Source organism: Streptomyces sp. CNP082 (assembly GCF_059570535.1).
Map to the genome: position 1 here is coordinate 1 of NZ_JCANSZ010000053.1, position 49,470 is coordinate 49,470.

Here is a 49,470-nt window from a genome sequence, read left to right on the forward strand (position 1 = left end):
TGACGCGCTCGCCGCCGCGGCCGGCCTGGCGCCTGCGCTCTCCCAGTCCGGGAAAGTCCGCCACTCGCGCAGCGCCACCGGCAGCGACAAGGCCCTCAAGCGGATCTTCTGCCAGGCAACGCTCTGCTCCATCCAGCGCGATCCGGCCTCGCGGACCTTCGACGACCGCAAACGAGCCNAGGGCAAACGCCATCACCAAGCCCTGACCGCCCTGGCCCGCCGAAAAGTCAACGTCCTCCACGCAATCCTGCGCGACCGCCACCCCTACCAAGCCCGGCCGCCTCTCCACCTCACAGCTTGACAACAGCATTAGGCAGCCGCCCCCTCCGTGCTCGCACCCGGCAGGGCCCGGTCCCAGAAGCCCGTGCAGAAGCGGGACAGCGGGGTACGGGAGCGGGTGCCCGGGGGTGGGGTCCCGGTCTCGGCGGCCTGCGGCAGGCCCGGTTCCGCGGGGAGTTCGCCGGCCAGCGGGAGGCCCAGGAGCTCGGCGATGTCCCCGGCCGTCAGGCCGCTGTGCGTCGGCCCGCGGACCACCACGCGCAGATCGCCCAGCACCATCCGCACTCCGTCCGCCACGCGATGCGCCGCCGCGACCGCCCGCAGCTCGGCCGGCACCACGAGCAGCCCCACGTCCACCTGCGCCAGCGCCTCGGCCACCGGCTCGTCCACCCGTCGCGGCAGGTCGACCACGACGACCCCGCCCCGCCGGCGGGCCGCCGCCAGCACCGAACGCATCGCCTCCGGCGCCACCGACGCCGCTCCCGCCTCGCCGCCGCCCCGGTCCCAGCTCAGCAGCCGCAGGTCGTGCAGCCGCGGCAGCGACTCCTCCAGCGCGGCGCCGCCGATCCGCCCCCGCGACGACGCGAAGGCCGGCCAGCGCAGCCCCTCCGCCTCCTCACCGCCGAGCAGCACGTCGAGCCCGCCGCCCAGCGGATCCGCGTCGACCAGCACCGTCCGCCGCCCGGCCCGCGCCGCCGTCACCGCAAGCGCGCAGGCCAGCGTGGACGCTCCGGCGCCGCCCCGGCCGCCGACGACGCCGACCGTGCGGGCCTGCGCGCCGACTCCCTCCGCGGCGTCGGCGATCCGGTCCACCAGCGCCGTCTCCCCGTCCGGCAGCACGAGCACCTGCTCCGCCCCGACCGCGACGGCCCGCTCCCACACTCCTGGTTCGTCCTGATCCCGGCCGACGAGCACCACCCCGTCCCGCCGGGCCGGCCCCGCCGCCGCCAGCCGCCCGGCGCTGTCGTCCCCGACCAGCACCAGCGGCGCCGCGGCCCAGTCCTGCCGCCCCGGAGCGTGCGAGACCTCCGCCTGCGTACCCGCCGCGGCGCACAGCCGCAGCAGGTCGTCGAGAAGGTCCTCGTCCTCCGTGACGACCAACGGCCGACCGCCGGCGCCCTCGGCACCTCCACCACTGCCGCCCGCACCACCACCGGCACCGGCAGGCGCGCTCCCCGCGCTCCCCTCACCCCACGGCACACCACCGGCACCGCCCGTACGCCCGCGGTCCCGCAGACCACTGCTCCACATCCGGCCGCCGCTCACGCCGCCTCCCCCTCGTCATCCGCCGCACCCTCCGGCACGCCGTCCGCCTCAGCCTGCGCCGCCGCCTCCGCAACGGCCCCGGCCTGCTTCCGGATCCCACCGTGCCCCCGCCGCCCCGCCGCTCGTGGATCTTGGTCAAGATCTGGGGATAACCCACCAGTTGTGGATAACTCCGTCACCCGTTCGGGGGAGCGTTCAGATCACGGGCAACGGTTACCCACGGTGATGCGTCTACTTCCACGACGGCGATGAAGAGCGTCCCGAGGACGGCTCGAAGCAAGGTGCGAGCGGGAAGAGCGGGAGAAGATCCGACGCGGCCGGAGAAAAACGAGAAAACCGAAGTCCGGACATGCGACGACCCCCGCCGGGGGGGAGAGCGGGGGTCGTCCCCACGGCCGACTCGGGGGGGGGGGAGGAGCCGGTCCGGGTTAGCACGGTCGCGAACGATCCGTGACTTCCATGGTGTACCCGAGAGCCTTCTCAGGCAAACCCACGCGCCACACCTTACGCCGAATGGTGGGCGCCTAAGCTCGCACTCGTGGAAAACCACTCGTTGCCCAGGACGGCCGCCTTCTTCGATCTGGACAAGACGGTCATTGCGAAGTCGAGCACGCTGACCTTCAGCCGGTCCTTCTACCACGGTGGGCTGATCAACCGGAGGGCTGTGCTCCGATCCGCCTACACACAGTTCCTCTACCTCCTGGGCGGCGCCGACCACGAGCAGACCGAGCGCATGCGGGCCTACCTCTCCGACCTCTGCCGCGGCTGGAACGTGGCCCAGGTGAGCGACATCGTGGCCGAGACCCTCCACGACCTCATCGACCCGATCATCTACGACGAGGCCGCCGCCCTTATCGAGGACCACCACCTCGCCGGCCGCGACGTCGTCATCGTCAGCAGCTCGGGCGCCGAGGTCGTCGAGCCCATCGGGGAGCTGCTCGGCGCGGACCGCACGATCGCCACCCGCATGGTCGTCGAGAACGGCCGCTACACCGGCGAGATCGACTACTACGCCTACGGCCCCGCCAAGGCGGAGGCGGCGCGGGAGCTGGCCGCCGCCGAGGGGTACGACCTCGCGCGCTCGTACGCGTACAGCGACTCGATCACGGACGTGCCCCTCCTGGAGGCCGTCGGACACCCCTGTGCCGTCAACCCCGACCGGGCGCTGCGCCGCGAGGCGGAGCAGCGCGACTGGCCGGTGCTGTCGTTCGCCCGTCCCGTACGGCTCAAGCAGCGGCTGCCGCAGTTCTCGCTGCCCTCCCGGCCGGTGCTGGTCGCCGCCGCCGCGGGGCTGGCGGCGGTGACCGCGGCCGGGGTGGTCTGGTACACGTACCGCCGCCGTCTTCAGGCGGCCTGAGACGCCGTAGAGCCACCCGACCTGCACACTCTCCGTTTCGCCCGATAATTAACCTTCACTAGCATTTGCAGGCGAAAGTAAAGATCTGCACGCTGGGCTTCCCTCTCACCGTGGACTGGAGTACAAAGGGATTACGGCCCGCGAGAGTCAGGGCATCCGAGGAGGATCCCCCAGCAACCACGGCCCCACGGACCGCACATGGAAGTCGGGAACCCACGCGACGCCGATCCCTCGAATAGGGACCGCCACACCAGGCAACGGACGGGTGCCGGGCCTGATGGGCAAAGAACTGTGCACGCACTGGTACCCCGGCCGACATGAGACGGCGGCGGCGCCCGGAGGGTGCCGCCGCAACTCTGCGGGTACGAGCCGCGCGAGCCCGCGTACGCCGCGCGCGCGTGGCTACGCCGCCCCCCGCTGGAGCGCCTCGCACACCGCCGCGCTCTCCCGCGCCCCCAGCTCAACGGACCTGCCGCAGTACGCGATCCACCCCCCGACGCCCTCCGGCGTCCCGCTCGCGTAACCCGCGAGCGCCGTCTCGTACGCCCCGCGCCCCTGCTCCGCATGCCCCACCTCGGCCGGGCAGACCGCCTTCGGGTCCAGTCCGCTGCCGACGAGCACGATCCGCTCGGCGGCCCGCGCGACCAGCCCGTTGCCGGTACGGAACGGCCGTAGCGTCAGCAGCTCGCCGTGCACCACCGCGGCCATGACCAGCGCCGGAGCGGACGAGCCCGTGACCACCAGGGCCGCCAGCGCGTCCAGCCGCGCCGCCGCCTCCGCGGCGTCCGGCACCGGCGACGGCAGGGCAGCGCCCGGCTCCGTGACGCTCTCACCCGCCAGCCGCGGCCGGCCCACCGCCTCGCCGGCGTCCCCCGCAGCCGTACCCCCCGACTCTCCCGCATCCCCCGTACGTCCCGCGCCCCCCGACGCCACCACGTGCAGCCGCGCCAGCACCTGCATCGGCGACTGCCGCCACGTGCTCAGCAGTTGCCCCGCCTCCGCGTTCACCCGCAGCGCCCCGCCCACCGTCCGCGGCTCCCCCGCGCCGGAGAAGTCACTGCGCCGCCGTACCTCCTCCAGCGCCCAGTCCGCCCCCGACAGCGCCGCCGACGCCCGCGCCCCGCGCAGCGCCGCCTCCGCCGAGACCTCGTTGCTGCGCCGCCGCATGACCCGGTGCCCGTAGACGCGATCGACCGACCTCCTTACAGAGGACACCGCCTCCGCCACTCCCGGGAGGGTGCTCAGGGCTGCCAGCGGGTCGGTCGCGCTTGTCATGCGTACGAGCCTACGCAACCCGATGGGGTGGACTTGTCCAGCCCTTTCCCTGACCGCGGGCCACGATCCCGCTACCGTTTCTGAACATGAAGATCGCTTTCGTAGGAAAGGGCGGCAGCGGCAAGACCACCCTGTCGTCCCTCTTCGTCCGGCACCTCGCCGGCACCGGCCGCCCCGTGCTCGCTGTCGACGCGGACATCAACCAGCACCTGGGCACCGCCCTCGGGCTCGACGAGGAGGAGGCCGCCCGGCTGCCCGCGCTCGGCGCGCATCTCCCGCTCATCAAGGAGCACCTGCGCGGCGCCAACCCGCGGATCGCGGACGCCGCCAGCATGATCAAGACGACACCCCCCGGCGCGGGCTCCCGCCTGCTCACGGTCACCGGGGACAATCCGGTGTACGCCGCGTGCGCCCGCCCCGTGCAGTTGGACAGCGGCTCCGTACGCCTGATGGTCACCGGCCCGTTCACCGATGCCGATCTCGGCGTCGCCTGTTACCACTCCAAGACCGGCGCGGTGGAGATGTGTCTCAACCACCTGGTCGACGGGCGCGAGGAGTACGTCGTCGTCGACATGACGGCGGGCAGTGACTCCTTCGCCTCCGGGATGTTCACACGCTTCGACATGACGTTCCTCGTTGCCGAGCCCACCCGCAAGGGCGTTTCCGTCTACCGCCAGTACAAGGAGTACGCCCGGGACTTCGACGTCGCGCTGCGCGTCGTGGGCAACAAGGTCCAGGGCCCGGATGACCTGGAGTTCCTGCGCGCGGAGGCGGGTGCCGACCTGCTGGCCGCGTTCCCGCACTCCGACTGGGTGCGGTCGATGGAGAAGGGCCGCCCGCCGGCGTTCGCGGCGCTGGAGGAGCCCGCGGCGCAGGTGCTGCGGGAGTTGTACGGAGCCGTGGACGCGTCGTACGAGCGGCGGGACTGGGCCCGGTACACCGACCAGATGGTGCACTTCCACCGCAGGAACGCGGAGAGCTGGGGCAACGCGAAGACCGGAGCCGAGCTGAGGGACCAGATCGACCCCGGCTTCGTCCTGGGCGAGGACGCACCCCCGGAGCCCCTGCCGGCCGTACGGGACGGAGCCGCCGCGCCTCAGCCGGCCTGACCCTGCTTGGCGTCCGCGGTGCCGGCGTGGTCCTTCGGCGTGGACCCCGCCGGCTCGCCGGCGGGGTGCGCGCCGCCCTGCTTCCCGGCCGGCGCCGCCGTCGGCGCCAGGAACTTCTCCCATCCCCCGGCCGGCCGCTCACCCACGTCCAGCGTGCGCAGCTTCGCGAGCGTGGCCGGGTCCTGGGTGTCCAGCCAGTCCGCCAACTGCCGGAAGGAGACGCAGTGCACGTCCTTCCGGGGGCAGACGGTCTTGATGGTGTCTTCTACGGCACGCATGTACGCGCCGCCGTTCCAGCTCTCGAAGTGGTTTCCGATGACGAGGGGCGCGCGGTTGGTCGTGTACGCCCGCTCGAAACCGGCCAGTAGTCCCTCGCGCATCTGCCGTTCGAAGGCGGCGTGCTGGGCGGCCGGCGCATAGGCGGTGCCCGACTGGTTGGCCATGAAGTTGTAGTCCATGCTCACGACTTCGAAGGCGCGGCCGGGGAACGGGACCTCCTGCAACGACAGATCCCAGATGCCCTCCTTCTTCTTTGGCCACACCTGGCTGCTGACACCGCTGGTGTCATAGCGGAAACCCATCTCCTTCGCGGCCTTCATGAGGTTCTTCTGCCCCTCCAGGCAGGGGGCGCGTCCGCCGACCAGCTCCTTGTCGTAGTCGAAGGGAAGCGGATCCGCGTTCTTCCGGCCGGTGTTCGTCTTCCAGTGCTGCACGAACTGCTTGGCCTGCGCGATCTCGCTCTTCCAGTCCTCCTTCGACCAGCTCGCGACGCCCGTACGGCCGCAGAAGTGGCCGTTGAAGTGGGTGCCGATCTCGCTGCCCTCCAGCCAGGCGCCGCGCACCTGCTCCAGGGTGGCGGCGACCTCCTCCTCGTCCAGGTAGCCGATGTCGGAGGCGCCGCGGGGGCGGCCGGGGGGCGCGTACTCCATGCGCTTGTCGCGGGGCAGGACGTAGACGCCGCTGAGGAAGTACGTCATGGTCGCGTCGTTCTCCCGCGCCACCTTGCGGAAGTGGGAGAAGAGCCGCTGGCTGTCCTCGCCGGCGCCGTCCCAGGAGAAGACGACGAACTGCGGCGGCTCGGCGCCGGCGGCCATCCGGCTGATCGTGGGCTGGTTGGGCTGGGTGCCGGTGTAGGCCGTGGAGCCGTCGCCGATGAGCCTCATCGGCCGGTTCTTGCCGGGCGCGTCGTCCGTCCTGTCGCCGTGCTGCGGATCGCCGTCCGGGCCCGTACCGGGAGAACAGCTCGCCACCGCCACGCCCCCCAGTGCAAGGACGCCGCAGATTCCCACGGTCGCCCGCCATGTTCCGAACAAAGCTCCCACCTCTTCCCGACGCCGCCAGGGACGCAGACTCGAATGGCCGAATGCATGCGCGATTCCTCGCCGCAGGCTCGGAAAGAGGGATAACCGGGAATTCAGATTATCTCTCTGTATTCACTCGATGGATGGGAGAAGTGGGCCGACCAGCGCAAAACGCTTCGCTCACTCTTTACGTGGCATTACTCTTCATTTACTTGACCTTGAGGGTCACCGTACCGTCACACTGTGTGACGTAACCCGTGTGCCCGTGCTGCCACGACGCCCCCTCCACACCGAGGAGACGCCACATGACCGCAGGACGCCCGACGCCCCTGGGAAACCCTTCCGCCGAGCGCGCGCAGGATCCGGAACGCGACCCGGACCCCCGCCCGGAGCACGACCCGCAAGACACGGCAGACCCCGAACACCCCGAGCCCGCCGGGCGCCCCGCTGTCCCCGGCCCCACCGCTCCCCCCGGACACCGCACCGCCCCCCGGCGACCCCTGGTCGCGGACCTCTCCGCCTCCGTGACCGTCTTCCTCATCGCCCTGCCGCTCTCCCTCGGCATCGCGCTCGCGACCGGCGCCCCGCTGCAGGCCGGGCTGCTGTCCGCGGCCGTGGGCGGCATCGTCGTCGGCCTGCTCAGCGGCGCTCCGCTGCAGGTCAGTGGGCCCGCCGCCGGGCTGACGGTGATCACGGCCGACCTCATCCAGCAGTACGGGTGGCGCACCACCTGCGCCCTGACCGCCCTCGCCGGGCTCGCGCAGCTCGCGCTCGGCTCGCTCAGGGTGGCCCGCTCCGCGCTCGCGGTCAGCCCGGCCATCGTGCACGGCATGCTCGCCGGCATCGGCGCGACGATCGCGCTGGCCCAACTGCACGTCGTCCTCGGCGGCGGCCCGCACAGCTCGGCCCTCGACAACGCCCTGGCGCTGCCCGGCCAGTTCGCCGACCTGCACCCGGGTGCGGTGTCGGTGAGCGCCGTCGTCATCGTCGTGCTGCTGGGGTGGCCCCGGCTGCGCGGGCGGGGTACGGGACCGCTGCGGCACGTACCGGGGGCGCTGGCCGCCATCGTGCTCGCGACCGCGTTCGCCTCCCTCGCGGGGCTGCGGCTGCCGCGCGTCGACCTGCCGTCGTGGAGCAGCCACGCGCTCGCGGAGAAGCCCGACGGGCCCGTGCTGGCGCTGGTGGCCGCGGTGCTGACGATCACGCTCGTGGCCAGCGTCGAGTCGCTGCTGTCCGCGGTGGCGGTCGACAAGCTGGCGGTGGCGCGGGGCGACGAGCGCCCCGTGCCGCGCGCCGACCTCGACCGGGAGCTGCGCGCCCAGGGCGCCGGCAACTTCCTCGCCGGGCTGCTCGGCGGGCTGCCCGTCACCGGGGTCGCGGTGCGCAGTTCGGCGAACGTCGCGGCGGGGGCGGTCAGTCGCTGGTCCGCCGTGCTGCACGGCGTGTGGGTGGTGCTGGCGGCGCTGCTGCTGGTGGCGATGCTGGAGCTGATCCCGCTGGCGGCGCTGGGGGCGCTGGTGATGGTGGTCGGCATCCAGATGGTGAAGATCAGCCACGTGCGGTCGGTGCGGCGGCACCGGGAGGTCCTGGTGTACGCGGCGACCGTGGCCGCCGTCGTGGCGCTGGGCGTGCTGGAGGGCGTCGCCGTGGGGATTGCGGTGGCGGTGGCGGTGTCGCTGCACCGGCTGTCCCGTACGCGGGTGACGCTGGCGCGGCGCGGTGAGGGTGCGGCGCCGGGCGCGGACGGCGGAGGGCGGGGCGCGGCGGAGGATCCGTACCTCGTCCAGGTGCACGGGCAGCTCACCTTCCTTGCCGTCCCGCGGCTGAGCCGGGTGCTCGCGCAGGTGCCGCGGGGCGCGGCGGCGAAGGTCGAGCTGACCGGCTCCTTCATGGACCACGCCGCGTACGAGACGCTGCAGGAGTGGCGCCAGGCGCACGTCGCGCACGGCGGCGTCGCGGAGTTGACGTCCGCCACGGGCCGGCGGATCGCCGAGCCGGCCGCGGCGCACCACTGCCACCCCTGGACGCCCTGGCGCAACCACTGCTGTGTCACGGCACCGGAGCGGCCCGCCCCGGCGCACCGGCTGCTCAGCGGGGTCAGCAACTTCCAGCGCATCACCGCGCCGCGGGTGCGCGAGGAGCTGGCGCGGCTGGCCCGTGAGGGGCAGCGGCCCACGCAGCTCTTCCTCACGTGCGCGGACTCCCGGGTGGTCACCAGCATGATCACGTCGAGCGGGCCGGGCGATCTGTTCACCGTACGGAACGTGGGAAACCTGGTGCCGGTGCCGGACGAGACCGGGGACGGCGCGGACGGCGGCGACGGCGCGCACGGCGGGGCCGGCACCCGCTGGGACGGCAGTGCCGAGGCCGCCCTGCCCGACGACTCCGTCGCGGCGGCGATCGAGTTCGCGGTCGAGGTGCTGAAGGTCGAGTCGATCACGGTGTGCGGGCACTCCGGCTGCGGCGGGATGGAGGCGCTGCTCGCCCAGGAGGCCGCCCGCGCGGACGCCGGGTCCCCCACCGGCGGACCTCACGGCCGGCCGGTGGGGGGACCTGACGGCGGACCGCCCACGCCGCTGCGGCGCTGGCTGCGCCACGGGCTGCCGAGCCTGGCGCGGGCCCGGGCCGGCGGTCCCCGGATCGCCTGCCGGCCGTACGCGGACGACGCCGAGCGGGTGAGCCTGGCCAACGTCGCGCAGCAGTTGGACCATCTGCGCCGGCACCCGTGTGTACGCCGCCGGCTGGCCGACGGCTCGCTGAGCCTGCACGGCATGTACTTCCACGTCGGCGAGGCGCAGGCTTATGTGCTGGGAGCGCAGGGCGACTTCACTGCCGTACGCCCCGGGCCCGCCGGGTCGGAGGAGCCGGCCGCTCCCGATGTCCGATAGCACACGGCGCCTGCGGTTACCCACAGGTCTAAACCATTTTATCCCCAGGCCCTTGTCACGCCCTCCCCACGCCTGATGAGCTATGGCCCGGGACTGAGGCGGACATCCTGGAAAGGGAGATGTCGTGAGCAACGAAAGCCTGGCCAACCTGCTCAAGGAGGAACGCCGGTTCGAGCCGCCAGCCGAGCTGGCGGCGCACGCGAACGTCACGGCGGAGGCGTACGAGCAGGCACGCACGGACCGGCTGGGCTTCTGGGCGGAGCAGGCCCGGAGGCTCAGTTGGGCCACCGAGCCCACCAAGACGCTCGACTGGTCGAACCCGCCGTTCGCGAAGTGGTTCGAAGACGGCTCGCTCAACGTGGCCTACAACTGCGTGGACCGGCACGTCGAGGCCGGCCTCGGCGACCGCGTCGCGATCCACTTCGAGGGCGAGCCGGGCGACTCCCGCTCGATCACCTACGCCGACCTGCAGCGAGACGTCGCCAAGGCGGCGAACGCACTGGTGGAGCTGGGCGTGCAGACCGGCGACCGGGTCGCCATCTACATGCCGATGATCCCGGAGACCGTCGTCGCCATGCTGGCCTGCGCCCGCATCGGCGCACCCCACTCGGTGGTCTTCGGCGGCTTCTCCGCCGACGCGCTCGCCACCCGGATCGCTGACGCGGACGCGCGCGTGGTCATCACCGCCGACGGCGGGTACCGGCGCGGCAAGCCGTCCGCGCTGAAGCCCGCAGTGGACGAGGCGGTGCAGCGCTCCGAGCAGGTGCGCCACGTCCTGGTGGTGCGCCGCACCGGCCAGTCCCTCGAAGAGGCGGGCAGCACCTGGACCGAGGGCCGCGACGTCTGGTGGCACGACATCGTCGACCGCCAGGAGGAGACGCACACCCCCGAGGCGTTCCCCGCGGAGCACCCGCTCTTCATCCTGTACACCTCGGGCACGACGGGTAAACCCAAGGGCATCCTGCACACCACCGGTGGCTACCTCACCCAGGTGGCCTACACGCACCACGCCGTCTTCGACCTCAAGCCCGAGACCGACGTGTTCTGGTGCACGGCCGACGTCGGCTGGGTCACCGGCCACTCGTACATCGTCTACGGACCGCTCGCCAACGGCGCCACCCAGGTGCTCTACGAGGGCACGCCCGACACCCCGCACCAGGGCCGCTGGTGGGAGGTCATCCAGAAGTACAAGGTGTCGATCTTCTACACCGCGCCCACCGCGATCCGCGCCTGCATGAAGTGGGGCGACGCCATCCCGGCCAAGTTCGACCTGAGCAGCCTGCGGCTGCTCGGCTCGGTCGGCGAGCCGATCAACCCCGAGGCGTGGATCTGGTACCGGGAGCACATCGGTGCCGGCCGCACCCCCGTGGTGGACACGTGGTGGCAGACCGAGACGGGCGGCATCATGATCAGCCCGCTGCCCGGCGTGACGAGCACCAAGCCCGGCTCGGCGCAGGTGCCGCTGCCCGGCATCGCGGCCACCGTCGTGGACGACGAGGCGCGCGAGGTGCCGGACGGCTCGGGCGGCTATCTGGTGCTCACGGAGCCGTGGCCGTCGATGCTGCGCACGATCTGGGGCGACGACCAGCGCTACAAGGACACGTACTGGTCCCGCTTCGAGGGGCGGTACTTCGCCGGTGACGGGGCGAAGAAGGACGACGACGGCGACATCTGGCTGCTGGGCCGGGTGGACGACGTCATGCTCGTCTCCGGGCACAACATCTCCACCACCGAGGTGGAGTCCGCCCTCGTCTCGCACCCCAAGGTCGCCGAGGCCGCGGTCGTCGGCGCCACCGACCCGCAGACCACGCAGGCCATCTGCGCCTTCGTGATCCTGCGCGGAGGCGCGGAGGCGGGAGACGGGCTGGTGGAGGAGCTGCGGGCGCACGTGGCGAAGGCGCTGGGCCCGATCGCCAAGCCCAAGCGGATCCTGCCGGTCGCGGAGCTGCCCAAGACCCGCTCCGGCAAGATCATGCGGCGGCTGCTGCGGGACGTCGCCGAGAACCGCGAGATGGGCGACGTCACCACGCTGACGGACACCACGGTCATGGACCTCATCCAGGCCAAGCTGCCGACCGCGGCCTCGGAGGACTGAGCCCGGACGCGCGGCGTACCCGGCACGGGCACGCGACAGGCGCGGTCCCGGTGCAGTGCGACGGCCGCGGTCCGGCCGTGCGGTGAGCGGCGTCGGCGGCGGGGGATGTCCCCGCCGCCGACCGCCCCGCCGATTAGCGTTATTTCCCCCTTTGTCCTTAATATGACCCACAGCTTGATCGAACGGTGTCGCCCTGTAGGGTGGCGGAGATACGTAAAGAGAGCGATAAAACCCTGAGGCGCGCCGGGAAGTCTGGTCGGCACACAGCACTCGTGTATCCGCCGCCCACCGCCCAGGAGGCCCCTTCGTGACCGCGCCCCAGCGCCCGCAGCAGTCCGAGTTCCTGCGCAGACCGTCCCTCAAGGAGAGCAGGTTCCTCACCGAGGCCCTGCGCACGGAGACCGTCGGCGGACTGATCCTGCTGGCCGCGGCCGTCATCGCCCTCATCTTCGCGAACAGCGGCCTCAGCGGCACGTACGACGACATCAAGGGCTTCACCTTCGGCCCCTCCGCGCTCGATCTCCGCCTCGACCTCGCCCACTGGGCCAAGGACGGGCTGTTGACGATCTTCTTCTTCGTCGTCGGCGTCGAACTCAAGCGCGAGCTGGTCGACGGGGAGCTGAGCGACCCGCGGGCCGCGGCGCTGCCGATCGTCGCCGCCCTCTGCGGCATGGCCACCCCCGCCCTCTTCTACGTCTCCGTCAACGCCGGCCGCGGCGATCTCGGCGGCTGGGCCATCCCCACCGCGACCGACATCGCGTTCGCCCTCGCCGTGCTCGCCGTCATCGGCAGCAACCTCCCCTCCGCGCTGCGCGCCTTCCTGCTGACGCTGGCCGTCGTGGACGACCTCTTCGCGATCCTGATCATCGCGGTCTTCTACACCTCCGGCATCAACTTCGCCGCCCTTGGCGCCGCCCTCGCCGGCCTCGTCCTCTTCTGGTTCCTCCAGCGCCGGGACGTACGCGGCTGGTACGTGTACGTACCGCTGGCCGTGGTCAACTGGGCGCTCATGCACACCAGCGGTGTGCACGCCACCATCGCGGGCGTCGCCATGGGCCTGACGCTGCGCGTCACCACCCGGCCGGGCGAAGAGTGCTCGCCCGGCGAGCGCATCGAGCACCAGATGCGTCCGCTCTCCGCCGGCCTCGCGGTCCCCGTCTTCGCCTTCTTCGCCGCGGGCGTGGCCGTGAACGCCGACTCGCTGGGCAAGGTGTTCACCGACCCCGAGCCCCTCGGCGTCGTGCTCGGCCTCGTCCTCGGCAAGATCTTCGGCATCACCATCGGCTCCTGGCTCGCGGCCCGCTTCACCCGGGCGGAGCTGAACCCGGCGCTGTCCTGGCCCGACGTGGCCGCCGTCGCGACGCTGGGCGGCATCGGCTTCACCGTCTCGCTGCTCATCAGCGAGCTGGCCTTCACCGAGGACGCCGCGCTCGCCGAGCAGACCAAGGCGGCGGTGCTGACGGGCTCGGTCATCGCCGCCGTGCTCGCGTGCGTCATGCTCAAGATCCGCGACAATCGCTACCGGGCGATAGCGGAGGAGGACCTGCGCGACGAGGACCGGGACAGCATCCCGGACATCTACCAGCAGGACGATCCGGAGTACCACCTCCGGATGGCCGTCATCTACGAGGCAAAGGCCGCCGAGCACCGCAGGCGTGCCGAAACGCGGCACCCGCCGGGCAAGTCGGGTGACGGTCGGGCATGATGTGACTTCAGGCGGCGAAGGGACGGACGATGAGCGCAGCCGGTGACGGTGCGGCGGGAAACCGGACGGCCGCGGACGCGAGCACCACAACGAAGGTCGGCACGGTGAAGATCACCGCGGGCGCGGCCCTCGACACCGACGCCCACCTCGACACGCAGCAGAGCCTCGGGCAGCTCGTCTCGACCGCCACCACCGATCTGAGCGCGCTGGTCCACGACGAGATCGCCCTGCTCAAGGCGGAGACCCGGGAGGACATCAAGCGCGCCGGCGCCGGCGGCGCCGCCCTCGGCGCCGCCGCCGTGCTCGTCCTCTTCGGCATCCCGGTGCTGAGCTTCGCCGCCGCGTACGGGCTGCACGCCCTGGGCCTCCACCTCGGCTGGTCGTTCCTCATCGTCTTCGGCGCCCACCTGCTCCTCGGCGCGCTCGCCGCCGGCTGGGGCATCGCCAAGATGCGCCAGATGCGCAAGCCCGAGCGCGCGATGAAGTCCACCAAGAAGACCGCCAGCGTCATCTCGGACTCCCTGCGCGGCCGAAGTCATCCGGCGGACCGACGCAAGCCGGCCGCGGACGTGGCACGCTCGGAGTCATGACGGCACCGTCGCCAGTCGACCCGGCAGTCCACATCGAGGGCCCCTGGATCCACAGGGACGTCGCGGCGAACGGCGCCCGCTTCCACATCGTGGAGACGGGCGAGGGGCCGCTGGTGCTGCTGCTGCACGGGTTTCCGCAGTTCTGGTGGACCTGGCGGCATCAACTGCCCGCGCTCGCCGAGGCCGGGTACCGGGCGGTCGCCATGGACCTGCGCGGCGTCGGCGGCAGTGACCGTACGCCGCGCGGCTACGACCCCGCGAACCTCGCCCTCGACGTCACCGGCGTGATCCGCTCCCTCGGCGAGCCGGACGCCGCGCTCGTCGGCCACGACCTCGGCGGCTATCTCGCCTGGACCGCGGCCGTCATGCGGCCCAAGCTGATCCGCCGGCTGACCGTCTCCTCGATGCCGCATCCGCGCCGCTGGCGCTCCGCGATGCTCACCGACCCGCGGCAGAGCGCCGCGGGCTCCTTCGTCTGGAGCGCCCAGCGCCCCTGGCTGCCCGAGCGGCAACTCGTCGCCGGCGACGCCGCGTTGGTCGGCCGGCTGATCCGGGCCTGGTCGGGGCCGCGGCAGCCGGACGACAAGACGCTGGAGACCTACCGGCGCGCGATGACCGTGCCCTCGACGGCGCACTGCTCGGTGGAGCCGTACCGCTGGCTCGTACGGTCGCTGGCACGGCCGGACGGCATCCAGTTCTACCGCCGGATGAAGCTGCCGGTGCGGGTGCCGGTGCTGCATCTGCACGGGTCCCTCGATCCGGTGATGCGCACGAGGAGCGCGGCGGGTTCGGTGGCGTACGTGGAAGCGCCGTACCGATGGCGGCTTTTCGACGGTCTCGGGCACTTCCCGCACGAGGAGGACCCGGTCGCGTTTACGACCGAACTCGTCAACTGGCTACGGGATCCCGAGCCCGACCGCTGAACCGCCGCAGCTCCCCGCGGGACCGCCGCCCGTTCGGCACCCTCGGTGACGAGAGCCTCGCGGACCCGGCGCCGCCGACCCCGGAACGGCCCGCGTCACTTGCATCCCGCATAGGCCAAGGGCCCGGAGAAAGGGCGATTACCGGCCGCCCGGTGGGGGGAGGATCCGGGGTATGGGTTGGACGCATGACTACAACGACGTAGGAACCCACCGCTCCCCCGCCCCGGACGCCAGACCGCGCCAGGGCGCCGCGGCGCATCGCGAAGTGGACCTCCATCTGGGGATCCCGCACATTCTGCGCCGCCGGGCCCGCTGGATGAGCGCCCGGTTGCGCCGCGTGCACTGAGCGGCCCCGGCGGGGCCGGGCCCCGAGCAGGATTCCGGGGCTCCCCCTCCTCAGACCCCATGTCTCACATGGCGCAACTGTCGCTGTCCACCTGCTGTGATGCCGTGCGCCCGCGCTCGATGTCGTCGCGGACCTCGTCGACGGTCAGCGCGTAGCCGGTGTCCTTGTCGTCCATGGATCTGGCGAAGATGACGCCCACGACGGCGCCTTCGGGATCGAGCAGCGGGCCGCCGGAGTTGCCCTGGCGGACGAGGGTGAAGAGGGAGTACACGTCGCGGTTGACCGTGCCGCGGCGGTAGATGTCCGGGCCGTTGGCCGTTATCCGGTCGCGCACGCGCGCCGCCCGTACGTCGAAGCCGCCGTTCTCCGGGAAGCCGGCGACGATGGCGTCGTCGCCGCGGGCGGCGGCGTCCTGGTCGAACGGCAGGGCGGGGGCGTCCAGCTCGGGGATCTCCAGCACGGCGATGTCCCGCTCCCAGTCGTAGAGCACGACCTCGCCGTCGTAGAGCCGGCCCTCGCCTCCGATCTGCACGGTGGGCTCGTCGACGCCGCCGACGACGTGGGCGTTGGTCATCACGCGCTGCGGCGCGAAGACGAACCCGGTGCCCTCCAGCACCTTGCCGCAGGACTCGGCCGTGCCGACGACCTTGACGATGCTCTCCCGCGCCCGCGCCACCACCGGGCTGCCCACGAGCGCGGGGTCGGGCGGCGGGACGTTCGTGATCTGCTCGCTCTGGAACGGCGCGAAGACCTGGGGGAAGCGGTTCTCCGAGAGCACCGAGCTGAAGTCGCCGAACCAGGTGTCGGCGCTCTTCGGCATCACCTCCGCCACGCCGTTGAGTACCTTCGACGCACGCACCTCGCGGGCGACGGTCGGCAGCGTCGTCGACCCCAGCGCCGTGCCGAGCAGCCAGGCGACGAGCAGCAGCGCCACGACGTTGACCAGCGCGCCGCCGGTGGCGTCGAGGGAGCGGGCGGGTGACCAGGTGATGTGCTGCCGCAGTTGGTTGCCGAGGTGGGTGGTGAGTCCCTGGCCCACCGAGGCCGCTATGAGGACGAGGACGATGGCGCCGAACGCGGCCGTCGGGCCGAGGGCGGCGCCGTCGGTCACCAAGTCCCAGACGACCGGCAGCAGATAGATGGCGAGCAGCCCGCCGCCGACGAAGCCGCACACGGACAGGACACCGACGACGAAACCCTGGCGATAGCCGACCACGGCGAACCACACGGCCGCCGCCACGAGCAGGATGTCCAGCACGTTCACCCGGTCACCGTCTCATGCGTGCCAGTCCAGCGGCACCCGGCGGTCGCGATCCCAGGGCCGCTCCCACCCGGCCAGGTGCAGGATGCGGTCGATCACGCCGGCGGTGAAACCCCAGACCAGCGCGGAGTTGACGAGGAAAGCGGGGCCGAGATGGCCGCGCGGATGCACGGCCACGGCCCGGTTCGCCGGGTCGGTGAGATCCGCCACGCTGACGCTGAACACCCGGGCCGTCTCAGCCGGATCGACGACGCCGACGGGGCTGGGCTCGCGCCACCAGCCGAGCACGGGTGAGACGACGAAGCCGCTGACGGGGATGTACAGCCGGGGCAGCACGGAGAACACCTGCACGCCTGCGGGGTCGAGCCCCGTCTCCTCCTGCGCTTCGCGCAGCGCGGCGCGCAGCGGCCCTTCGCCGGCGGGGTCGCCGTCCTCGGGGTCCAGGGAGCCGCCGGGGAAGGAGGGCTGGCCGGCGTGCGAGCGCAGCGAGCTGGCGCGCTCGGTGAGCAGCAGCTCGGGGCCGTCGTCGCCCTCGCCGAAGAGGACGAGCACGGCGGCGGGCCGGCCGCCGTCGCCGTCGGGCGGGAGGAAGCTGCTCAGCTCTTCCGGCCGTACGGTACGGGCCGCGTCGGCGACCGGCGCCAGCCACCCGGGCAGCCCGGCGTCGCTGACGGCGGCGGGTCCGGGGGAGGCGGGTCCGGAGGAGGCGGGCGGGTGCGAGCCGGTCCCCTGGGCGACGGGCGCGGGGGACGCGGGCGTTCGACCACCGGTCGTACGGGCGGGATCTGCGCCTCCGGTGCGCCCGTCCGCGGCGCTTGCACCGCCGCGCGCGCCCCCGTCCGCTTCCCCGCGCGCCCCGGCCACATCCACACGCAGCGAAGCACCGGGCACCGCCTCGTCCGCCCCGCCCGATCTATCCGCTCTGTCCGCCGTATCCGCCATGTCATGCGCGGCATCAGCCGCAGCGCCGCCGCCCGGCGCGCCGGGCGTTCCGCGTGAGCGCGTCATGCGGCTCCCAGCGGGGGCGCGGGCTTCCCGGGGTAGTCCGGCGGGGGCTTCAGGCGCTGCCCCGGCATGCCGCCCTTCTCGTACTTCAGCAGCTTCTGGGCCTTCTCGGGGTCCGTCTCCCCCTCGCCGTACGCCGGGCAGAGCGGAGCGATGGGGCAGGCGCCGCAGGCGGGCTTGCGGGAGTGGCAGATGCGCCGGCCGTGGAAGATCACGTAGTGCGAGAGCATGGTCCAGTCCTTCTTCGGGAAGAGGGACCCGACCTCCTGCTCGATCTTGTCGGGGTCGGTCTGCGCGGTCCACTGCCAGCGCCGCACGAGCCGGGCGAAGTGCGTGTCCACCGTGATGCCGGGGACCCCGAAGGCGTTGCCGAGGACGACGAACGCCGTCTTGCGGCCCACGCCCGGCAGCTTGACCAGGTCCTTCAGATTCCCCGGGACCTCGCCGCCGAAGTCGTCCCGCAGCGCCTGCGAAAGACCCATGATCGACTTGGTCTTGGCGCGGAAGAACCCCGTGGGCCGGATCAGCTCCTCGACCTCCTCCGGATTGGCCGCGGCCAGGTCCTCGGGCGTCGGGTACTTCGCGAACAGGGCGGGCGTCGTCTGGTTCACCCGCAGGTCGGTGGTCTGCGCGGAGAGCACCGTGGCGATGAGCAGCTGATACGGGTTCTCGAAGTCCAGCTCCGGGTGCGCGTACGGATACACCTCGGCCAGCTCGCGGTAGATCCGCCGGGCCTGCCGCACCAGCCCCGTCCGCGTCGGCGCCGCTTTCGCCTTGCGCACCACCGCGCGGCCTCCGGCCGCGGGTGCTGCCTTGCCACTCTTCGCCATGGGCCCAGCCTACGGGCCCCGGCTGACACCGAAGAGGGAAACCGCTGGGGCCCCTCCCGGGGAGGTGAAACCAAGATTGAGCGGCCGTCGTCGTGAGTAGGGTACGCATGAACGTCGCGAGCAGGGTGATGGAGGGGGATCCATCGATGGTGCCGGACGACGCCGTGATCGGCTGTCTCGGCGTTCTCGTCATCCCCACCCGCGGATCCGCCGGCCCCGGCGAGGTGCTGGTGCGGGTCAGGGGTGGCACGGAGACCTTTCTCGCCTGGTCCGCCGAGCCGTTGCCGCAAGGCTCTGAGGTGCTCGTCACCGAGTATTGCGGCGGTCGCCAGGTCACCGTGATCGCGTGGACCGATCCGCTGGACGAGCTGACCGGCGGCAGCGGTCCCGTGAAGTGAGGAGGTAAGCATGTTCGGCTATCGCGTTCCGGCCCCTGACCAGGCCATGCTCGTGTCGGGCGGCAGGCGCCGGCGGGACGGGGCACCGTTCCGCGTCGTCGTCGGACACGGCAGGTTCGTGTTACCGATCTTCCGCAAGACCCGCTTCCTGTCGCTCGCGATGCACGAGTCGGAGGTCGCCGAGTACTGCGTGACCAGACAGGGCATCCCGCTGACCGTACGGTCCGTGATCGCCTTCAAGGTCGGCAACGACATCGAGAGCATCGTCAACGCCGGACAGCGCTTCCTCTCCGAGCAGAAGGAGATGTCGGTGCTGACCGGGCGGATCTTCGCCGGGCACCTGCGCGCCATCATCGGATCGATGACGGTCGAGGAGATCGTCACGGAGCGGCAGAAGCTCGCCTCCGAGGTGGTGGAGACCTCCAAGAGCGAGATGGGCAGGATCGGCCTGATCGTCGACTCGTTCCAGATCCAGTCGATCGACGACGGCGACACCGGCTACATCAAGGCGATGTCGGCGCCCCACCAGGCGGCCATCCAGCGCGAGGCGAAGATCGCCCAGGCCCAGGCGGCGCAGCGGGCGTCCGAGGCGGAGCAGGAGTCCGCGCGGAAGCAGGCCGAGTACGCCCGGGAGACCGCCATGGTGCGGGCGCAGTACGAGGCCGAGGTCAGCCGGGTCGAGGCGGAGGCGGCGCAGGCCGGGCCGCTGGCGCAGGCGCACGCGCAGCAGGACGTGCTCGCCGCGCAGACCGAGCTGGCCGAGCGCGCGGCCCGGCTCCGCCAGCAGGAGCTGCAGGCCGAGGTGGTCAAGCCGGCCGAGGCGGAGGCCGAACGGGTGCGGGTGCTGGCGCTCGCCGAGGCGGAGAGGATGAAGATCCAGGCCGAGGCGGCGTCCTCGTACGAGCGGGTCGCGCTGGACCAGCAGTTGATCGACCAGCTCCCGAAGATCGTCGAGAAGGCCGCCGCGGGCCTCAAGGGCGCCAACATCAACGTGCTGAACGGGGCCGACGGCCTCGGCCAGCTCACGGCGGGGCTGGTCGGCCAGGGGCTGACCATTCTGGACTCCGTACGGAACACGATGCCCCAGCCCCGGCCCGCGGGCGACGAACAGCCGGGCCGCTAGGGCCCGTCGATCCGGACGTCCTGACCTCCTCCCCCTCCCCCGCCGGCCGCTGTCGCGTACGGCGGGGGAAGCTGGCCCCATGGACGGACAACACAAGCCGGTATCCCCTGCGGAAGACACGCCGGCCGGGAGCGACGCGCGGCTTGCCGTGACGGCGGCCCTGGCGGGCGCGGCGGTGCTCCGCGAGCTCCACGGCAGGTCGCTGCGGCGGTACGAGAAGTCCGCGGGCGACTTCGCCACGGCCGCGGACATCGAGGCCGAAGGTGCCGTACTCGCCGTGCTGCGCGCCGCCCGCCCCGGCGACGCCGTGACCGGCGAGGAGAGCGGCGCGAGCGGCACGGCGGAGGCGCGGCGCAGGTGGCTGGTCGACCCGCTGTGCGGCACGTTGAACTACGCCTCCCGCACCATGCTGGTCGCGGTGAACGTCGCCCTGCGGGCCGGGGACGCGGTGACCGCGGCGGCGGTGGCCGACCCGTTCGCGGGCGAGGTGTTCTGGACCGACGGGGTACGGGCCGGGCTCAGCCGCGACGGCGTGGACGACGGTGTGGACGAGGAGCTGGTACCGGCGCCCGGCTCCGGCCTGGTCGACGTCAACCTCGACCCGCCGTTCCCCCACTCCCCCGCCTTCGCGGCCGCCCGCCTGCTGACCTCCCCCGGATTCGCACCGCGTTTCCGGCCGCGGGTGGTGTCGACCACGCTGGCGCTGGCCTGGGTCGCCGCCGGCCGCCGGGCCGCGTACGTCACCGACGGCGGCGACCTGCGCGCCAGCGTGCACTTCGCCGCGGGGATCGCGCTGTGCCAGGCGGCTGGCTGCGTCGTCACCGGCATCGACGGCCGTCCGCTGCACAACAGTGCGGGCGGGCTGATAGCGGCGGCCGACGGCGGCACCCACGCCGCGCTGGTGGAGCTGGCCGCGGGGCAGCACCGGGGGTGACGGGGGCCGCAGCGGTCGCCGGTTGACCTGAACCTCGGTTCAATTCTTACGTTGGCCACTCCGAGTCGATCAAGACGGGAGCGTGGTCGCGGTGCGTGCGATCGAGGTACGGGAGTTCGGCGGGCCCGAGGTGCTGGTGCCGGCGGAGGTGCCCGAGCCGGTGGCCGGTGCGGGGCAGGTCGTGGTGGGGCTGGAGCTGGCCGACGTCATCTACCTGGACACCCTGCTGCGGTCCGGCTGGGGCGGCGAGTTCTTTCCGGTACGGCCGCCGTACGTGCCGGGCGGGGGCGGCGCGGGGACCGTGCTGGCCGTCGGGGAGGGCGTCGACCCGGCGTGGGCCGGGCGGCGCGTGGTCGCCCCGGCGTCCGCCGGGTACGCCGAGCAGGTCGTCGCCGAGGTGGCACAGATCGCCGCCGTCCCGGACGCGCTCGGCACGGCGGAGGCGGCGGCCCTGCTGCACGACGGCGCCACCGCGGTGCGGCTCGCCCGCGCGGGGCAGGTCCGCGCGGGCGAGACGGTGCTCGTGGCGGCGGCTGCCGGCGGGGCGGGGTCGCTGGTGGTGCAACTGGCGCGCGACGCCGGGGCGCGCGTCGTCGCGGCGGCGCGCGGCGAGCGCAAGCTCGCCCTCGCCCGCGAGCTGGGGGCGGAGCACGCCGTCGACTACTCCGAGGACGGCTGGCAGGACCGGGTCCGCGAGGCCGCCGGCGGGGACGGCGTCGGCCTGGCCTTCGACGGCGCCGGGGGCGAGCTGGGCCGGGCGGTGTTCGGGACGGTGGCGCGGGGCGGCAGGTTCGTCACGTACGGGACGTCCGACGGCGGCTTCGCCGAGATCGACCCGCGCACGGCCGAGGAGCGGGGCGTGCGGGTGACCAACCTGCTGGCAGGCGGCCCGCCCGCCGTGTCCGTCGCGCAGGCCGCGCTCGCCGAGGCCCTGGACCTCGCCGCCGCGGGCCGCATCAGGCCCGTGATCGGCGCGAGGTACCCGCTGGCGCGCGCCGGGGACGCGCACGCCTCGCTCGCCCGGCGCGCGACGGTGGGCAAGTCGCTGCTCGTGGTGTGAACGGGCGGACGCGGGAGGCCGTGAGCGTACGCGCGTGACGGCGTGCGGGCGTGACGGCGTGCGGGCGTGACGGCGTGGGCGTGGCGGCGTGGGCGTGGCGGCGTGGGCGTGGCGGCGTGGGCGTGACGGAGTACGCGCGCGTGACGGCGTATGCGCGTGGCCGGGCCCGGGCGGGGCTCACGCGTGGATCGTGGGCGCCCCGCCCTTCAGTTCCTTGGGCGCGCCGGGCGGATACAGGAACAGGGTCACCACCGCGCCGATGGTGAAGAAGCCCGCCGACCACCAGAACGCGGTGTGGTAGCTCTCCAGCGCGGCCTGCGCCCGCACCGCCGGGTCCTTGGGATTGCGCCCGGTGAGGTAGTCGGTGGCGGCGCTGGCGGAGAGGGTGTTGAGCAGGGCGATGCCGATGGAGCCGCCGACCTGCTGCATGGCGTTGACCGTCGCGGAGGCCACGCCCGCGTCGTGCACGGAGACGCCCAGCGTGCCCAGGCTCATCGCCGCCGCCACGACCAGCCCGAGGCCGAAGCCGGCCATGACGGTCATCGGCAGGATGTGCGCCGCGTACGAGCTGCTGAAGTCCAGCGTCGTCATCCACGCCAGGGCGACGGCCGCGATCGCCATGCCCAGCGGCACCACCACCAGCGGCCCGAGGCGCGGCACGGCGACGTTGGTGGCGAGCGTCGCGGCGACCACCAGGCCGCCGACCATCGGCAGAAAGGCGATGCCGGATTTGACCGGCGTGTAGTCGAGGCCGGTCTGCAGGTAGTACGTGAGGAACAGAAAGACGCCGAACATTCCGCCCGCGGCGATCAGCATGGCGAGGAAGGAGGTGCCGCGGTTGCGGTCGGTCACGATGCGCATCGGCAGCAGCGGATGCGGGCTGCGGGTCTGCCACCAGGCGAACGCCGTGAGCAGCACGGCGCCGGCGATCAGCAGCCCCCAGGTGGCGGGCGCGCCCCAGTCCTGGTGCTCGGCGTTGGAGAACCCGTAGACGACGGCGAACAGTCCGGCCGTGACCAGGAGGGTGCCGGGCACATCGAGCGTGACGCTCCGGTCGCGTGCGGTATGGGACAGCAGCGCGGAGGCGAAGACGAAGGCGACCACGGTGAGGACCACGTTCACGTACAGCGTCCAGCGCCAGTCCAGGTACTCGGTGAGCGTGCCGCCCAGCAGCAGGCCGATGGCGCCGCCGGCGCCGGACACGGCGCCGTAGACGCTGAACGCCTTCGCCCGCTCACCCGGGTCGGTGAACGTCGTCGTCAGCAGCGACAGCGCGGACGGGGCGAGGAGCGCGCCGAAGGCCCCCTGGAAGGCGCGGGCGACGATGAGCATCTCGAAGTTCACGGCGGCACCGGCCACGGCGGACGCGGCGGCGAAGCCGACGAGCCCGACGAGGAAGGTGACCTTGCGGCCGACGAGGTCGGCGATACGGCCGCCGAGGAGCAGGAGGCTGCCGAAGGCCAGCGAGTACGCGGTGACGACCCACTGCCGGTCGCCGTTGGAGAAGCCGAGGTCGGACTGGGCGGACGGCAGGGCGATGTTCACGATGGTCACGTCGAGGACGACCATCAGCTGGGCGAGGCCGAGGACGGCGAGGATCAGCCAGCGGTGGCGGTGGGCGCGCTCGGCGTGGGACGGGTCGTCGGCGCCGGCCGGGCCGGGGCTGTCGGCGGGGCCGCTGCCGGCTTCGGCACGGGATGGGGACATGGCGGGCTCCGTGTGGGGGTGGCGGAGGGGTCGGGTGCTCGAAGGCCGGATGAGGTGCGTACGGCCGCGGATGCGGGGCGTCGGGTACGGGTACGGCCGGGCTCGGCGGCGTCGGCCGGCAGGGCTGCGTACGCGGGCGGCGGGCGAGCGGCGGCCGGCGGTCAGCGGCAGTCAGCGGTGGGCAGCCGACGGCGGCCGGCGCGGCGGTGAGGTCGTACGGGTCAGGAGTGGCGCAGCGCCGGCAGCACGACCAGGTCGACGAACCGGGCGAGATACGCGGAATCGGCGAACGCCCCGTCGATCAGCGGACGTATGACGACAGCGCCGAACAGCAACTGCGGCAGGAACTCGGCCGCGCCCGGCTGCCCTTGCAGCTCCCCGCGCGCCACGGCGCGGTCGAGCAGCCCGGACAGGTGCGTCAGCTCGTAGTCCGCGAGCGAGGTGTGCAGCGTGGCGGCCAGGTCACCGTCGATGAGCGCGGCGTGGTGTATCGCGGCGATCAGCGCGGTGTCCTGCTCCGCGGTGGTGGACAACTCCTCGACGAGACTGATCAGATCGCCGCGGAGGGAGCCGGTGTCGACGGCACCGGGGTCCACGGGCCGGTTCGCGATCATCGCGGCCACGACCATCTCCGCCTTGCTGTGCCACTGCCGGTACAGCGTCGCCTTGCTGCATCGCGCGCGGGTCGCGACGAGGTCCATCGACAGCGCCTCGTACCCCGACTCGCGCAGCACGCCCAGCACGGCGTCGAGCAGCTCGCGCTCGCGCTCGGGGGTCATGCGGGGGCGGCGGATCCGGGTGCCGGAGCTCTGACCGGGGAGCTGGCTGACGGATCTGCCGGGCATGGCGGGCGGTCCTTTACGTACGGAACGGTTTCGTACCATCCACGCTAGCGGGCCGGTCGGGAGAAACGCAACCGTTTCACCCGGCGAGTTCGAGCAGGAACCTCCACCCTGCCAATCCCCCTTTTATACATACTCTTTTGAGCGATTGCCGCACTCGACGCAGATGCCTAGCGTCGAAGTATGACGATCTCCTCACCGGCCGCCGCGGAGGCCGGGTGCCGAGCATGACCGAGGCACCCGCCGAAGCACTCCGCGCCCTCCCCTCCCTCGGCCCCACCGGCCTCGGCACCGCCGCCGCGCACCCCCTCTCCGGGTACGTGCCGAAAGCCGCCCCGCCGCCGGGGTCGCAGCCCTCCGCCCGTACGCAGCCCAGCCCGAAGACCAGCCCGAAGACCAGCACTGAGACCAGTACTGAGCCCGGCCGAGAGCCCAGCGCGGAACCCGGCTCGGAGCCCGCACCCGGTGCCGGGTCCGCCGCCGTGCCCCCGCCCGACGGCGGCACCGGGCGCGGCGGCCTGCGGATCCCGCCGCTGTACTGCCCCGACGCCCTCCGCGACGACCCCGCGCTCGCCGAGGAGGTCAATAGGCGCCTGGTCGAATGGGCCGAGGAGATCGGCATCTTCACCGGCCGCATCGAGCGCCTGCGCTCCCACCAGTTCGGCCGCCTGTTCATGCTGGCCCACCCCGACTGCGACGACTCCGACCGGCTGCTGGCCGCCGCCAAGTGCGGCCTGTCCGAGTGGTCCGTGGACGACCACTGGGTGGACGAGGGGGAGGACGCGGACCCCAGCCTGCTCGGCGAGCGGATGGCGCTGGCGCACGCCGTCATCGACCCCGTGCGCCTCCCCGCGCGCTACATGCCCCAGTTCGAGGAGACCGTCCAGCGCGAGCCGGTGCTGCGCGCGTTCCGCTCCGCCCTCGCGCACCTCTCGCGGTACGCGGGCCCCACCCAGGTCGCCCGGCTGCGGCACGAGCTGGCCGTCATGTTCGTCGGATACGGCCAGGAGGCCGAGTGGCGCGCCTCGGGGCGGACCCCCGCGGTGTGGGAGTACCTGCTGCACCGCTACGAGAACGCGTTCTTCCCCTGCATGGTCCTCGTGGACCCCGTCAGCGGGTACGAACTGCCGCCCGACGAGTTCGCCGACGCCCGGGTCCGCCGCACGTACCTCTACGCCGGCACCGCCAGCGTCCTCCTCAACGACCTGTACTCGATGGGAAAGGAAGACCCCACGGACACCAACCTTCCCAACCTGATCGCCGCCGAGGAAGGCTGCACCCTCCAGGAGGCCGTGGACCGGACGGCCCTGATCCACGACGAGCTGATGCACACCTACGAGGCGGAGGCCGCGGCCCTGACCGCCGCCGGCTCCCCGCAGCTCGGCCGTTTCCTGGCCGGGGTGTGGGCCTGGATGGGCGGCTGCAAGGAGTGGCACGCCACGAGCGCGCGCTACCAGACCGCCTGACCCGGCTGATCCGCCTGACCCGGCTGATCCGCCTGACCTGGCTGAACCGCCTGACCCGCTGAGCCGCTGCCCCGTCGTGGCCCGCCAGTCCCCCTGACGAGCCCACGCGTCCCGCGCGGCCCGCATCAGCACGTCCCCGACCACACCTCAGCAGCCTCTGCACGCTTCAGCACGCCCCAGAAGGAGAACGACCATGGCGGCAGCCGCCGACACGCACGTCCTCACCAGCCCGTACCAGCACTCCATCGCCGACTACTGGAACCGGGAGAAGAACCCGGTCAACCTCAAGCTCGGCGACGTCAGCGGGACGTACCACCACCACTACGGCATCGGCGAGGCCGACCAGTCCGTGCTGGCGGGCCCCGAGGAGACCCGGGAAGCGCGGATCATCGCGGAGATGCACCGCCTGGAGACCGCGCAGGCCACCCTCCTGCTGGACCACCTCGGCGCACCCGACCCCGGCGCCCGGCTGCTGGACGCCGGCTCCGGCCGCGGCGGCACGAGCTTCATGGCGTACGAACGGTTCGGCTGCCGGGTCGACGGGATCTCCATCTCGCAGTCCCAGGTCGCCTTCGCCAACGACCAGGTGCAGCGCCGCGGCCTGGGGAGCGCGGTGCGGTTCCACCTGAAGAACATGCTCGACACGGGCTTCGAGACGGGCGCGTTCCGCGGGATCTGGAACAACGAGAGCACGATGTACGTGGAGTTGTCGCAGCTCTTCGAGGAGCACGCGCGGCTGCTCGCCCGCGGCGGCCGGTACGTGACCATCACCGGCTGCTACAACGACGCGTACGGGCTGCCGTCCCGCGCGGTCAGCCAGATTAACGCGCACTACATCTGCAACGTCCACCCGCGCTCGACGTACTTCAAGGAGCTGGTGGCGCACCGGCTGGTGCCCGCGGCGGTCATCGACCTGACCGAGGCGACGATCCCGTACTGGGAGCTGCGGGCCGAGTCCTCGGTGGCCACGGGGATCGAGGAGGTGTTCCTCACGGCGTACCGCAGCGGGAGCTTCCAGTACCTGCTGATCGCCGCGGACCGGGTCTGACGGTTTCCAGCCGGGTCTGACCGGATCGCCCGGTGGGCGCCCGCGCCGGCGGGATCCACCGGGACGGCCCGGCGCCGGTGACCGCGTCCGCACCGGCGCCGCGGTCCGGGTCCCGGAGCCCGGGGGCTCCGGGGCCCGGCGGGGCAGGAGCCGGGCCGGCGGTCCGGCGGCGGGTGAAGCCGGCGGCGGTAGAGCCGGCGGCGGTAAAGGAAGCGGCGGGCAAAGAGGCCGCGGTGAAGGAGGTCGGCCGCTCACGGGGTGCGTGAGAGGCTGGCCTACGTGCGCATAGGGGTGCTGGGTCCGCTGGAGGTGGCCGCCGGCGGAGTGCCGGTGGAGGTCGCCGGCGGCCGGCTGCGCGCGCTGCTCGTACGGCTCGCGCTCGACCCCGGCCGGTACGTCGCCACCGCCCTGCTCGCCGAAGCCCTGTGGGGCGACGCCGCCCCCGCCGACCCCGGCAACGCGCTCCAGTCCCTCGTCTCCCGGCTGCGCCGGGCGCTCGGCCGGGCCGACACCCTCGCGTACGGGCCCGCCGGCTACCGGCTCGCGCTGCCGCCAGAGGCGGTGGACGCCGTGCGTTTCGAGCGGCAGGCGCGGGCCGGGCGCGAGGCGCTGGCGGCGGGCGACGCCGCCGCCGCGCGGCGGCTGCTGGAAGAGGCGCTGGCGCTGTGGCGGGGGCCGGCGCTCGCGGACGTGGCGGACGCGCCGTTCGCGGCGGCGCCCGCGTACCGCCTGGAGGAGTTGCGGCTGGCAGCCACCGAGGACCGCATCGAGGCCGGTCTCGCCGCGGGCGGTCCCGGGGCCGGCCGCCCCGGTGCCGCGGTCACCGAGCTGGAGGCGCTGACGACGGCGCACCCGCTGCGCGAGCGCCCGCGCGCGCTGCTGATCCGCACGCTGTGCGCGGCGGGACGGCAGCCGGAGGCGCTGGGGGCGTACGAGCAGTACCGCGCGCTGCTGGCGGAGGAGCTGGGTGCGGACCCGTCGGAGCACCTGCGCGAGCTGCATGTGGCGGTGCTGCGGGGCGAGGTGCCGGGGTGGGGTGGCGGCGGCGGTACGGAGGGTCCGTACGGTACGGCGCCGGGCGGCAGAGGCGGTGCGGCAGGTGCTGCGTCAAGCGGTGCGTACCGTACGCGCCCGGGCGGCACCGGCGGTCCGTACCGTACGGAGCCGGGCGGCGGCGCCGGAACACCCGCCCCCGACGAGCCCGCTCCCCCGGTCCGTACCAACCTGCGCGCCGCCCTCACCAGCTTCGTCGGCCGCGACGACGAGCTGCGCCGGGTGCGTGCGCTGCTCGGCGGCTCGCGGCTCGTCACCCTCACGGGACCCGGCGGCGCCGGCAAGACCCGGCTGGCCACCACCGCAGCCGCCGCGCTGCTCGACGACTCCCCCGGCGGCGTGTGGCTGGTCGAACTCGCCCCCGTGACCGGCGGCGACGACGTCCCCCTCGCCGTGCTCGGCGCCCTCGGCCAACGCGAGAGCGCCGTACTCGACAACCGCCACCTGCCCCCGCGCGACGTGCTGACCCGGCTCACCGACACCCTCGCCGCCGCGCCCACCACGCTCGTACTCGACAACTGCGAGCACGTCGTCTCCGCCGCCGCCCACCTCGCCGACCATCTTCTGCGCCGCTGCCCGGAGCTGCGTGTGCTCGCCACCAGCCGCGAGCCGCTGGGCATCGACGGCGAGGCCCTGTGCCCCGTTCCGCCCCTGGGCCTGCCCGCGCCGGGCGCACCGGCCGTCTCGGACGCGCCGGCCGCCTCGCCCGACCCGGCCCCCGCCGTGCGGCTCTTCGCCGACCGTGCCCGCGCCGCCCGCCCCGACTTCGCCGTCGGCCCCGCCAGCGCCGCCGCCGTCGCCGAGATCTGCCGCCGCCTCGACGGCCTGCCGCTGGCCATCGAACTGGCCGCGGCCCGGCTGCGTTCGATGCCGGTCGAGCAGGTCGCCGCCCGCCTGGACGACAGGTTCCGGCTGCTGACCACCGGCAGCCGCACCGCGCTGCCCCGGCACCGTACGCTCCAGGCCGTCGTCGCCTGGAGCTGGGAGCTGCTGGACGAGGAGGAACGGCGGCTCGCGGAATGGCTGTCGGTGTTTCCCGGCGGTGTGACGCCAGAGTCCGTGGCGGGGTTGTGCGGTATGGAGGTCGTCACCGCGCTCGACCTGCTCGCCGCGCTCGCCGACAAGTCCCTGCTGCAGATGCAGAGCGCGGAAGCACCTCAGGGCGCGGAAGCCGGGCCGAGCGCCGGTCCGCGCTACCGCATGCTGGAGACCATCCGCGAGTTCGGCCGCGACCGCCTCGCCGAGGCCGGCGACCTGGACCGCGTACGGGCCGCGCACGCCGCGCACTTCCTCCGGCTCGCCGAGACCGCGGAACCGCACGTCCGCGGCAGCGGCCAACTCGGCTGGATAGCCCTGCTCGACGCCGAGCACGACAACCTCCTCGCGGCCCTGCGGCACGCCATCGACGCCGAGGACGCCGAAAGCGCCATCCGCCTGGTCGCCGCCCTCGGTATCTACTGGACCATCCTCGGCCACCACACCGAGGCCGCCGACTGGCTGGGCCTCGCGCTCGCCGTCCCCGGCGATGCTCCCCTCGAACCGCGCGCCGTCGCCCTCGGCTTCTACCTGATCAACTGCGCCACCGCCGGCGACTCCCACCCCAGTGCGGGGGCCATCGAGGAGCTGACCGCGCTGGTGGCGCGCATCGACCCGGAGCACGGGCATCCGATGCTGGCGGCGCTGGAGCCGGGCATCGCGGTCTTCACGGACGACGACGAGCGCGGGCTCGCGGCGATCGACGAGCGGCTGGGGCACCCGGACCCGTGGGCGCGGGCGCTGCTGCGGATGATCCGGGCGGCGTTCCGGGAGAACCAGGGGTACGCCGCGGGGCTGGAGGAGGACCTGGAGCTGGCGGCGGCGGAGTTCCGCGAGGCCGGCGACCGGTGGGGGCTGGCGATGGCGCTGCACCAACTCGGCGAGTACCGGGCGCTGCTGGGGGACGCGGAGCGGGCGCGCGCGGGGTTCGACGAGGCGCTGCGGCTGATGCGCGAGGTGCACGCCGAGGACGACGTGGGGCAGTTGCGCATCCGCCTCGCCCGGCTTGAGGCGGCGCAGGGGCGTACGGAGGCGGCGCGCGCGGAGTTGCACCGCGTGCTGCGTACGGCGGCGCGCGACGGGCGCTCGCACGTTGCGGCCCTGTGCCGCAACGTCCTGGGCGACCTGGCGCGCTGGGCGGGGGAGCCGGACGAGGCGGGGCGGTGGTACGAGGAGGCGCTGGCGACGCTGCGGCGGGGCACGATGGCGGTGCCGCAGATCGAGGCGATCGTACGGACCGGGCGGGCGCTGCTGGCGTGCGTACGGGCCGACTTGGCGGGCGCGCGTACGGAGCTGGCGGCGGGGCTCGGCACCGCGGCCGGGGTGAAGGACATGCCGGTGGTCGCGGTGGTCGGGGTCGGCGTGGCGACACTGGCGGCGGAGCACGCGGCGGAGCACGCGGCGGAGCACGCGGCGGAGCAGACAGCGGAGCACGCAGCGGCAGTGGAGCACGCGGCGGCGGAGCCGGGGGCACGGGGGCCCGTACGTGCACTGTTCGCCCGCGCCGCCGAACTGCTCGGCGCGGCCGACGCCGTCCGCGGCGTCGGAGACGTCGCGCTGCCGGACGCCGCGGAACTGGCCGTCCGGCTGCGCCGCGCACTCGGCGCGGACTTCGAGCCGGCCAGGGCCCGCGGCGCCGTGCTCAAGCAGGACGACGCCATCGAACTGCTCCGCGCGTACGTGGCCGAAGCCCCGGCCTCCGCCGAAGCCCCTGCCCCGCCCCCTGCCGGAACCCCGGACCCCGCCGGCGGCCCCGCCCCCGGCTCCCCCTACGCACGCCGCAGGTAGGCCCGTACCGCCAGCGGGAAGAACACCGCGAGCACTCCCGCACTCCACAGCACCGTCTCCAGCGCCGGCCCCGCGACCGCGCCCCCGACCATCAGCCCGCGCGAGGTCTCCATCACCGCCGTCACCGGGTTGGCGTCGACCCATGCCTGCAGCCAGCCGGGCAGGGTGTCAGTGGGCACCAGTACGTTGGTCCCGAAGGTCAGCGGGAACATCGCCAGGAAGCCGATGCCCTGCACCGCCCCCGGCTCCCGCGCCAGCATCCCGATCAGCACGAACACCCACGTCAGGCAGAACGCGAAGAGCATCACCAGCAGACAGGCCGCCAGCGCCGACAGCGGATCCGTCTCGACCCGGAAGCCCACCGCGTACCCGAAGCCGAGTTGCACCACTATCAGGATGACGAACCGGATCAGGTCCCCGAGCACCGAGCCGATCAGCGGTGCGGAGCGGGCGGTGGGCATGCTCCGGAAGCGGTCGAAGATGCCCTTCTTGATGTCGTCGTTGAGGTTGATGCCGGTCTGGACGGAGGCGAAGACCGTGCTCATCACCATGAGCGCGGGCAGCAGGGTCTGCAGGTACTCCTGCGTCGAGCCGGCGACCGCGCCGCCGAGCAGGTAGAGGAACATGACGATGAAGAGGACCGGCTGCAGCGTCACGTCGATCAACTGCTCGGGCGTGCGCGCGGTCTTGGTCAGGCTGCGGCCGGCGAGCGCGCCGCTGTGGCGTACGAGCGCGAAGGAGCGCGCGGCGCCCTGGCGGCGGGTCGGCACGGCGGTGCGGCCGGGGGAGGTGAGCGTGGTCATCGGACGGCCTCCTCGGGCTTGTCGGTACGGGCTTCGCCGACCGGCTCGGTGACGGATCCGGCCGGGTCGGCTGCGCCGTGGCCGGTGAGGGTGAAGAACACGTCGTCCAGGTCGGGCAGGCGCAGCGCCAGCTCGGCCACCGCGATCCCGGCCTCGTCGAGGCGGCGTACGGCCGCGGTGAGCATCCCGTCGTCCTCGACGGGGACGCTCAGCGTGCCGCGCGTCGGCGACTCCGGCTGCGTGCCCGCCACCTCCCCGAGGATCCCGGCGGACTCCAGCAGCCGCGCCGGGTCCAGCGGGCGCAGCTCGAGGTGGCGGCCTCCGACGCGCTGCTTCAGCCCGGCGGGGGTGCCGTGGGCGATGACCCGGCCGTGGTCGATGACGGAGATCTCGTCGGCGAGCGCGTCGGCCTCGTCCAGGTACTGGGTGGTGAGCAGCACGGTCACGCCGTCGGCGACGAGCGAGCGGACGATGCCCCAGACGTCCTCGCGGCGCACCGGGTCCAGGCCGGTCGTCGGCTCGTCGAGGTAGATGACGTCGGGCCGGCCGACGAGGGAGGCGGCGAGGTCGAGACGGCGGCGCATGCCGCCGGAGTACGTCTTCACGGGGCGGCCGGCGGCCTCGGCCAGCTCGAAGTGCGCGAGCAGCTCGCGGGCGCGCGCCCGGGCGGCGGCGGTGCGCAGGTCGAGGAGCCGGCCGATGAGCACGAGGTTCTCGGTGCCGGTCAGGTCCTCGTCCACGGAGGCGTACTGGCCGGTGAGTCCGATGAGCCGGCGCACCTCGCCGGCGTCGCGTACGACGTCGAGGCCGCCGACGGTGGCCGTGCCCTCGTCGGGGCGGAGGAGGGTGGCGAGGATGCGTACCGCCGTGGTCTTGCCGGCGCCGTTCGGGCCGAGGACGCCGAGGACGGTGCCCGGCCGGGCAGCGAGGTCGATACCGGCCAGCGCGGTCGTCGCGCCGAACCGTTTGACCAGGCCCTCGGCCTTGAATGCGTAGGTCATACGGGTGTCTCCTTCTCGGTCTGCGGGAAGGAGCGTGCCGAGGGCCGCTGGCACGGTGCGCACAGGACGCTGACACGGTGGCGATATGTCCGGGTTATCGGGTTGCGGGAGGTGCGTTCGCTGAGAGCGGAATAGGGCCGTACGGGTCAACCCACGCGCCCCGCGCGAGGGCGGCTCGACCGGCTCATTGAGCGCCCGCCCGGGCCTCCACGCGCAACCGCGCGCCCCCGCGCAACCCCCCGAGCGCCCGCTGCTGAACACCGGAAAAGTGCCGCCAATCGGATCCCTGGCGTACGGTTCACGCTGCGGTACGTCAAACTTGTGACTGATCGCACTGTTTTACTGTCCGGCATCATGTAATTCGACGGGCCGACCGAGCAGCGGCCCGCGGTCGCCCGGGCACCCCGACAAGGAGAGAACTCGTGGACGACGTTCTGCGGCGCGCGCCCCTCTTCGCCGCGCTCGACGACGAGCAGGCAGCGGAGCTGCGTGCCTCCATGACCGAGGCGACGCTCTCGCGCGGGGACGCGCTCTTCCACGAAGGCGAGCCCGGCGACCGGCTCTACGTCGTCACCGAGGGCAAGGTCAAGCTCCACCGCACCTCCCCCGACGGCCGCGAGAACATGCTGGCCGTACTCGGCCCCGGCGAGCTGATCGGCGAGCTGTCCCTGTTCGACCCGGGTCCGCGCACGGCCACCGCGACGGCGCTGACCGAGGTCAAGCTGCTGGGCCTCGGCCACGGCGACCTCCAGCCCTGGCTGAACGCCCGCCCCGAGGTCGCCTCCGCGCTGCTGCGGGCGGTCGCCCGCCGGCTGCGGCGCACGAACGACCAGATGTCCGACCTGGTCTTCTCCGACGTCCCGGGCCGCGTCGCCCGCGCCCTGCTGGACCTCTCGCGGCGCTTCGGCGTGCCGGGCGACGAGGGCATCCACGTCGTGCACGACCTGACGCAGGAAGAGCTGGCCCAGCTCGTCGGCGCCTCCCGGGAGACGGTGAACAAGGCACTTGCGGACTTCGCCAGCCGCGGCTGGCTGCGCCTGGAGGCGCGGGCCGTGATCCTGCTGGACGTGGAGCGCCTGGCCAAGCGCTCGCGCTGACGCCGGGCCGCCGCGGCGCCGCCGGCCCCCGGCAGGCGTCGGCGAAACCCGGCGGACATCGCGGAGCCCCGGCACCGCGGACCCTCGGCGCGGCGGACCCTCGGCGCGGCGGATTGAGCCGACGCCACGGATCGGGCCGATGGCTGGTGCTGCGGCCGGACGCTGCCGCCACGAGCCGGGCCCGGCGCCGCCGGACGCGCGGTCCCGCGGCCTTCAGCCGGTCAGCCGCAGTCGGTACGGGCCACGGCTACGTGATCAGGCCGTGCTCTTCCAGATACTCGAGCTGGGCCCGCACTGACTGCTCCGCCGCGGGCCACAGCGAACGGTCCACGTCCGCGTACACGTGCGCCACCACGTCCGCCGGCGTGCGGTACCCGTTCTCGACCGCCGTCTCGATCTGGGCCAGCCGCGTCGCGCGGTGGGCCAGGTAGTACTCCACGGCGCCCTGCGCGTCCTCCAGCACCGGACCGTGGCCCGGCAGCACCGTCGCGACGCCGTCGTCCACGGTCAGGGACCGCAGCCGGCGCAGCGAGTCCAGGTAGTCCCCCAGCCGGCCGTCCGGGTGGGCGACCATCGTCGTGCCGCGGCCGAGGACCGTGTCACCGGTGAGCACGGCGCCGTCGGCCGGCAGGTGGAAGCAGAGCGAGTCCGACGTGTGCCCCGGCGTGGGTACGACCCGCAGCTCCAGCCCGCCGACGGATATCACGTCCCCCGCGGCCAGCCCCTCGCCGCCGAGGCGCAGCGCCGGGTCCAGGGCCCGCACCTTGGTCCGGGTCAGCTCCGCGAAGCGGGCCGCGCCCTCGGCGTGGTCCGCGTGCCCGTGGGTGAGCAACGTGAGCGCCACCCGCAGGCCCGCCCGTTCCGCCGTCTCCACGACCGCCGCCAGATGGCCTTCGTCCAGCGGCCCGGGGTCGATCACCACGGCGCGGGCGGAGTCCGGCTCGGCGACGATCCACGTGTTCGTACCGTCGAGCGTCATGGGCGAGGCGTTGGGCGCCAGCACGCACGTCGCACGCGCGGTGGCCGGTCCGCCGAGCACCCCGCCGCGCGGCTGCCCCGGCAGCGCCGCCGCGTCCGTCACAGGACCACCTCCGCCGTCCCGGCGCCGCCCGGCGTCCCCGGCACCGCCCCACCGCGTCCCACCGCTGCCGCGGCACGCGCCGCACGCGCCGCACCCACCGGCCCCGTGTCCGCCGCCGGCACCGGCCTCCCCGTCTCTGCCGGCGTCCCCCCCGGCGCCTCTCCCGGGGTCTCCCCCGGCATCGTCACCCTCATGACGGCAGCCTCCGCGTGAACTCCTCGTGCCCGGGGGCGGTCAGCACGACCTCGTCCCCTTCCATCCTGGCCTTCACCAGCACCGCCGACAGATCCCGCGCCCCGGCCGCGCCCAGCGCCTCGGCCGCCGATCCGTACGCCTGCAGCCCGCGCAGCATCGAGATGGTCGGCGGCAGCATCGCCAGCTCACCCCGGTCGTACCCCGCGGCGGCCTCGGCGGGCCTGACCCACTCCGCGCGGTCGGCCTCCGTCGAGGCGTTCCGCGTGCGCTGGCCCTCAGGGAGCGCGGCGACGAAGAACCACGTGTCGTACCGCCGGGCCTCGAACTCCGGGGTTATCCAGCGCCCCCAGGCACCGAGCAGATCGGTCCGTACGACCAGGCCGCGGCGCGCCAGGAAGTCGGCGAAGCCCAGCTCGCGGGCGACCAGCGCCGCGCGGTCCGCCTCCCAGTCCGCCCCCGTGGTGTCCGCCACGACCTCCGCCGCCGAGGGCCCGGCCAGCAGCACCCCGGCCTCCTCGAACGTCTCACGCACCGCCGCGCAGACCACCGCCTGCGCCACCGGCTCCGCCACCCCCAGCCGCGCCGCCCACTGCGCCGGAGACGGCCCGGCCCAGGCCGCCGGGTCCAGCGGGCGCTCGTCGCGCGGATCGACGCCGCCGCCCGGATAGGCGTACGCACCGGCGGCGAAGGACATGGAGGACTTCCTCCGCAGCATGAACACCCAGGGGCCGTCGGGCGCCGTGCCGCGCAGCAGCAGCACCGTCGCGGCGCGGCGCGGCGTGACGGGCGTCAGCTCGCCGCGGGCCAGCGCGCGGATGCGCTCGGCGGGCGGAAGCCACCGGGCAGTCGCGTCGGTCGCTGCGCTCGCCGGGCTCGCGGCGCGCGCTGCATCCGCTGCATCTGCCGCGTTGACCGCGTTGGCCGCGTTCGCTGCGTTCATTTCGGACATGACCGGGAGCCTACGGGCTGCCGACGCCATGTTCGAGTGGGCAACCCGCAGCCTGTGGACAACCCGCGGCATGTGGATAACCCGGCCACACCGACACCCGCGCCCGGCACAGGACGACCCGGCCAGGCACGGCCAGGCCCGGCCCCGCCCAGGACGCCGCCCGCCGCCCCCGCCCCGTACAAACCCCGGGACCTCAGCCGCCCCCGCCTACTCGCCCAGCTCCACCTGGAACTCGATCTCCACCGGCGCGTCCAGCGGCAGCACCGCCACCCCCACCGCACTGCGCGCGTGCACGCCCGCCTCGCCCAGCACCTCGCCGAGCAGCTCGCTCGCCCCGTTGACCACACCCGGCTGCGCCGTGAAGTCCGGCGCCGAGGCGACGAAGCCGACGACCTTCACCACCCGTACGATCCGGTCGAGGTCCCCGGCGACCGACTTGACCGCCGCCAGCCCGTTCAGCGCACACCGCGCCGCCAGCTCTTTGGCCTCCTCCGGCGTGACCTCCGCCCCGACCTTCCCGGTCAGCGGCAGCGTGCCGTCCGTCATCGGGAGCTGCCCGGCGGTGAACACGTACGGCCCGCTGCGCACCGCGGGCACGTACGACGCCAGCGGCGGCACGACCTCCGGCAGGCTGAGCCCCAGCTCCGCGAGCTTCCCCTCGACCCGCCCCGCCATCAGCTCTTTTCCCGCTTCAGGTAGGCCACGAGCTGCTCGGGGTTCGGCCCCGGCACGACCTGGACCAGCTCCCAGCCGTCCTCGCCCCACTGGTCCAGGATCTGCTTGGTGGCGTGTACGAGCAGCGGCACGGTCGCGTATTCCCACTTCGTCATGGGCCAGACTCTAGCCCGGCGCGAACAGCCGCGAACGGCCCCCGCCCGGGTCCGCGGGGCGGGAGGCGGTCTGCTGAGTCGCACGCCGAGGAATTAGGCTCGCGGGCATGAGCGGGCTCCAGAGGCTGCACGTGGTGACCGGCAAGGGCGGGACCGGCAAGACGACCGTCGCCGCGGCGCTGGCGCTGGCTCTGGCCGCCGACGGCAGACGCACCCTGCTCGTCGAGGTGGAGGGGCGGCAGGGCATCGCCCAGCTCTTCGAGACCGAGCCGCTGCCGTACGAGGAGCGGCGCATCGCCTCGGCACCGGCCGGCGGCGACGTGTACGCGCTCGCCATCGACGCCGAGCAGGCCCTGCTGGACTACCTGCAGATGTTCTACCGGATGGGCAGCGCGGGACGCGCCCTGCGCCGGCTCGGCGCCATCGACTTCGTCACCACCATCGCCCCCGGCCTGCGCGACGTCCTGCTCACCGGCAAGGCGTGCGAGGCGGCCCGCCGCCAGGACAAGCACGGGCGGCACGTGTACGACGCGGTCGTCATGGACGCCCCGCCGACCGGCCGCATCACGCGCTTCCTGGGCGTCAACGCCGAGGTCGCCGGGCTGGCCAAGGCCGGGCCCATCCACAACCACGCCCGGTCCGTGATGCGGGTGCTGACCTCGGCCCGTACCGCCGTGCACCTGGTCACCCTCCTTGAGGACATGCCCGTGCAGGAGACCGTCGACGGCGTCGCCGAACTCCGCGCGGCCGGGCTGCAGACCGGCGCCGCGGTGGTCAACATGGTGCGCCCCGCCCTCATGGACGAGGCGGAGGTGGAACGGGCCGCGGCCGGCCCCGCCGCCCTCGCCGCCGCGCTGTCCGCCGCCGGGCTGGGCGGCGCGAGCCGGGGCGCGCGGGCGGAGCGGCTGGTCGCGCCGCTGCTGCGGCAGGCGCACGAGCACACCGAGCGGCTGGCCCTGGAACGTACGCAGCGGGCGGCGCTGGCGCGGCTGGAGCTGCCGCAGTACGAGCTGCCGCTGCTCACCGAGGGAATAGACCTGGCCGGCCTCTACCGGCTGTCCGGCGAGCTGGGAAAGCAGTGGCCCCTATGAGCCTCGACACCGCGCCCCGGCTGGACGCCGACGCGCTCCTCGACGACCCGCAGACCCGCATCGTCGTCTGCTGCGGCGCCGGCGGCGTCGGCAAGACGACGACGGCCGCCGCCCTCGGCGTACGGGCCGCGGAGCGCGGGCGCCGCGTCGTCGTGCTCACCATCGACCCGGCGAAGCGTCTTGCGCAGTCCATGGGCATCGACGCCCTGGACAACAGCCCGCGCCGGATCGAGGGCATCGAGGGGCCCGGCGAGCTGTACGCCATGATGCTCGACATGAAGCGCACCTTCGACGAGATCGTCGAGGCGCACGCGGACGCCGACCGGGCCCGCGCCATCCTGGAGAACCCCTTCTACCAGTCGCTGTCGGCCGGCTTCGCCGGCACCCAGGAGTACATGGCGATGGAGAAGCTGGGCCAACTGCGCGCCCAGGACTCCTGGGACCTGATCGTCGTGGACACCCCGCCGAGCCGTTCCGCGCTGGACTTCCTGGACGCGCCGAAGCGGCTGGGCTCCTTCCTCGACGGGCGCTTCATCAGACTGCTGACCGCGCCCGCGAAGGCCGGCGGCCGGGCGGGGATGAAGTTCCTCAACGTCGGGATGTCGATGATGACGGGCACGCTCGGCAAGCTGCTGGGGTCCTCCCTGCTGCGCGACGTGCAGACGTTCGTCGCGGCGATGGACACGCTCTTCGGCGGCTTCCGCACGCGCGCGGAAGCGACATACCGGCTGCTCCAGGCGCCGGGCACGGCCTTCCTGGTGGTGGCGACGCCGGAGCGGGACGCGCTCCGGGAGGCCGCGTATTTTGTCGAACGCCTCGAAGCGGACCGGATGCCGCTGGCGGGACTGGTGCTCAACAGGGTGCACGAGAGCGACGCCGCGCAACTGAGCGCGGAGCGGGCGCTGGCGGCGGCGGAGGCGCTGGACGAGCGGGGCGTGGACGACGCGGGCACCGGCGCGCGGAGCGCGGGGGCGGCGGGCACGAGCGCGGGGACCAAGGGCGGTGCGGGCACCGGGAGTCCGGGCGCGGAAGGCGCGGAGGGTGCCGCGGCGCTGCTGCGGCTGCATGCGGAGCGGATGCAGGTGCTGGCGCACGAGCGCCGTACCCGGGACCGCTTCGCGGCCCTGCACCCGGAGGTTCCGGTCACGCAGGTCACCGCGCTGCCGGGGGACGTGCACGACCTCGCGGGGCTACGGGACGTGGCCGAGCGGCTGACGGCGCAGGAGCCGCCGGGCGCGTAGACCAGAGCGCGCGTGGGGGGACGTAGCCGGGGCGTACGACGTGCAGCGGCGCCCGGTATGCAGCGCCGGGCTCAGGACTGACTCGCGGCGGGGCTCACAGCGGGGCCCGCGGCGCACTCGCCACGGGCGCACAGCAGGCTCACGGCGGGGCTCAGGGCCCCCGAGCCCGGGGTCAGCCCGCGGCGACCGGCAGTTCCTCCGCGGCGCGCAGGGCGTCCTCGTGCAGGGCGCCTTCGTGCAGCGGTGTGCCCGCGCTCTCGTACTCCTCGCGCGCCGTCTCCAGCAGTCTGCGCCACGAGGTGATCGTCGGCCGGCGGCGCAGCAGCGCCCGCCGCTCGCGCTCGGTCATGCCACCCCAAACGCCGAACTCGACGCGGTTGTCGAGCGCGTCCGCGAGGCACTCGGTGCGCACCGGACATCCGGTACAGACCGCCTTGGCTCTGTTCTGTGCCGCGCCTTGCACGAACAGTTCGTCCGGATCGGCAGTGCGGCAGGCTGCCTGTGCGCTCCAGTCGGTAACCCAGCCCATGCTGGTGCCGTCCTCTCCCGAATTGAGGCTCCCCCACGGCGGCAAAGGGCATATGCACCGTTGCCAGTTGAGGACGTTACGGAAGGAGTGCGGCTACGCAACACCCCCGTCAGGCCCAAAGTTGAATGGCCCGAACGGACTATGCGTACGCGGCAGATCACCCACTGGAGTGACCCCTCCCAGCCAAGGACGATCCGGCCAAAGCGGGCAAATTACCGGCCCGCTCCCGGGTCCCGGGTGTCACTTGCCGTCAATTCGGTCAAGCCTCATCACCCACAGGAGTGAATCAAGGAATGGAGAAGACCGTGGCCGGTGGTGGTGGCTGAAAACAGAGTAGGCGAACAGACGGGCGGCTGTCCGGGGAATCAGAAGTTAGGGTGGGCTCCATGGCCTACAAGCGCCCGGGCGGCGGACTCACCGCCACGCAGCAAGCCGCGAAGTTCCTCGGCGTCAGCGTCCTCGCGGGCTCCGTGCTCGCGGGCCTCGCGCTGCCCGCCGCCGGCCTGCTGGGCCTGACGGCCAAGGGAACGGTCGCAGAGTTCGACGACATCCCCGCCGACCTCAAGCGCCCGCCGCTCAGCCAGAAGACCACCATCCTCGACAGCAAGGGCGGCCACCTGGCCACCGTCTACTCGCGCAACCGCACGGTCGTCGAGTTCGACGACATCGCGCCGGTGATGCGGCAGGCGATCGTCGCCATCGAGGACGAGCGGTTCTACGAGCACGGGGCCGTCGACCTGCAGGGCATCCTGCGCGCGCTCAGCAGCAACGCGCAGTCCGGCACGGTCTCCGAAGGCGCCTCCACCCTCACCCAGCAGTATGTGAAGAACGTCTTCGTCGAAGAGGCGGGCAACGACGCCGACAAGGTCGCGGAGGCCACCCGGCAGACGCTCGGGCGCAAGATCCAGGAGCTGAAGTACGCGATCCAGGTCGAGAAGGAGCTGACCAAGGACGAGATCCTGGAGAACTACCTGAACATCGCCTTCTTCGGCCAGCAGGCGTACGGCATCGAGGCCGCCGCCGAGCGCTACTTCAGCAAGCCCGCCGACAAGCTGACCCTCGCCGAGTCCGCGATGCTCGCCGGCATCGTGCAGTCCCCGACCCGGTACGACCCGGTCAACGACCCGGAAGAGGCCCAGAAGCGCCGTAACACCGTGCTGCGGCGCATGGCCGGCAATGACTACGTCAGCCGGGCCGAAGCCGACAAGGCCATGAAGGAACCGCTGGGGCTCAAGGTCAGCCAGCCGCGCAGCGGGTGCGTCACCGCCGTCAGCGGCGCCGGATCCTTCTGCGACTACGTACGCGAAGTGCTGCTCAAGGACAAGGGCTTCGGCAAGACGCCGCAGCAGCGCCTCAACCGCTGGAACCGCGGCGGCCTGACCATCCGCACCACGCTGGACCCGGTGGCGCAGAAGTCGGCCACCGAATCGATCAAGAGCCACGTCTACCAGGACGACAAGGTCGCCACCGCGGTGACCATGGTGGAGCCCGGCACCGGCAAGATCCGCGCGATGGGGCAGTCCAGGCCGTACGGCTCCGGCAAGAACGAGCTGATGATCAACCTGTCCGTGGAGAAGGCCATGAACGGGTCGAACTACGGCTTCCAGGTCGGCTCCACCTTCAAGCCGTTCACGGCGGCAGCCGCCCTGGAAAAGGGCGTGCCGAACACGAAGGTGTACCCGTCGCCGAACGAGATGCCGTACCCGAGCCCGGTGGAGACCTGCGAGGACGGCAAGAACTGGGTCAACACCGAGGGCTCCGAGGTCGAGAACGAGACGGAGGAGGAGGTCGGCCCGTACAGCATGCGCGAGGCCACCGCGAAGTCCATCAACACCTACTTCGTCGACCTCATCTCGGACATCGGCATCTGCCCGGTCAAGGAGCTGGCGCAGAGCATGGGCGTCCACCGGGGCGACGGCAAGGAACTGGAGGAGTCCCCCTCGCTGACCCTCGGCGGCCAGACCATCGCGCCGCTGGCGATGGCCAACGCGTACGCGACGTTCGCCAACCGAGGCGTGTACTGCAGCCCGATCGCCATCGAGTCGATCAAGGACGCCAGGGGCAAGAAGCTCCCGGTGCCGAAGTCGCAGTGCAAGCGCGCCATGTCGGAGAAGACGGCCGGCACGATGAACACCCTGCTGTCGGGCGTCGTCGAGGACGGCACCGGCCAGGAGGCGGGGCTGCCCGGGCGGGACAATGCGGGCAAGACCGGTACGACGGACGAGCGGAAGGCCGCCTGGTTCGTCGGCTACACCTCGGACCTCGCAGGCGCGGTCTGGGTCGGCGGGCCGACGGACGACGTCTCCATGGAGAACATCCAGATCGGCCCCACGTACCACGCCCGCGTCTTCGGTGGCGCGGTCCCGGGCCCGATCTGGCGCGACGCCATGGACGGCGCCCTGGCGGGCAAGACGTCGCCGCCGCTGTACAAGGTGCCGGTGGCGGCGGACCGCCCGGACAAGGGCAAGCGCGACGACGACGAAGAGGACGACGACAAGCCGGACGACCCGCTGGGCGGCCTCCTCGGGGGCAGCACCGGAAACGGCGGCGGGAACGGCGGCGGTCCGGGCGGCGGAGGCACCGGCGGCGGGACGCTCGACGGGGGCACGCTGGACGGCGGCTCGCTCGACGGCGGCTGGTCGGACGGCGGGACCTGGCCGGACGGCAGGTAGGGGGTCCCGCCGGCAACCGCCCGCCTCCCCCCTCCGCCTCAGCACCCCGAGACAGAGGAAACAGTCACCCCTGCCCGAGGGCGCGCTTGACGGCGGCGGCCACGCGCCCGCCCTCGGCCCGCCCGGCGACCTTGGGGTTCACGATCTTCATCACGGCACCCATGGCCCGCGGCCCCTCGGCCCCGCCCGCCTTCGCCTCGGCGACGGCCTCGGCGACCAGCGCGCTCAGCTCCTCGTCGCCGAGCTGCTTCGGCAGGTAGTCCGCGAGCACCTCGCCCTCGGCGCGCTCCCGCTCGGCGGACTCCGTACGGCCGCCCTGCGCGAACGCCTCCGCGGCCTCGCGCCGCTTCTTGGCCTCGCGGGTGATCACCTTCAGCACCTCGTCGTCGGAGAGCACGCGCGCCTCCTTGCCCGCGACCTCCTCCTTGGTGATCGCGGTGAGCGTCATACGAAGGGTGGCGGCGCGCAGCTCGTCGCGGCCCTTGATGGCCGCAGTGAGGTCGTCCTGCAGCTTCGACTTGAGCGTGGTCATGGTCGGAGTCTCCCATGCCGCGCCGGCAACCGGCCCCCGCCGCGAGAACCGGCCCCGGGCCACCCGTACCCCGTACCTCTGCGACGATAGGGGGATGCGCGCGCGATACGGAGTGCCCCTGGGCCTGGCCGCTCTCTCGGCCGGCGGCGTCGCCTACGCCGCAGCGATCGAACCCCGCGCGTTCCGGCTCCGCCGGGTCACCGTCCCCGTACTGCCGGAGGGCATGCACCCGCTGCGCGTCCTGCAGATCTCGGACATCCACATGGTCTCGGGACAGCAGGCGAAGCGGCGCTGGCTGCAGTCCCTGGCGGGCCTGCGGCCGGACCTGGTGGTGAACACGGGCGACAACCTGTCGGACCCCGACGCGGTGCCGGAGCTGCTGGACGCGCTGGGCCCGCTGATGGAGTTCCCGGGGACGTATGTCTTCGGCTCGAACGACTACTACGCACCGTCGTTCCGGAACCCCGGCCGCTACCTGGTCGAGAAGGCCCGCGGCATACACGGCCTCAACGGCCGCCACCGCCTCCGCCACAACGTCCCCCGCAACCCCTGGGAGGGCATGCGCGACGCCTTCGACGCGGCGGGCTGGGTGGGCCTGGACAACAGCCGCGGCCGGCTGAAGCTGGACAGCGGCGCGGTCCTGGGCCTGACGGGCCTGGACGACCCGCACATCAAACACGACCGCTACACCGCGGTCGCCGGCGGCCCCGCCCCGGACGCGGACTTCTCCCTCGCCCTGGTCCACGCCCCGTACCTGCGCGTCCTCGACGCCTTCACGGCCGACGGCTACCCGCTGATCCTCGCCGGCCACACCCACGGCGGCCAGCTCTGCATCCCCTTCTACGGCGCCCTGGTGACCAACTGCGACCTCGACACCGACCGCGTCAAGGGCCTCTCCACCCACACCGCCGGCTCCCACCGCGCGACCCTCCACGTCTCCGCCGGCTGCGGCGCCAACCGCTACACCCCCTTCCGCTTCGCCTGCCCCCCGGAAGCCACCCTCCTCACTCTGACCCCCACCCCGGGAAACGAATTTCACCCGACCCGGCAGGGTGGGCTACAGTAGTCCTCGCAGTCACGGGGTGTGGCGCAGCTTGGCAGCGCGCTTCGTTCGGGACGAAGAGGTCGTGGGTTCAAATCCCGCCACCCCGACAGCAAAGCACCAGGTCAGGGGCTTGATCCGTTTGATGGATCGGGCCCCTGAGTGGTTCCTGGAGATCGCTTGGGAGAAATCTGGGAGAAGATCTTGGTCGGCTTCTCCGAGAAGCAGTCTCCAGTGCCGCAGGAACGGCGGCGCTCACGCGCCCCGGGACCTGTGCATTCGCGAATCCAGGGCTCGTAGCCGACCAGGAACACCGCGGCGGGCCGCCCCAACGGTCGTGAGGAACACCGCACATGGCAGGTCATCGCTCAGCGCCTCCACACGACCACGCCCGTGCGCTCGCCCGGCGGGTACGGGCGTTGCGGGAGGACCGCGGGTGGTCGCGTGAGCGACTGGCCAAGGAAGCGGGCATCGCCGTCGGGACGCTGGGCCGTCTGGAGAGCGAGGGGGCGATCCAGCCAGGTTTCTTCACCGTCGGCGCGGTGGCCGAGGCTCTCGGGGTCTCCCTCGACGATCTCTTCCAGGCGGCCCAGGTCACGCCCGGTCTCTGGTCAGCCGGGTACGAAGGACGCGACATCGACTCGTTCGTCGCCGCGCTCGTCGACAGCCGTGTCAGCGTCGTGGCGGACGTACGGCTCACCCCGATCAGCCGAAAGAAGGGCTTCAGCAAGACGCGCCTCAAGGAGGCCCTAGCCGAGGCCGGCATCGAGTACACACACCTGCGTGGCCTGGGCAACCCGAAGGACAACCGGGAGCCCTTCTGGGACGGTCGCGTCGATGTGGGCCGGGCACGCTTCCGCAGCCTTCTGAGGTCCGACGAAGCCCAGGCCGACCTTGACCGCCTTGCGGAGCACGCCCAAACATCGCGGGTCGCGGTGCTGTGCTTCGAGAAGGACGAGAGCCGCTGCCACCGACAGGTCGTGCTGGAGGCGATCGGGAACCGAGTCTCGGTCCCCGTAAACCCCCTGGCCTGACTTCGCCCCGGCTCTCGCGGCGCCCTTGCCAGCGGTGCATGCCTCTCCTCCAATCGAATGGGGGAGACCGCTGGAGGGGGCACGCCATGGTGTCGTCGGCATCCGGAAAACGGCAGCGCGCGCGGATCATGATCACGGTCAAGACGTATCCCGAGCTGTCCAACAAGTACCGCGAGACCAGTTGCGTAGCCGGCATACGCCTGGACCAGGGCGAGCCGCACCATGTGCGGCTCTTCCCGGTGCCCTTCCGGCTGCTGAGCGAGGAAGCCCAGTTCTCCAAGTACTCGATCATCGATGTCGACGTTGAACCCCACCGCCCGGAGCGGGACTCCCGCCCGGAGAGTCTTCGCCCCGACCTCGACACGTTGGAGATCGTGGGTGAGGTGCCGTCCGACGGCGGCTGGAAGGAGCGGTACAAGTACATAGAGCCGCTGGTCGCTCCCTCCCTATGCGCCATCAAACGCGACCAGGAAGAGCGAGGAACGTCCCTCGGCGTCTTCCGCCCCGCCGAGATCATCCGCTTCCGACTGGAGCCAGCCGAACCCTGGTCCGCCTCCAAAGCCGCACTCGCCGACCAACTCGACCTGTTCGAGCAGGAGCTGAACCCGCTGGACTGGGTACCACTCGACCTCCGCTACAGCTTCCGCTGCACCGACGCCGACTGCCCGACCCACGACATGGCCCTGAAGGACTGGGAGGCCGGCCAGTCGTACCGCAAGTTCCTCCGCAAGTACGGCGAGCACCGGGTCCGTGATGCGCTACGCGAGACCTGGTACGACCGGATGTGCGCCCCCACCCGGGCCGTCCACTTCTTCGTCGGCAACATCGCCGCCCACCCCAAGACCTTCATGCTCCTAGCCGTCTTCTACCCCGAGCGGAAGGTCATCGAATACGTGCAAGACAGTCTGTTCGGCGAATGAGACGTGCCGGCCGGAGATTCAGCCGGACTTCCCTTGCTGCTGTGCGCCGTTCTCTTCCGGCGCTCCCGGTGCTGCGGTGGTGGCCGAGCACCGTCGGCCGTATGCATGTGATCTCGCCAATGGCGTCAGCGATCCCTCATCACAGCCCGTCCAGACCACGGTGACGAGCAGGGACCTGTCCGACGTGGGTTCGGCTCAGAGTTCGGTCCAGGTGAAGGCGACTTCGTCGCCCGCGTTGATGCGGAACTGGCAGCCGCCGACGGGGGTGGGGGTGCCGTTGACGCTGATGTTCCAGTAGGCGGTGGCGTCACCGGTGTGGCCGTCGATCGTGGTGACGAAGTAGTCCTCGAAGGATGGGTACCAGGTGCCGTCCCAGGTGAAGTTCTGCTGCTGGGCGGCGTCGTCGAGGGCGGCGGTGGGGGTGGCGCCGGGGGTGGGGTTGGCGGCGTTGTTGGTGCCGTCGCACTTGTGGGTGCCGCCGGAGGCGGTGGTGACGTCGTGGCCGGTGGTGCTGATGCTGCCGCTGAAGACGGTGCTGGCGGGGCCCTGGACGGTGAGGGTCACCGTGACGGGGGCATTGGCCCGGGGGGTGAGCGCGGTTGCGGTCGCCGCCGTGCCCAGGGTGAGGCCGAGGGCGGCGGTCAGGACTGCGGCGCGGCGGAGCAGGGTATGGCGCATGGCGGTTCCCTTTCGTCTACGGGTGCCTTGCTGCGGGGTGTACGGGTTGTCAGCGGCGCGGGCGCGCCAGGGCTACGGCCGCGGCGCCGACGGCGAGTGCGGCGGTCGCGGCCACCGCGAGGAGCAGGGCCGGGGAACCGGTGGCGGCCAGACCACCGTCCGGGGTGGGGGCGTTGCCGCCGCCGGTGGCGGCGGTGCCGGCGGAGTCCGGCGGCGGGCCCGCTGTACCGGAGGTGCCGCCGGAGCCGGAGGAGCCGCCTGCGGTGCCGCCCGGGGCGCCCGTCGTCGCGGTGCCGCCGGAGTCCGTGCCGGTGCCGCCGCCCGTGCCGCCGGAGCCCGTACCGGCCGAGCCCGAAGTTCCGCCCGCCGTGCCCGGGTCGCCGCTGCTGCCGCCGTCCGTCTCGCCCGGCGGGGTCGAGCAGTCGATCTCCTTCAGGCCCGGCGTCGCGTCCGTGCCGTCGACCTCCGCCAGCGACTTGCCCGACAGCGCCGGGACCGCCTGTGCCGTGGCGCGCAGTGCGGTGCCGTCGGCGACGGGTTCCGCGTAGCCGACGGCGCCACGGTCGGCGGCCGGGGCGTCGCAGCCGACTTGGCGCGACTCCAGCCACGCGACGCCCTTGGCGGCCGCCTCCGTACGGCCGCCGGCGCCGAGGGCCTGGACGTCGAGCGCGGTGGAGTTGGAGTTTCCGGGCGGGGTGCCGAAACCGTTGTCGCGGAAGCCGCCGTCGTCGAGTTGCTGCGCCTCCAGCCAGTCCAGCGCAGGCTTGGCGTCCGCGGCACGTCCCGCGCCGAGGAGGGCTTGGACGGCCAGGCCCGTGGAGTCGGTGTGGGGCTTGCAGCGCGCGGGGTCCGTACGGAACGTCAGCGGATAACCGCCGTCCGCGCACCGCGAGCCGGCCAGGAAGTCGACCGCCTGCTCGGGGAGGTCTCCGGTGCGGGCCAGGGCCAGGACGGCCAGGGACTGGGTGAACTGGTTCGACATGTCGCCGCTCGGGGAGGAGTCGGTGAAGCGTCCGTTCGGCTGCATCCGTCCGAGCAGCTTCCCCGTCAGGTCCATGCCGCCGAAGTCGCCGGGGTCGCGGCCCTGGACGGCGGCGACAAGGGCGAGTTTGGCGGCTCCGCCGGCGAAGACGGTGGCGGGACCGCCACGTTCGACGTACGAGGCGACGTCGTCCTCCAGCCAGTCGGTGGCCTTGGCTGCCGTCGTGCCTCCGGTGCCGGTCGCCGCCAGTGCCAGGACCACGTCGGCGGTCAGGCCGTGGTCGCCGGAAGCGTGGGTGCCGTCGGTGAGCTTCCCGGCCATCCAGGTGGCAGCGGCGTTCGCCGGCGAGGCGAGGACGGGGGTGTCGGCGGGAGCAGGGGTGTCCGCCGTTGCCGCGGCGGGTGCTGCCAGCAGCAGGGCCGAGGCCAGCGCAACCGCCGCCGTCCGTAGCGTCCCTCTCGCACGGTCACTCACGAGGTGCCTTCCTTCCCCGGTCGGCACCCGGGCCCACAGCACCGCCACCGATACGAAGACCCCTGGCGCGTCATCCCTAGGGATGCGGCAGGGGCCGGGAGTGCCGGGCGGCGACTCGGGGCTCCACGCTGCGGACCGTGACAGTGAGAAGCAGTGCACGCACGCGGTGGGCGGTCCGGCTTGCGGCAGCGGGACAAGTGCCTTGCTGCCGCTCACGGTTGCAGGTCAGCGCCGGTCTTTCACCGGCTTTCCCCAGTCGCGAACGCCTTCAGTTGTCGGTCCGCCGGACGGGCGGACCGCGCGTAGTCTACGAGCCCGGCGCCGACGCCGCCAGACCGCCCGCGTCCCCTCTACGCTCGTCCCATGCGCATCGTCTCGCTGCTGCCCGCCGCCACCGACATCGTGGCCGAACTCGGCCTGGCAGGTGTCCTGGCGGGACGAACCCACGAGTGCGACTGGCCGCCCGAGGCCGTCGCGGACGTGCCCGTCGTCACCGCCGCCGGCTTCGACGCCGACACGCTGAGCAGCCGCGAGATCTCCGCCGCGGTCGGCGGGGCCGCGCACCGGGGCTCGTCGCTGTACGCCCTGGACGCCGAGGCGCTGGCCGCCCTCGCCCCGGACGTGGTGCTGACCCAGGACCTGTGCGACGTGTGCGCCGTGTCGTACGAGGCCGTGTCGCGGACGGTGCGGACGCTGGGCGGCGAAGGGCCGCGGGTGCTCAGCCTTGAGCCGCGCACGCTGAACGACGTGCTGGACTGCCTGCTCCGGGTCGGCGACCTGCTGGGCGTACGGGACGTGGCCGAGCGCCGCTGCGCCGAACTGCGGGCCCGGCTCGGGGCGGTCGCACGCCTGACCGCCGGCCGTCCCCGGCCCCGGGTGGCGGCCGTCGAGTGGCTCGACCCGCTGTGGCCCGCCGGGCACTGGGTGCCCGAACAGCTCCACCACGCCGGCGGCGAGCCGCTGCTCGCGGCGCCGGGCGAGCACACCAAGCCGGTCGAGTGGGAGGCGCTACGGGCCGCCCGCCCGGACGTCGTCCTGCTGCTGCCCTGCGGCTTCCCGCCCGAGCGCACGCTCCGCGAGTGGCGGGCCGCGCTGACCGGCCTGCCCGGCTGGCACGAACTGCCCGCCGTGCGCACCGGTGAGGTCTGGGTGCTCGACGGTCCCGCGTACTTCAACCGCCCCGGTCCGCGCGTTGTGCGCGGGGCCGAGGTGCTGGCGCACGTCCTGCACGGGGTGACGGCCGGAGAGCCGGTCGAGGAGGGGGAGGCGCGGCGGGTGGGGCGCGTGTGACCCGCGTGGGGAACATGCCCGACCGCGCTTGTCCACAGCCTCTTTGAGCGCCATACCGCGCTGGATGCTCTTATGGATGTCAAGCGGCGGTGGTGAGCTGTTCGGCAGTGGTGGTGGTGGTGTTGGCCGGGGTGGTCAGGACTTGGTAGATCTCGCGGGCGATGTACCGCTTGAGGCAGCGGATGATCTCCTTCTTGGACAGGCCGTCCTTGGTGCGCCGCTGCGTGTACTCCTTGGTTCGCTGGTCCCAGCGCAGGCGGCAGAGCACGATGCGGTAGAGCGCGGAGTTGGCCTGCCGGTCGCCGCCGCGGTTGAGGCGGTGGCGGTGGGTGCGGCCTGAGGAGG

Annotated in this window: 42 protein-coding genes, 1 tRNA gene, 2 pseudogenes and 1 riboswitch; of the genes and pseudogenes, 26 read left to right on the forward strand and 19 right to left on the reverse strand. The window is 73.0% G+C overall.

The features are described 5' to 3' along the window. Positions 1–25: 25 nt before the first annotated feature. Positions 26–100, forward strand: a pseudogene (locus B124_RS30025) (hypothetical protein); the annotation flags it as partial. Between the two features lie 21 nt (positions 101–121). Further along, positions 122–301: pseudogene (locus B124_RS30030) on the forward strand (IS110 family transposase); the annotation flags it as partial. An 8-nt stretch (positions 302–309) separates the two neighbouring features. Here the strand turns inward: B124_RS30030 and ssd are convergent. Next, complete coding sequence (ssd, locus tag B124_RS30035; RefSeq protein WP_496506172.1) at positions 310–1,530, reverse strand: septum site-determining protein Ssd; 1,221 nt, start codon at positions 1,528–1,530, stop codon at positions 310–312. Between the two features lie 553 nt (positions 1,531–2,083). Here ssd and B124_RS30040 point away from each other — a divergent pair. Then, positions 2,084–2,902, forward strand: coding sequence for an HAD family hydrolase (locus B124_RS30040; protein ID WP_496506136.1), 819 nt, complete (start codon positions 2,084–2,086; stop codon positions 2,900–2,902). A 402-nt stretch (positions 2,903–3,304) separates the two neighbouring features. Here the strand turns inward: B124_RS30040 and B124_RS30045 are convergent, their stop codons facing one another. Next, the gene (locus tag B124_RS30045; RefSeq protein WP_496506137.1) at positions 3,305–4,177 is read right to left on the reverse strand and encodes a Fic family protein; all 873 of its coding nucleotides are present in this window, start codon (positions 4,175–4,177) and stop codon (positions 3,305–3,307) included. Between the two features lie 86 nt (positions 4,178–4,263). Between B124_RS30045 and B124_RS30050 the strand changes: the two genes are divergently transcribed. Continuing rightward, positions 4,264–5,286: an ATP-binding protein gene (locus B124_RS30050; protein WP_496506138.1), complete on the forward strand. Its 1,023-nt coding sequence runs from the start codon at positions 4,264–4,266 to the stop codon at positions 5,284–5,286. On the opposite strand, the gene B124_RS30055 is transcribed toward B124_RS30050, so the two are convergent. Next, on the reverse strand, positions 5,274–6,449 hold the full coding sequence (locus tag B124_RS30055; RefSeq protein ID WP_496506173.1) for a polysaccharide deacetylase family protein: 1,176 nt from the start codon (positions 6,447–6,449) through the stop codon (positions 5,274–5,276). The genes B124_RS30050 and B124_RS30055 overlap by 13 nt on opposite strands. A 443-nt stretch (positions 6,450–6,892) precedes the next feature. Between B124_RS30055 and B124_RS30060 the strand changes: the two genes are divergently transcribed. The 6 genes from B124_RS30060 to B124_RS30085 all read left to right on the forward strand — a co-directional run bounded on the left by B124_RS30060 (position 6,893) and on the right by B124_RS30085 (position 15,134). Beyond that, positions 6,893–9,475 carry a SulP family inorganic anion transporter gene (locus tag B124_RS30060; protein ID WP_496506139.1) on the forward strand — a complete coding sequence of 861 codons (2,583 nt, stop codon included), beginning with the start codon at positions 6,893–6,895 and terminating at the stop codon, positions 9,473–9,475. Positions 9,476–9,599: 124 nt separating this feature from the next. Beyond that, positions 9,600–11,570, forward strand: a complete 1,971-nt coding sequence (acs, locus tag B124_RS30065) for an acetate--CoA ligase (RefSeq protein WP_496506140.1) — start codon at positions 9,600–9,602, stop codon at positions 11,568–11,570. Positions 11,571–11,877: 307 nt separating this feature from the next. Next, entirely contained in the window at positions 11,878–13,275 is a 1,398-nt protein-coding gene (gene nhaA / locus B124_RS30070; RefSeq protein WP_496506141.1) for a Na+/H+ antiporter NhaA, read from the forward strand. 29 nt (positions 13,276–13,304) lie between these two features. Then, complete coding sequence (locus B124_RS30075; protein WP_496506142.1) at positions 13,305–13,865, forward strand: phage holin family protein; 561 nt, start codon at positions 13,305–13,307, stop codon at positions 13,863–13,865. Then, complete coding sequence (locus B124_RS30080) at positions 13,862–14,788, forward strand: alpha/beta fold hydrolase (protein WP_496506143.1); 927 nt, start codon at positions 13,862–13,864, stop codon at positions 14,786–14,788. The genes B124_RS30075 and B124_RS30080 overlap by 4 nt, the downstream gene beginning before the upstream one ends. Before the next feature lie 172 nt (positions 14,789–14,960). Continuing rightward, the gene (locus tag B124_RS30085; protein ID WP_496506144.1) at positions 14,961–15,134 is read left to right on the forward strand and encodes a hypothetical protein; all 174 of its coding nucleotides are present in this window, start codon (positions 14,961–14,963) and stop codon (positions 15,132–15,134) included. Between the two features lie 64 nt (positions 15,135–15,198). On the opposite strand, the gene B124_RS30090 is transcribed toward B124_RS30085, so the two are convergent. The 3 genes from B124_RS30090 to nth all read right to left on the reverse strand — a co-directional run bounded on the left by B124_RS30090 (position 15,199) and on the right by nth (position 18,230). Beyond that, a complete protein-coding gene (locus B124_RS30090) occupies positions 15,199–16,398 on the reverse strand; it encodes a MarP family serine protease (RefSeq protein WP_496506145.1) in 1,200 nt (399 codons plus the stop codon). A gap of 12 nt (positions 16,399–16,410) precedes the next feature. Beyond that, entirely contained in the window at positions 16,411–17,286 is an 876-nt protein-coding gene (locus B124_RS30095; protein ID WP_496506146.1) for an NUDIX hydrolase, read from the reverse strand. Between the two features lie 113 nt (positions 17,287–17,399). Beyond that, positions 17,400–18,230 (reverse strand): endonuclease III, encoded by an 831-nt coding sequence (gene nth / locus B124_RS30100; RefSeq protein ID WP_496506147.1) that lies wholly within the window; start codon positions 18,228–18,230, stop codon positions 17,400–17,402. Positions 18,231–18,376: 146 nt separating this feature from the next. Between nth and B124_RS30105 the strand changes: the two genes are divergently transcribed. The 4 genes from B124_RS30105 to B124_RS30120 all read left to right on the forward strand — a co-directional run bounded on the left by B124_RS30105 (position 18,377) and on the right by B124_RS30120 (position 21,745). Next, positions 18,377–18,628: an NfeD C-terminal domain-containing protein gene (locus B124_RS30105; RefSeq protein WP_496506174.1), complete on the forward strand. Its 252-nt coding sequence runs from the start codon at positions 18,377–18,379 to the stop codon at positions 18,626–18,628. A 10-nt stretch (positions 18,629–18,638) separates the two neighbouring features. Next, positions 18,639–19,751, forward strand: a complete 1,113-nt coding sequence (locus B124_RS30110) for an SPFH domain-containing protein (RefSeq protein WP_496506148.1) — start codon at positions 18,639–18,641, stop codon at positions 19,749–19,751. A gap of 79 nt (positions 19,752–19,830) precedes the next feature. Further along, on the forward strand, positions 19,831–20,685 hold the full coding sequence (locus B124_RS30115; protein WP_496506149.1) for an inositol monophosphatase family protein: 855 nt from the start codon (positions 19,831–19,833) through the stop codon (positions 20,683–20,685). Positions 20,686–20,776: 91 nt separating this feature from the next. After that, positions 20,777–21,745 carry a zinc-binding dehydrogenase gene (locus tag B124_RS30120; RefSeq protein ID WP_496506150.1) on the forward strand — a complete coding sequence of 323 codons (969 nt, stop codon included), beginning with the start codon at positions 20,777–20,779 and terminating at the stop codon, positions 21,743–21,745. 177 nt (positions 21,746–21,922) lie between these two features. Here B124_RS30120 and B124_RS30125 read toward each other — a convergent pair whose 3' ends face one another. Both B124_RS30125 and B124_RS30130 read right to left on the reverse strand, forming a co-directional pair. Further along, the gene (locus B124_RS30125) at positions 21,923–23,452 is read right to left on the reverse strand and encodes an MFS transporter (RefSeq protein ID WP_496506151.1); all 1,530 of its coding nucleotides are present in this window, start codon (positions 23,450–23,452) and stop codon (positions 21,923–21,925) included. A 221-nt stretch (positions 23,453–23,673) separates the two neighbouring features. Next, complete coding sequence (locus B124_RS30130) at positions 23,674–24,297, reverse strand: TetR/AcrR family transcriptional regulator (protein ID WP_496506152.1); 624 nt, start codon at positions 24,295–24,297, stop codon at positions 23,674–23,676. Positions 24,298–24,521: 224 nt separating this feature from the next. On the opposite strand from B124_RS30130, the gene B124_RS30135 reads away from it, so the two are divergent. The 3 genes from B124_RS30135 (at position 24,522) to B124_RS30145 (ending at position 30,684) form a co-directional block, all read left to right on the forward strand. After that, complete coding sequence (locus tag B124_RS30135; protein ID WP_496506153.1) at positions 24,522–25,760, forward strand: family 2 encapsulin nanocompartment cargo protein terpene cyclase; 1,239 nt, start codon at positions 24,522–24,524, stop codon at positions 25,758–25,760. Between the two features lie 193 nt (positions 25,761–25,953). Then, on the forward strand, positions 25,954–26,808 hold the full coding sequence (locus tag B124_RS30140; protein WP_496506154.1) for a geranyl diphosphate 2-C-methyltransferase: 855 nt from the start codon (positions 25,954–25,956) through the stop codon (positions 26,806–26,808). Positions 26,809–27,066: 258 nt separating this feature from the next. Then, positions 27,067–30,684: an AfsR/SARP family transcriptional regulator gene (locus B124_RS30145; RefSeq protein ID WP_496506155.1), complete on the forward strand. Its 3,618-nt coding sequence runs from the start codon at positions 27,067–27,069 to the stop codon at positions 30,682–30,684. Here the strand turns inward: B124_RS30145 and B124_RS30150 are convergent. Then, positions 30,666–31,487 (reverse strand): ABC transporter permease, encoded by an 822-nt coding sequence (locus tag B124_RS30150; protein WP_496506156.1) that lies wholly within the window; start codon positions 31,485–31,487, stop codon positions 30,666–30,668. The two genes, B124_RS30145 and B124_RS30150, sit on opposite strands and share 19 nt — an antisense overlap. Beyond that, positions 31,484–32,488, reverse strand: a complete 1,005-nt coding sequence (locus B124_RS30155; protein WP_496506157.1) for an ATP-binding cassette domain-containing protein — start codon at positions 32,486–32,488, stop codon at positions 31,484–31,486. Before B124_RS30155 ends, B124_RS30150 begins: the two co-directional genes overlap by 4 nt. 422 nt (positions 32,489–32,910) lie before the next feature. Here B124_RS30155 and B124_RS30160 point away from each other — a divergent pair, with 422 nt between their 5' ends. Then, on the forward strand, positions 32,911–33,585 hold the full coding sequence (locus B124_RS30160) for a Crp/Fnr family transcriptional regulator (protein WP_181788951.1): 675 nt from the start codon (positions 32,911–32,913) through the stop codon (positions 33,583–33,585). Between the two features lie 247 nt (positions 33,586–33,832). Here B124_RS30160 and B124_RS30165 read toward each other — a convergent pair whose 3' ends face one another. The 4 genes from B124_RS30165 to sp36 all read right to left on the reverse strand — a co-directional run bounded on the left by B124_RS30165 (position 33,833) and on the right by sp36 (position 36,640). Further along, positions 33,833–34,666, reverse strand: coding sequence for an MBL fold metallo-hydrolase (locus B124_RS30165; protein WP_496506158.1), 834 nt, complete (start codon positions 34,664–34,666; stop codon positions 33,833–33,835). A gap of 190 nt (positions 34,667–34,856) precedes the next feature. Next, complete coding sequence (locus B124_RS30170) at positions 34,857–35,810, reverse strand: NUDIX hydrolase (protein WP_496506159.1); 954 nt, start codon at positions 35,808–35,810, stop codon at positions 34,857–34,859. Between the two features lie 207 nt (positions 35,811–36,017). After that, positions 36,018–36,485, reverse strand: coding sequence for a RidA family protein (locus tag B124_RS30175; protein WP_496506160.1), 468 nt, complete (start codon positions 36,483–36,485; stop codon positions 36,018–36,020). Next, a complete protein-coding gene (gene sp36 / locus B124_RS30180; RefSeq protein WP_018835836.1) occupies positions 36,485–36,640 on the reverse strand; it encodes a Sp36 family protein in 156 nt (51 codons plus the stop codon). The genes B124_RS30175 and sp36 overlap by 1 nt, the downstream gene beginning before the upstream one ends. Positions 36,641–36,747: 107 nt before the next feature. Here sp36 and bagA point away from each other — a divergent pair, with 107 nt between their 5' ends. Then, the gene (bagA, locus tag B124_RS30185; RefSeq protein WP_496506161.1) at positions 36,748–37,731 is read left to right on the forward strand and encodes an ATPase BagA; all 984 of its coding nucleotides are present in this window, start codon (positions 36,748–36,750) and stop codon (positions 37,729–37,731) included. Beyond that, positions 37,728–38,972, forward strand: coding sequence for an ATPase BagB (gene bagB / locus B124_RS30190; protein ID WP_496506162.1), 1,245 nt, complete (start codon positions 37,728–37,730; stop codon positions 38,970–38,972). The genes bagA and bagB overlap by 4 nt, the downstream gene beginning before the upstream one ends. A gap of 172 nt (positions 38,973–39,144) precedes the next feature. Here bagB and B124_RS30195 read toward each other — a convergent pair whose 3' ends face one another. Further along, positions 39,145–39,501, reverse strand: coding sequence for a WhiB family transcriptional regulator (locus B124_RS30195; RefSeq protein ID WP_496506163.1), 357 nt, complete (start codon positions 39,499–39,501; stop codon positions 39,145–39,147). A gap of 386 nt (positions 39,502–39,887) precedes the next feature. On the opposite strand from B124_RS30195, the gene B124_RS30200 reads away from it, so the two are divergent. Continuing rightward, positions 39,888–42,173, forward strand: a complete 2,286-nt coding sequence (locus B124_RS30200) for a transglycosylase domain-containing protein (RefSeq protein ID WP_496506164.1) — start codon at positions 39,888–39,890, stop codon at positions 42,171–42,173. 64 nt (positions 42,174–42,237) lie between these two features. On the opposite strand, the gene B124_RS30205 is transcribed toward B124_RS30200, so the two are convergent. Beyond that, positions 42,238–42,705 (reverse strand): GatB/YqeY domain-containing protein, encoded by a 468-nt coding sequence (locus tag B124_RS30205; RefSeq protein ID WP_496506165.1) that lies wholly within the window; start codon positions 42,703–42,705, stop codon positions 42,238–42,240. A gap of 94 nt (positions 42,706–42,799) precedes the next feature. Between B124_RS30205 and B124_RS30210 the strand changes: the two genes are divergently transcribed. The 4 genes from B124_RS30210 (at position 42,800) to B124_RS30225 (ending at position 45,701) form a co-directional block, all read left to right on the forward strand. Further along, complete coding sequence (locus B124_RS30210; RefSeq protein WP_496506166.1) at positions 42,800–43,771, forward strand: metallophosphoesterase; 972 nt, start codon at positions 42,800–42,802, stop codon at positions 43,769–43,771. Positions 43,772–43,783: 12 nt separating this feature from the next. Continuing rightward, a tRNA-Pro gene (locus tag B124_RS30215) sits at positions 43,784–43,857 on the forward strand. Positions 43,858–44,100: 243 nt separating this feature from the next. Next, on the forward strand, positions 44,101–44,781 hold the full coding sequence (locus tag B124_RS30220; protein WP_496506167.1) for a DUF488 family protein, N3 subclade: 681 nt from the start codon (positions 44,101–44,103) through the stop codon (positions 44,779–44,781). Between the two features lie 86 nt (positions 44,782–44,867). Beyond that, positions 44,868–45,701 carry a DUF8757 domain-containing protein gene (locus B124_RS30225; RefSeq protein WP_496506168.1) on the forward strand — a complete coding sequence of 278 codons (834 nt, stop codon included), beginning with the start codon at positions 44,868–44,870 and terminating at the stop codon, positions 45,699–45,701. 195 nt (positions 45,702–45,896) lie between these two features. Here the strand turns inward: B124_RS30225 and B124_RS30230 are convergent, their stop codons facing one another. Together B124_RS30230 and B124_RS30235 are read right to left on the reverse strand one after the other, a co-directional pair. Next, positions 45,897–46,379, reverse strand: a complete 483-nt coding sequence (locus B124_RS30230) for a DUF4430 domain-containing protein (RefSeq protein WP_496506169.1) — start codon at positions 46,377–46,379, stop codon at positions 45,897–45,899. A 49-nt stretch (positions 46,380–46,428) separates the two neighbouring features. Then, positions 46,429–47,835, reverse strand: a complete 1,407-nt coding sequence (locus B124_RS30235; protein ID WP_496506170.1) for a prenyltransferase/squalene oxidase repeat-containing protein — start codon at positions 47,833–47,835, stop codon at positions 46,429–46,431. A 148-nt stretch (positions 47,836–47,983) separates the two neighbouring features. Beyond that, positions 47,984–48,151: riboswitch (cobalamin riboswitch) on the reverse strand. 47 nt (positions 48,152–48,198) lie between these two features. Between B124_RS30235 and B124_RS30240 the strand changes: the two genes are divergently transcribed. Beyond that, positions 48,199–49,125 carry a cobalamin-binding protein gene (locus B124_RS30240; protein ID WP_496506171.1) on the forward strand — a complete coding sequence of 309 codons (927 nt, stop codon included), beginning with the start codon at positions 48,199–48,201 and terminating at the stop codon, positions 49,123–49,125. A 79-nt stretch (positions 49,126–49,204) separates the two neighbouring features. Here B124_RS30240 and B124_RS30245 read toward each other — a convergent pair. Continuing rightward, the coding region (locus tag B124_RS30245) for a transposase (protein ID WP_496504463.1) at positions 49,205–49,470 on the reverse strand (266 nt) is incomplete at its 5' end.

Bases quoted from the DNA above. Each gene is read 5' to 3' on its own strand.
- ssd (WP_496506172.1), bottom strand. From the start codon at position 1,530: ATGTGGAGCAGTGGTCTGCGGGACCGCGGGCGTACGGGCGGTGCCGGT.
- B124_RS30045 (WP_496506137.1), bottom strand. From the start codon at position 4,177: ATGACAAGCGCGACCGACCCGCTGGCAGCCCTGAGCACCCTCCCGGGA.
- B124_RS30050 (WP_496506138.1), top strand. From the start codon at position 4,264: ATGAAGATCGCTTTCGTAGGAAAGGGCGGCAGCGGCAAGACCACCCTG.
- B124_RS30055 (WP_496506173.1), bottom strand. From the start codon at position 6,449: ATGAGGCTCATCGGCGACGGCTCCACGGCCTACACCGGCACCCAGCCC.
- B124_RS30060 (WP_496506139.1), top strand. From the start codon at position 6,893: ATGACCGCAGGACGCCCGACGCCCCTGGGAAACCCTTCCGCCGAGCGC.
- B124_RS30075 (WP_496506142.1), top strand. From the start codon at position 13,305: ATGAGCGCAGCCGGTGACGGTGCGGCGGGAAACCGGACGGCCGCGGAC.
- B124_RS30080 (WP_496506143.1), top strand. From the start codon at position 13,862: ATGACGGCACCGTCGCCAGTCGACCCGGCAGTCCACATCGAGGGCCCC.
- B124_RS30085 (WP_496506144.1), top strand. From the start codon at position 14,961: ATGGGTTGGACGCATGACTACAACGACGTAGGAACCCACCGCTCCCCC.
- nth (WP_496506147.1), bottom strand. From the start codon at position 18,230: ATGGCGAAGAGTGGCAAGGCAGCACCCGCGGCCGGAGGCCGCGCGGTG.
- B124_RS30105 (WP_496506174.1), top strand. From the start codon at position 18,377: ATGGTGCCGGACGACGCCGTGATCGGCTGTCTCGGCGTTCTCGTCATC.
- B124_RS30110 (WP_496506148.1), top strand. From the start codon at position 18,639: ATGTTCGGCTATCGCGTTCCGGCCCCTGACCAGGCCATGCTCGTGTCG.
- B124_RS30115 (WP_496506149.1), top strand. From the start codon at position 19,831: ATGGACGGACAACACAAGCCGGTATCCCCTGCGGAAGACACGCCGGCC.
- B124_RS30125 (WP_496506151.1), bottom strand. From the start codon at position 23,452: ATGTCCCCATCCCGTGCCGAAGCCGGCAGCGGCCCCGCCGACAGCCCC.
- B124_RS30130 (WP_496506152.1), bottom strand. From the start codon at position 24,297: ATGCCCGGCAGATCCGTCAGCCAGCTCCCCGGTCAGAGCTCCGGCACC.
- B124_RS30135 (WP_496506153.1), top strand. From the start codon at position 24,522: ATGACCGAGGCACCCGCCGAAGCACTCCGCGCCCTCCCCTCCCTCGGC.
- B124_RS30140 (WP_496506154.1), top strand. From the start codon at position 25,954: ATGGCGGCAGCCGCCGACACGCACGTCCTCACCAGCCCGTACCAGCAC.
- B124_RS30150 (WP_496506156.1), bottom strand. From the start codon at position 31,487: ATGACCACGCTCACCTCCCCCGGCCGCACCGCCGTGCCGACCCGCCGC.
- B124_RS30155 (WP_496506157.1), bottom strand. From the start codon at position 32,488: ATGACCTACGCATTCAAGGCCGAGGGCCTGGTCAAACGGTTCGGCGCG.
- B124_RS30170 (WP_496506159.1), bottom strand. From the start codon at position 35,810: ATGTCCGAAATGAACGCAGCGAACGCGGCCAACGCGGTCAACGCGGCA.
- B124_RS30175 (WP_496506160.1), bottom strand. From the start codon at position 36,485: ATGGCGGGGCGGGTCGAGGGGAAGCTCGCGGAGCTGGGGCTCAGCCTG.
- sp36 (WP_018835836.1), bottom strand. From the start codon at position 36,640: ATGACGAAGTGGGAATACGCGACCGTGCCGCTGCTCGTACACGCCACC.
- bagA (WP_496506161.1), top strand. From the start codon at position 36,748: ATGAGCGGGCTCCAGAGGCTGCACGTGGTGACCGGCAAGGGCGGGACC.
- bagB (WP_496506162.1), top strand. From the start codon at position 37,728: ATGAGCCTCGACACCGCGCCCCGGCTGGACGCCGACGCGCTCCTCGAC.
- B124_RS30195 (WP_496506163.1), bottom strand. From the start codon at position 39,501: ATGGGCTGGGTTACCGACTGGAGCGCACAGGCAGCCTGCCGCACTGCC.
- B124_RS30200 (WP_496506164.1), top strand. From the start codon at position 39,888: ATGGCCTACAAGCGCCCGGGCGGCGGACTCACCGCCACGCAGCAAGCC.
- B124_RS30205 (WP_496506165.1), bottom strand. From the start codon at position 42,705: ATGACCACGCTCAAGTCGAAGCTGCAGGACGACCTCACTGCGGCCATC.
- B124_RS30210 (WP_496506166.1), top strand. From the start codon at position 42,800: ATGCGCGCGCGATACGGAGTGCCCCTGGGCCTGGCCGCTCTCTCGGCC.
- B124_RS30220 (WP_496506167.1), top strand. From the start codon at position 44,101: ATGGCAGGTCATCGCTCAGCGCCTCCACACGACCACGCCCGTGCGCTC.
- B124_RS30225 (WP_496506168.1), top strand. From the start codon at position 44,868: ATGGTGTCGTCGGCATCCGGAAAACGGCAGCGCGCGCGGATCATGATC.
- B124_RS30230 (WP_496506169.1), bottom strand. From the start codon at position 46,379: ATGCGCCATACCCTGCTCCGCCGCGCCGCAGTCCTGACCGCCGCCCTC.
- B124_RS30240 (WP_496506171.1), top strand. From the start codon at position 48,199: ATGCGCATCGTCTCGCTGCTGCCCGCCGCCACCGACATCGTGGCCGAA.